Raw genomic sequence first — 55943 nt, forward strand, 5'->3', positions numbered from 1 at the left:
GCGGTCGGCGCGTTCTCGCCCTCGCTCCCGGGCCTCCGGCCTGGTAAGGAGTCCTTCACGGCCCCGCGAGAGTGACCACGGGCACGGCGAAAAGCGCTGGCTGCTCGTCGGTGCGGCTGATTAAAGTTCCGCCCGTGCATCGGATCTTCCTCGTCACCCCACCCCCCGCCTCCTGAGCGGGGTGTGTGAGCCCGCGCGGCGAACGGCCGTGCGGGCGGCCGATGCTGCCCATCGGTTCCGCTGAATCCGGCCGGTCCGGTCGCTGATTCCCCACGCCCCGCGTCGTCGAACGTCCCTTTCCTTCGACGCTGGAGCGTTTCCCGATGTCCGTTTCCGTTGCCCTGCCGGCGCGTGCCCGCTCGTCGGCCGCGCTGCTGTTCGCCGGTGTCCTGTGGGGAACCGGCGGCCTCGCCGGTTCGCTGCTCGCCTCCCGTGCGGGCCTGCATCCGTTGTCCGTCGCGACGTACCGGCTGCTCGTCGGCGGTCTCGCCGGCGGCCTGTACGTCGCGCTGTCCGGTGGATTACGCGGAATTCCCCGTACCGCAGGGGTGTTCCGCAGGCTGCTCGCCGTCGGCGGTTTGCTGGCGCTGTTCCAGACCTGCTACTTCGCCGCCGTGTCGCTGAGTTCGGTCAGCATCGCCACGATGACGACGATCGGTGCCGTGCCGGTCCTGCTCACGATCGCCGACGCGGTGCGCGGGCGGCGGTTCCCGCGTGGCTGGACGCTCGTCTCGGTCGGCGGTGCCGTCGCCGGGCTGGTCCTGCTGCGCTGGTCGCCGGGCGGGACGGGCGACCCCGCCGGGACCTCGGCGGGCATCGGGCTCGCCCTGGTGGCCGCGGCCGGGTTCGTCGCGCTGACGCTGGTCACCGCGCGCCCCGTCGATGGCCTGGAACCGTTGCCCACCACGGTGTTCGGCTGCCTGGCAGGCGGTGTGCTGCTCAGCCCGGCCGCCGCGTGGTTCGGCATGGGGCTGCCCGCGCGCATGGACGTCCTCGCGCTGGTGTGTTACTTCGGGATCGTGCCGACGGCGCTGGCCTACGCGGCGTACTTCCGGGGACTGACCGGCGCGCATCCGGTGCTCGGCGCGCTGGCGGCGTTGCTCGAACCGCTGACCGCGTCGGTGCTGTCGGTGCTCCTGCTCCACGAACGGCTCGGCGCCGTCGCGTGGTGCGGGGCGGCACTGCTGGCCGGTGCGCTGGTCGTCGGCTACTGGCGGCCCGAACCACGCTGACCTTTGGCGGGGCCGTGCCGGGGCGGCCCCGCTAACGCGGCTCCAGCGGCAGCGCGCGGCCGAGGATGGCGAACGGCCGGGGATCGCCGGCGAAGTGGTAGTCCCGCAGCACGTCGGCGAACTCGAGGCGGCGATAGAGTTTCCACGCCCTGCTGGTGCCCTCGGGAGTGGACAGCAGCACGTTCGCGCTCGGCACGCCGTCGAGCAGCCTGCGCAGCAGGTCCTCGCCGATCTGCTTGCCCTGGTTCTCCGGGCGGACGTGGATCTCGGTCAGCTCGAAGTAGTCCGCGAGCCACCGGTCGGCCTCGGCGGGGCCCGACCGCCGGGTCAGCCCGTGCCGCACCTGTTCGTGCCACCACTGCCCGGCACGGCCGGTGTAGCCGTAGGCCACCCCGAGCAGGACGTCGTCGGAGTCCAGCGCGGCCACGCACCGCCAGCCCGCGCGCAGCGCGTGGGTGAGCCACATCGGCGCGCGCTGCTCGGCGGTGCCCTCGGGATAGTGCATCGCGTTCACGTAGATGGACAGCGCCTCGGGCAGCCGGGCTCGGAACTCGTCCGCGGTCAGCTGGACGTAGCGGGCGACACGGGACGACATCGCGGTCACGGCCGCCCATCCTCCCCCTCGGCGGCTACCGCGGCCGGGATGCCCCCGGTCAGCGCGACCAGGCCGGCGAACGTCGTGGGGTAGACCGACTTGGGGTGTCCGGCGGCGGCCCACACCACGGCGTGCTCCTCGAGCGCGGTGTCGACGAGCGTGGTCAGCTTCGCCGGGTGCCCGACCGGGGCGACGCCGCCGATCGGCTGCCCGGTGTGCGCCCGGACGAAGTCCGCGTCCGCCTTGCCCACCTCGTCGGCACCGACGAGCCGCGCGAGCCGATCGGTGTCGGCGCGGTGGCCGCCGGAGGTGAGCGCCAGGAGCGCCGTCTCGGCGTCGCCGGTGCGGGCCCGGAAGATCAGGCTGTTCGCGATGGCGGCGACCGGGACGCCCAGCGCTTCGGCGGCCTGTGCCGCGGTGCGGACCTCCGCGGGCAGGACCCGGATGCCGTCGGCCGCTTCCGTCTGGCCGGCTTCGGCGAGCGCGGCGGCGACTTTCGCGACGGCGGGGTGGTCGAGGCTGCTCATGACCTCAATGAGATCACGTGCCGGGTCCGGTGTCGTGCACCACGCCCCGAATCCGCCGCCGGGGTTGAGCGAACGGCCCGTCCGGGGTTACTCTGGAAATTGTTCGAACAGACGTTCGACATCTGGTGAGCGCGCACCGGTCAGGTGCCCGGCGCGGGGACGGGGGAAGCGTCTCGGCACCGGGCACCCCCCGGGCACTCGCGCTGGAGGAGGGTCGTCATGTCCGTTTCGGCAGAGGGTGCTGCGAAGTGGAAGCGCGGCACCGAACTGACCCAGGACCGTGCCGTGGCCGGAGGCCGTGACACGGCGAATTCCTTGTCTCCCATGGACTTGTCTTCGATCGAGAATGGGCAGGCCCCGCTGCCGATGCCGTTGCGCCCGCCCGCTCCGCCCGCGGCGGCCGGGCTCCTGGCGCAGGCCAGGCGCGGTCTCGCCGAGGCCGAGCGGGAGCCGGAACCGGCGGAGCGGTTCGTCGGCGCCTATCTGGCGGCGCTGCGTGGCGCCGCGGCGGTGCTCGCCGCGCGGGGCCGCCCGCACCGGGGCCGGGCGCGCCCGGCCAGCGGCTGGGTCCTGCTCGACGCCGTCGCCCCCGAACTGAAGGAGTGGTCCGCCTTCTTCGCGGCCAATTCGGCCACCCGCGCGGCCGCGCAGGCCGGGATCACCGGCAAGGTGACCCCGGAGCTGGCCGCCGGGCTGCTGCGGGCCGCCGCGATGTTCCTGGAGCTGGTCCGGCGCGTGGTCCACGGCCTGCCGATCACCGGGGAAGCCCATGTCGCGTGAGCATGGCCTCCTCCACCAGAAACGGATACTGGAGGCGCTGTCCGCCGAGAGCCTGGTGCTCGGCGAAGCGCTGGGCACCGCCTCGGCCGACGCGCCGGTCCCCGCTTGCCCCGGCTGGTCGCTCGGCGAGGTCGTCCGGCACGTCGGGAGCGTGTACCGCATGGTCCGGCGGTGGCTGCTGGACGGCCGCCGGCCGGACGCCTGGCAGAGCGATCCGGCCGAAGGGCAGTCGCTGGCGGAGTTCTTCGCGGCGGCGCGGCTGGGACTGATCGAGGAACTGGCCGCGCACGACCCGGAAACCCACGCCGACACCTGGTGGCCGGTGGACCGGACATACGGGTTCTGGCGGCGCCGGATGCTGCACGAGACGGTCGTGCACCGGGCGGACGCCCAGCAGGCGGCCGGGCAGGCCGCGCCGGTGATCGACGAGGACATCGCGCTCGACGGGATCGACGAGGCGCTGGCGCTGTGGTTCGGGCAGAAGCTGCCGATGCTCGGGCTCACCGGGACCAGGACGGGGTCGGTCGGTGTGCTGACCGGCGGGCACAGCTGGATCGCGCGGGCCGGGCCCGAGGAACTGGTCGCCTGGCGGTGTTCGCCCGAGGAAGCCGAGCGGGCCGACGACGTCGTGTCGGGCCACCCTCAGCGGATTTTTCTCTGGCTGTGGGGCAGGGCCTCGCCGAGCGCGGTGTCGGTGCGCGGCAGCCGTGACCTCGCGGCCCAGCTGTGGGCGCTGCTGCGGCTCGCCACCCGATGAAGGACCCGGAGTGTGGGGAAGCATGTCCGGGAACTGTCGGGGGTGGCCGCTAGCGTTCCGGGGGTGAGCACTCGCCTGGTGAACCTGACCGTGGACGCGGCGGATCCCGGGGAGCTGGCCCGGTTCTGGGCCACGTTCCTCGGCTGGCGCGTCGCGGTGGACCTGCCCGGCGAGGTGGACGTCCGGGCCCCGGCAGGGGAGGGCTGGGGCCTGGACCTCGTCTTCGCGCCGGTGCCGGAAGCGAAGACGCGGAAGAACCGCGTCCATCTGGATCTGGCGAGCCGGACGCCGGAACACCAGGCGGAGGTGGCCGGGCGGGCGCTGTCGCTCGGGGCACGGAAGATCGACGTCGGCCAGGGCGACGTGCCGTGGGTGGTGCTGGCCGATCCGGAGGGCAACGAGTTCTGCGTGCTCGAACCCCGGGAGCAGTACGCGCGCTCGGGGGCGGTGGCGTCGATCGTCGTCGATTCCGGCGACCCGGCGGCGCTCGCGGAGTTCTGGGCGCTTGCTTCCGGGTGGCCGATCGCGGCGAGGGAGGAGACGATCGTCGGTCTCCAGGCGCCGTCGGGCGTGGGCCCGTGGGTGGAGTTCCTGCGCAACGACGACGTCAAGCAGGGCAAGAACCGGTTGCATCTCGACGTCGCGCCGTTCCGCGGTGACGATCTCGGCGCCGAGGTCACCCGCCTGATCGAGGCCGGGGCGGCCACCGCCGACGTCGGCCAGGGCGAGGTGCCGTGGGGGGTGCTGGCCGATCCGGAGGGCAACGAATTCTGCGTCCTGACGGCCCGCTGAGCCACGCCCGTCCTCGCGGAGCGCTGTCGGTGTCTGGCAGTCTTGGCTACGTGGAGAAGGGGCCGGAACGCGGCATCGGCAGGGCTCACCGGGTAACGCTGACCGTCACCTCGAGCATCGTGGTGGTCGCGGCCGCGGCGGCCGGTTTCCACGAGTCGCCTAACCTTTTCCAGCTGGTCAGCATGGTCGTCGCTGCTTGCGCGGCACTACTGGTCGCTGTCTTGTCCGCTCCGAGCTCAGCCAAAACCTCCCGGGCGGTATGAACAGTACGAAAGGGCCTTCTCAAAAACTCCGTAGTCAGTCAATGTCACGTTGACTAGAACTGGCTCGGGTACTGACGGCCCGCTGAACGCCGTCGGTGTGTTTCGGCCGGGTTGCGTGGCCTGCGGAAACGCTGACAAGGGCGAAACAAGGGCGCCGTGGTACGGCAACAAGCCGCCGGGACCGTGGGGGCATGGAAACCTCTCGAGTTCGGCCTCACCCGCTCCGCCGCGTCGTGACGGAGCAGCCGGTAACCACGTCCTCGGCGTGGCGGGTCCGGATCCGGATGGACGACCATCCCGGGACGCTCGCCCGGATCGCGATCCGGCTCGCCGATCTCGAGTGCAACATCCTCGGACTGAGCGTGCTGCCGGTCCCGGGCGGGGTGCTCGACGAGATCGTGCTGCGGCCGGCGTCCGGTCTGCCCCGGCAGCATCTGATCGACGCGATGCGTGAGGAGGGCTGCGAATGCTCGGCGGTCATCGACGCCGATGTGCACGAACTCGTGGACTCGGCGTCGACGACTCTCGGCGCGGCCAGGCGGGCGGTGGAAACCCCGGCGGCGGTCGCCGAGGTGCTGAAGGACGTCCTCACCGCCGACGTCGTCACGCTGGTCCCGGTGCTCGAAGCGAATCCGGATCGGACCGAGGGCGGCCACCGTGCCGTGTTCGCGCTGGACCGCGATACCGCGCTCGTGGCACGCCGCCGCTGGGCGCCGTTCGTCGACCTCGAACTCACCCGGGCCCTCGCGTTGACCGGGCTGCTCACCGCGGTCGAGGAGAACGTTTCGGGGCCCGTGGTGCTCGACCGGCCCGACGGCGTCGCGGTGGTGCTGCGCAAGGGAACCCCCGGCGACGCCGGTGCCGTTTCCGAACTCCACCGGCGCTGCTCGATGAACACCCTGTTCCGCCGCTACCACACCGGCGTCCGCTCGGTACCGCGCCGATGGCTGCACCGGCTGCTCGTGCCGCCCCGCGGCGCCAGTGTGCTGGCGGTCTGCGGACGCGAGGTGATCGGTCTCGGCCAGCTGATCCCGGGCGCGGCGGGCGGCCCGGCCGAGGTGTCGCTCCTGGTGGAGGACGCCTGGCAGCGTCAGGGCATCGGCACCGCGTTGCTCTCCCGGCTCGGGGTGCTCGCCAGGGCGGACCGGTTCGCCGAGCTCTCGGCGGTGTGCCTTCCCGGGGACGACGCCCTGGTCCGCACCGCGGCACGCGCCGGGATGTCCGCCGAGCGCACGGGTGAGGATGGTGCGGTGCGGATCCTGCTGGACTGAGCGGGGCTCAGCGTTTCCAGAACCAGTCCTTTTCCCGGGCCTGGCGCAGCGCCTGCTTCTTGCGGTCCGGGACCAGCCGGTCCAGGTAGAGCTTCCCGTCGAGATGGTCGGTCTCGTGCTGGAGGCACTGGGCAAGCACCTCGGTGCCCTCGACCTCGATCGGCTCATTGCGCAGGTCGACCCCGCGCACCACGGCGTGCTTCGCACGCCGCACCGGAAACCACAGCTCGGGCACGGAGAGACAGCCCTCGCCGATCTCGTGGGTTTCTTCGGACAGCGAGACGATCTCCGGATTGATCACGTACCCGGTCAGGCCGCCGACGTCGTAGCTGAACACCCGGAGGCCGACGCCGATCTGTGGCGCGGCGAGCCCGGCCCGCCCGTCCGGTTCGACGGAGTCGAGGAGGTCCTTCACCAGTGCTTCGGTCTTCTTGTCGAAGGTCGTCACCGGATCGCACACCATCTTGAGGACGGGGTCCCCGAAGTAGCGCAGCTCGCGCATCGCCATGATCAAACGTCCTTTGCCCGAATCTCCGGCGAAGTCTAGTGATACCCGCGGGACCACCGGGCGCAACCATCCTCCTGCGTGAGGCACGGCTCAATAGGCGGCTCGCAGCCGCAGACCCTGCGGTGTGGCACGGAATCCCGCTTCACGGAGGATTTCGGCGAGCTCGGAGGTGAGCGCCTGCTCCCCGTCGGCGCGTTGCACGGCGAGCTGCCCCAGCCAGCCCTCGCGGACCGCGGTGGACAGCGCCCGCGCGGCCGCGCGCAATGGCTCCGGCTCGGTGGTGAAGCTCAGCAGCGACCGGCCGCCACGCTCGACGTACAGCGCCGGGACCCCGTCCACCAGGACCGCGAGTGCCCCGGCCTTGCGGGCGGGACGGTGTTTGGTGTCCCCGGTCGCCGCGGGCCACGGCAGTGCCGCGCCGTACGGCTGTGCCGGGTCGGCCGCGGCGAGGACCACCGCTGAGGAGATGTCCGCCGGGTTTCGCGGGCCGGACAGCGCGCGCAGCCGGTCGACCGCGCCCTTGGCCGCGAACTGCGCGGCGCCGAGCCCCTCGACGACGTAGCCCCGCACGACCTGACCGGTGTCCTCCATCCCGCGCAATACTTTGTAGATCCCGGAAAACCCGCCGGTGACCCGTTCGGTGTCGAGCGCGCCGCGGGTGAGGACGCCGTGTCGTTCGAGGAACGCCTCTGTCCGCGCGTGCGCCCGCCGGGTCGGCTCGGCCTCGCGGACCGGGGTGAGCGCCCAGCGCCCGGCCACCGTTGGCGGCCCGGACCGGGACGGCATCTGCGGGCGCCCGGCGCGCAGCCGCGCGTACCGGCCACGTGGCGCCTGGCGCCGCGGTTTGTGCGCGCCGTGCCCGGCGACCTGGGCGCGCAGGGGACCGAGGGTGTCGCCGGTGACGAGCCCGGCCCACACCAGATCCCACAGCGCCGCCACGACGTCACCGTCGGCCGGCGGCGCTTCGAGCTGGGGCGTGACGCGGTCCACCAGCTGCCGGAAGAACAGCGCGCCACCCTCCAAAGTGGACACGAGGGCCGCGTGCAGTGGCGAATCCGGCCGGGTTTCCTCGACCTCGGGCAACAGCAGGTCGGCGACGTCCGAGGGCGCGAGCGCGAGCCAGCCGTCCCCGCCGGACAGCGCCCCGCACCCGCACCAGGTGACCTCGCCCGCGGTGGTCAGCTCGTCGAGCAGCGCGGGGGAGTAGCCGGGCAGCCTGCTGGGCAGGATCAGCGATTCCACCGCGCTCGCCGGAAGCGGGGCCCCGGCCAGTTGTTCCACCACCGAAAGGACGTCGTCCGCGGTCGGCGCCGAGCGGACCCGGCCGCCAATGCCGTGCCAGGCCGGAAGGAAACGGCCCAGCACGGCGGGCTCGACCGGCTCGACCTCGGCGCGCAGCTTCGCCAGCGACGCCCGGCGCAGCCGCCGCAACACCGCCGTGTCGCAGTATTCGACGCCGACCCCGTGCGTGTCCGGATGCCCGAGCGGGCTCAGCTCGCCGCGGACGAGCCTGCCCTGCCCGGTCAGCCTGTCCAGCACGCCCGTGACGACCGCGGTGCCCAGCCCGAACCGTTCGGCGGCCTGGCTCGCCGCGAACGGCCCGCGGATCCGGGCGTACCGGGACAGGAGATCGCCCAGGGGATCCTCGACCGGTTCGGTGAACGCCTCGGGCACACCTACCGGCAGCGCAGCGCCCAGCGCGTCCCGCACTCGCCCGGCGTCCTCGATGGCGAGATAGCGCTCCTCGCCGCCGATCCGCACCCGGATCGCCCGCCGTGCCGATTCGAGCTCGGCCAGCCACTCCGGCTCGACACCGCGTTCGGCAGCCTCCACAGTGGACAGATCACCGAGGAACCGCAGCAGGTCCGCGGCGTCCTCCGCCGAACGTGCCTTCCGGTCGGGATCCAGCCGCTGCAGCGAGCGCTCGACCTCGGCCACCGCGGCCGGATCGAGCAGTTCGCGGATCGCCTCCGTGCCCAGCAATTCGGCCAGCAGCGCCGAATCCAGCGACAGCGCCGCCGCGCGCCGCTCGGCAAGTGGCGCGTCCGTCTCGTACAGGAACATCCCGACGTAGCCGAACAGCAGGCTGCGCGCGAACGGTGAGGCCGACGGTGTCTCGACTTCGGCGAGCCGCACCTTGCGGGCCCGGACGTCGGCCATCAGTTCCTTCAGCCCGCCCACGTCGTAGACGTCCTGCAGGACCTCGCGCATCGCCTCCAGCACGACCGGGAACCGCTCGTACTTCGCCGCCACCGACAGCAACTGCGACGCACGCTGCCGCTGCTGCCACAGCGGTGTCCGCCGCCGGGGATCGCGGCGGGGCAGCAGCAGCGACCGGGCCGCGCATTCCCGGAAGCGGGCCGCGAACACCGCCGAGCCGCCGACCTCGGTGACGATCAGCTGCTCGACCTCGTCGGGATCCAGCAGTACGTCGTCCGTGCCGATGGTGACCTCCGCGCCGTCGGCGTCCAGCGCGTCCGGCAGCCGCAACACGATCCCGTCGTCGGAGTGCGCCACCTGCGCGTCCACCCCGCGGTTTTCCCGCAGCCGGGCCGCGATCGCCAGCGCCCACGGCGCGTTCACCTGCGCGCCGAAGGGGGAGTGCAGGACGATCCGCCAGTCGCCCAGCTCGTCCCGGTAACGCTCCAGCAGGATCATCCGGTCGTTCGGCACGTGCCGGGTGGCCGCCTTCTGCTCCTCCAGGTAGCCGAGCAGATTGTCCCGCGCCCGCTCGTCCAGCCCGGCCGCCGCCGCACGCTCCCGCGCCTTCTTGGAGTCCGAAGTGGACAGTTCGCGGACGAACTTTCCCAGTGCCCGCCCCAGTTCCAGTGGGCGCCCCGGCGCGTCGCCCTTCCAGAACGGCATCCGCGCCGGTTCGCCGGGCGCGGGCACCACGATCACCCTGTCATGGGTGATCTCGGTGATCCGCCAGGACGACGTGCCGAGCAGGATGGTGTCGCCCACCCGGGACTCGTAGACCATCTCCTCGTCGAACTCGCCCACGCGCGACCCGGGTTTGCCGTCGGTGCCCGGGGTCATCACGGTGAACAGGCCGCGATCGGGGATCGTGCCGCCGGAGGTGACCGCGAGCCGCTGCGAACCCGGCCGCCCGCGCAACTCGCCGGCGATCCTGTCCCAGGTGATCCGTGCCCGCAGCTCGCCGAACTCCTCGCTCGGGTACCGCCCGGCCAGCATGTCGAGCACCGCGTGCAGCGCGTCGTCGGGCAGCGCGGTGAACGGCGCCGCCCGCCGGACCAGCGCGGCCAGCTCCGCCACCGTCCACGGTTCGAGCGCGACCATGGACACGACGTGCTGGGCCAGTACGTCGAGTGGGTTGCGGGGATACCGCACGGCCTCGATCGCGCCCGCCGACATCCGTTCCGCGACCACCGCGCACGACACCAGGTCGCCGCGGAACTTCGGGAACATCACCCCCGACGACACCGCGCCGACCTGGTGTCCGGCCCTGCCGACCCGTTGCAGCCCGGAGGCGACCGTGGGCGGGGCCTCGATCTGCACCACCAGATCGACCGCGCCCATGTCGATGCCCAGCTCCAGCGAGGATGTCGCCACGACACACGGAAGCCTGCCGGACTTCAGGTCCTCCTCGACATGGGTGCGCTGTTCCCGCGACATCGACCCGTGGTGGGCCCGCGCGATCACCGGTGCCGCGCCGGTGGTGAGCCCGGACTGGCCGATCGCCTCCGCCGGGAAGCTGTCCGCCGGGGCCAGCTCGGTCTTCTCGGCAGCCAGTTCGTTGAGCCGCGCGGTGAGCCGCTCGGCCAGCCGCCGCGAGTTGGCGAACACGATCGTCGACCGATGAGCCCGGATCAGCTGCAGGACCCGCTCCTCGACCGCGGGCCAGATCGACGCCCGCTGGACCGGGTTCCCGCTGATCTCCTCCATCGTCCCGAGCCCGCCGGGCGCGATCTCGCCCGGCGGATGCGGTTCGAGCGCGTCGAGGTCGTCCATCGGGGACGACGGCGCGTCGAGATTGGCCATGTCCTCGACCGGGACCTCGACCCGCACCTCGATCGTCTTCGCCAGCTTCGGCTGCACGATGGTGACCGGCCGCCCGCCCGCGAGGAACGCGCTCACCTCGTCGATCGGGCGGACCGTCGCCGACAGCCCGATGCGCTGAGCGGGCTTGGGCAGCAACGAGTCCAGCCGTTCCAGCGACAACGCCAGATGCGCGCCGCGCTTGCCGCCCGCGACCGCGTGCACCTCGTCCACGATCACGGTCTCGACGCCGCGCAGCGACTCCCGCGCCGACGACGTCAGGATGAGGAACAGCGACTCCGGCGTGGTCACCAGGACGTCCGGCGGGGTCTTGCCGAAGGAACGCCGCTCGGCCGCGGTGGTGTCCCCGGTGCGCATGCCGACGGTGATCTCCGGGGCGGGCAGCCCGAGCCGGTGGGCGGCCTGCGCGATCCCGGCCAGCGGCGCCCGCAGGTTCCGCTGCACGTCGACCGCGAGGGCCTTCAGCGGGGAGACGTAGAGGATCCGGCAGCGCTTCTGTGCTTCCGCGGGTGGTGGCTCCACGGACAGCCTGTCGAGTGCCCAGAGGAAGGCCGACAGCGTCTTGCCGGACCCGGTCGGCGCGACGACCAGCGCGTGCTCGCCGGCGTGCGCGGCCCGCCATGCCCCCTCCTGCGCCGCGGTGGGCGCGGCGAAGGCCCCCGCGAACCAGGCCCGGGTCGCGGGGGAGAACAGGTCGAGCACGTCAGCTGCCACGTCCTCCATCTTGCGCGGCACCCCCGACAATTTCCGCACCGCCCGCCGTCAGGACCGTTCCGCTCCCGGCGAACGCCGCCGTGTCCGCCCCCGGAAAGGAGTCCGTGACCAGCGAGACCTCCCGGTCCAACGGCGTCCAGTACGGGAACGGGGCCTCGCCGAGCTTGGAGTGGTCGGCCAGTACGTACGCCGACGCCGCCGAGTGCAGCATCGCGTGCTTGACCTGCGACTGCTCCAGCGACGGACAACACAGCCCACGTCCGGCGACGATCCCGTCCGCGCCGAGGAACACCCGATCCGGTGAGAGGTGCCGCAGCTGGGCGAGCACGCTCTCGCCGAGCAGCGCCTCGTTCGGATGCCGCAGCCGCCCGCCCAGCACGATGAGGTCGATCCCGTCGAAATCGGCGAGGGCGCGGATCACCGTGACGCCGTTGGTGACGACGGTGAGTCCTTCGCGATGCGCGAGATGCCGGGCGACGCGCCCGGTCGTCGTCCCGGCGTCGAGTAGCACCATTTCGCCGTCCTGGACCAGCGCGGCGGCTTCGCGCGCGATCGCGTCCTTCGCGTCGGCGTTGCTCGCGTCCTTCTCCCGCAGACTGCGCTCCAGCCCGTGTCCGGCTTCGAGCGCCCCGCCGTAGGTCCGCACGACGTGCCCCGCTCCGGCGAGGGAGGCGAGGTCACGCCGGATCGTCGACGGCGAGACCCCGAACTCCTCGGCCAGTTCCGCGATGCCGCACGAGCCGTCGCGGACGGCTTCGAGCAGCATCGCGCGCCGGTCACGAGTGGTCGGACGTGGCTGGGGCACGGATCACCTCCGGCGCGGACGTGGGCCGCAGCCCGAAGTACGCCAGCGCCGCCGCCACCGCGAGGAACGCGGCGAGCACCACGAACCCGGTGGTCGAGGTCCCGGTGACGTCGGTCAGCCAGCCGACGAGGTACGGCCCGGCGAACCCGCCGAGGTTGCCCAGCGCGTTGATCACGCCCATCGCCACCGCGACGACCTCGATCCCGAGAATCTGGCTCGGCACCGCCCAAAAGGGCCCGTACGGCATGTACACCCCGGCCGCGACCACGCACAGCAGCACGAACTGCACCACTGGCGGCCAGTGCACCAGATTGCCCAGCAGCAGCCCCGCGATCGCGATCAGCAGCGGGACGGTGACCGCCATCCGCCGGTTGCCCGTGCGGTCCGACCACAGCGCGCAGCTCAGCATCGCCACCAGCGCGAGCACGTACGGGATCGCCGAGAGGAACCCGACCGCGGTCGCCGAACCGCCCGTCATCGTCTTCACCACCGAGGGCAGCCAGAGGCTGAAGCCGTAGAACCCGGTGATCCAGAAGAAGTAGACGCCGATGAGCAGCAGCACCGATTTGTTGCGCAGTGCCTGCCGGTAGCCCTGTTTCGCCACCGACGGCTTCGCGGCCTCCTCTGCGGCGAGCGTCGTTTCGAGGTACTCCCGTTCCTCGCGGGAAATCCAGCGTGCCTGCGAAGGCCGGTCCGCCACCGCGAACCACCACACGATCGCCCACACCAGCGGCGGGAGTCCCTGGAGCACGAACACCCAGCGCCAGGACATGTGGTCGAGCATGAACCCGGACAGCGGGGACATCAGGATCGCCGAGATCGGCAGGCAGCTCATCCACAGCGCGTTCGCGCGTGCCCGTTCCTTCTGCGGGAACCAGGAAGCCAGCAGGATCAGGACGGCGGGCCACACACCACCTTCGAACAGGCCGAGCAGCAGCCGCGCGAGATGCAGCTGCGTCTCGCTCCGGACGAGCCCGCACAGCACCGCGGCCAGCGCCCACAGGATCATCAGCAGCACCACGGTCTTGCGGGCGCTCCACTTCGCGGCGAGCACCGCGGCGGGGATCTGCAGGACGAGGTAGCCGATGAAGAAGATGCCGCTGGCCAGCCCCTTCGCGCTGGCCGACAAGGGAAAGTCGGAGCCGATGTAGGGCAGGATCACCGCGACGTTGGTGCGGTCGAGGTAGGCCAGCATGTACATGACGACCGCGACCGGGATGACGTACGCCCAGCGCTTGCGGGGAATCACGTTCATGGTGTTCACCGGGCCGGTGGGTAGATGTCGGGCAGCTTCGGCGCGTACGGAGCGAGTTCGACCGCGGCGCGGAACGCGGCGCGCATCGTGCCGTGTGAAGCCTTCCCGGTGCCGGCGATGTCGAACGCCGTCCCGTGGTCGACCGACGTCCGCAGGATCGGCAGGCCCACGGTGACCGACACCGTGCCGTCGAAGTCGTAGGTCTTCGACGCGATGTGTCCCTGGTCGTGGTAGAGCGAGAGAACCCCGGCGAACCGGCCCTGAAGTCCTTGGTGGAACACGGAATCCGCCGGGATCGGGCCGACGACGTCGAGGCCGTCGGCACGCGCCGCCTCGACCGCGGGGGCGATCGCGACGATCTCCTCGTCGCCGAACTTCCCGTTCTCGCCGCCGTGCGGGTTCAGCGCCGCGACGGCCAGTGTGGGCTTGTCCGCGCCGAAGACCTCCAGCGCCGTGTACGCCTCGCGGATCGCGTGCTCGATGTTGTCCTTGGTGATCTTCCCGATCGCTTCGCGCAGGGAGAGATGCCTGGTGGCGAAGAAGATCTTCAGCCCGGCGACCCAGAACATCGTGTTGAACCTGGTCGACCCGGTCAGCTCGCCGAGCATCTCGGTGTGGCCGAGGTGTTTCGACCCGGCGGCCCAGATGGCCTCCTTGTTGATCGGCGACGTCACGACCGCCGCGACCTCGCCGTTCAGCGCGGCCTTCGTCGCGGCCTCGATCGCGGCGACGGCCGAGGCCCCCGCCGTCGCGTTCACCTCGCCCCACGGCAGGTCCTCGGTCACGATGCCGAGGTCGAGGACGTCGATGGTCCCGGGCTCGAACCGCGCTTCGTCCACAGTGGACACCGGGTTGACCTCGACGTCCAGCCCCAGCAGGGAAACGGCGCGGCGCAGCACCGGCGCGTCGCCGACGGCGAGGCCACGCGCGATCCGTCCGGACTCCGGTTCGGCCAGCGTGCGGGCGGTGATCTCCGGCCCGATGCCGGCGGGGTCGCCGAGGGTGACGGCCAGAATGGGTTTCTCGCTCAAGACTGGTTCCTTCCGTGATGGGTGGCGAGGACGTAGTTGAGGTGTTCGAGGCACTGCACGGCCGCGGCGGCGTCGCCGATCAGGCCGCCCTTGGTGGCGAACGGGAGCCCGTCGAACGCGCCGCCGACCAGCCGTCCGGCGACGGCGAGCGGGAGCACCTCGGTGTCGATCTCGAAGCCGTCCGCGCCGAGGGCCTTGGTGACTTCGACGGCGATGTCGCCACCGGACGCGTACAACGCGCCGATGCGGTACCGCGTCAGCGCCAGCCGGGCCGCCTTGGCCAGTGCGACCGGGAGCCAGGCCGCGACCGCCGGATCCGCCGGCACGCCGGGGGCGGGCGGCACCGCGCGGATGCCGACGACGCGATGCCCGGCGGCGAGCAGCTTTCCGACACCTTCGACGATCTCCGCGGGATCGGGCTGGTCAGCCGAGACGTCGACGTAGCGCGCGTCCAGCACCTGTTCGGTCTCGGCCAGCTGGTCCCGCGTCTGCGCGGTGATGCTGCCGACGACGGCGAGCACCGGCGGCACCTCGCCGCGTCCGGGCGCCAGGCCCAGCGCCGAGGCGAGCCGGACGCCGAACGGGCCGGAATCGACCGAAATCCACCGGGTGCCGTCCTCGGCGGTCAGCCGCGCGGCCGCCTGCGCGATCGCGGTCAGATGCCGGTTCGTGGTCGCGTCGCACACGACGATCTCGCCCGCTTCCCGTAGCGCGTCGACGACACCGTCCACTCCGGACTCGACGACGTCCAGCGAGAGCTCGGTGATCGTGCGCCCGCCCGCCGGGTCGAGCAGGGTGCGGATCCGGGAGGAGCGCACCGGGGTCAGCGGGTCGCGGGCCGCCGGGCTTTCCGCGAGAGGCTTGCCGTCGACGAGGTGCAGGCCGCCGAGGGTGACCCGGCCCGCGTCGGGGAAGGCGGGCACGACCAGCGCGCGGGCGGCCGGAGCCGAGTCGAGGACGGCCTCGGTCTCGGCGCTGACGTTGCCGCGCAAGGTGGTGTCGACGCGTTTGACGGTCAGTTCCACCGGCCCGGCCAGCGCGATCGCGGCGCGCACGGCGGCCTTGGCCTGCCCGGGGTCAGCGTGCCGGGTGCCGAGATTGACCACCAGCGCGTCGATCCCGCTGTCCTGGCGCAAACAGGGCGACGACGGCGTGAGCGGCGCGCTCACCGAAACCGCGCGGAGACCGAAGCGCGCGTACAGCGCTCCGGTGGCGTTGCTGCCGGTCAGATCGTCGCCGAGGACGAGCAGTTTCGGCACGGCGGCTCCCGGTTTCCTCGGCAATGAGTTGCGCAGTTCGTGCAACTTGGTTGAGCGAACTGCGCAGACATCCTGCGCCGAGGGTGACCTGTACGTCAAGGCGGCGGCGAGTTTGCCGGGTCCGCACGCACGGTGACCGTCCCCATGGGAGCATCACGGCCAGCGCCCGCGACCGGTGTTCCGGTCGTACTGGGACGGGTGCTGGCCTGGTGTGAGGGGAGTGAGCGTGCGGATCCTGTCGGTGGACCTCGGGACGTCCAACACCGTCGCCGTGTTGTCGGCGCACGGCATGCCGCCGAGGGTCGTCGAGGTGGACGGCTCGGCGAACATGCCGTCGGCGGTGTTCGCCACCGAAGAGGGCACGATCATGGTCGGCCGCGACGCCGAGCGCCGCGCCCGGCTTGACCCGACCCGCTTCGAGCCCAACCCCAAGCGGCGCATCGACGAGCAGACGCTGCTGCTCGGCACCGACGTCGTGCCGGTCAACGAAGCGCTGGCCGCGATCCTGCGGCGCGTGCTGGAGGAGACCACGCGGCAGCTCGGCGGCGAGCAGCCCGACGAGGTCCGGCTGACCCACCCCGCGCAGTGGGGCCCGGTGCGGCGCAACGTTCTGCTGTCCGCGGCGCGGCTCGCCGGGATCGCCGGGAACGTGCTGCTGGTGCCCGAGCCCGTCGCCGCCGCCGCGCACTTCGCGTCGTTCCCCGGCAAGGCGCTGGCGCCGGGCCAGGCACTCGCCGTGTACGACCTCGGCGCGGGCACGTTCGACGTCGCGGTCGTGGGCGCCACGCAGACCGGGTACACCGTGCTCGCCGAGGACGGCCTCCCCGACCTCGGCGGCCTCGACGTCGACCAGGCGCTGATGGTCCACGTCGGACGCGAGGTGTCGCATTCGGACCCCCAGCGCTGGCAGCGGCTGCTGCGCCCGGAGTCCACCGCGGACCGCCGGACCCGCCGCGCGCTGCAGGAGGACGTCAAGGCGGCGAAGGAGGCGTTGTCGCGGCATCCGCAGACCGAGGTCCCGATGCCGGAGCCGTTCCACGACGTCCTGGTCACCCGCGGCGAGCTGGAAGGCCTGGTGCGCCCGGCGATGCTGCGCAGCGTCGAGCTGATGGCGCGGACGCTGCGTTCGTCCGGGCTGTCCCCGGACCGGCTCGCCGGGATCTACCTGGTCGGCGGGTCGAGCAGGCTGCCGCTGGTGGGCTCGATGATCGCGGAGAAGCTCGGCGTCGTCCCCGGCAGCCTCGACCAGCCGGAGACCGCGGTCGCGCTGGGCGCCCAGCACGTCGCCCGCGACGGCCTTTCCATGCGTACCCAGAACGTCGACGGCCAGGTCGCGAACGGGGCCGGGGCGCCGCAGATGGCCCCGCCGAGCGGCCCGTACGCCCCGCCGCCCGCGCAGGGGTACCCGGGCCCCGGCCAGGCGGGCGGGTACGCGCCGTCGAACTTCCCGCCCAGCGGGCCCCAGCAGCAGCCGCCGCAGCCCCCGCCGTCGAACTTCCCGACGTACTCGCTGGCGGGCAAGGACGAAGGCGGCAAGGCAGCGAACAAGAAGAAGCTGACCATCGGCATCGCGATCGCGGCGGTGGTCGTGCTGCTCGCGGGTGGCCTGGTGTACTTCCTCGGCTCGTCGTCGGCGGCCACCTACACCGCGGACCAGTGCAAGACGCCCGGCCAGGCCGAGGCCAACGGCCTCACCGGCTGCATGCGCCAGCTCGCCGGGAAGATCGCCGACACCGGCGACTGCAAACCCGGTATGGGCAACGGGCCCGCCGCGCCGGCACAGAGCCTCGGCGCGTCGGCGACCTGCTCGGCGCCGGGCCGCGCGGGCACCCAGGTGACGTACGTGCAGAGCGACTCGGCGGACAAGCTCAAGCAGTACACCGATCAGCTGCTGGCCTCGGCGGGCGGGGACCGGACCGAAGCGGAGTGGGCGGGCAACGGGCTCAAGGGCCGGTACTCCTCGGCCGCGGGGAAGGCGTCGGCGGTGCTGGTGTTCTCGGTGGGCGACCGGCCGCTGGCCGGGTTCATCTACCAGCTCAACTCCGACCAGGGCGCGGCCGTCACTCCCGGCACGCTGGCCGACTACTTCGAGAAGAGCGTCCAGCCCGGCGAATAACTCCCGGTTCCGCCCGTGGCCCGGAATGCCGTTAAGGCCACCTTACGGGGCGTTCGACGCCCATAAGGTGGCCTTAACGGCACGTCGCCTAGGATCGAGCCGATGCGTATCACGGTTTTCCGGCGGCTGATGGCCGAGGAGTTCGGGCCCGGCCGCGCCGAGATCCTGTCCAAGGACCACGTGTTCAGCGGGCTCGGCGGCCGGACCGTCGAGCAGGCGCTGGCCGCGGGGACCCCGGCCAAGGAGATCTGGCGGGAGGTCTGCGCGGCCTTCGACGTCCCGCCCGAGCGGCGCTGACATCGGTACTGGACAGCACTAGGCCCGCACTGACCTGCGCGGATCCGGCCCGGCGCGTCCGGAGCGGGTGAAAAATCCTAGCCGAAGGGTGTGTCGCTGCCGACCTCGAACACGTGTTCGTCTAGGGTGTTGTCCACAACGGGGCCAGCGATCCACAGATCGGGCGCCGCGCCGGGAATTGTCGGTCCCCGCTCGTAGTGTCGGACCCGACAGCAGAACCGAACAGCCCCACAGGCTCCAACCAGCGAGGTGGACTTCATGGCACCAGCAGCACCCGACAAGGACAAGGCGCTCGAGCTTGCCCTTGCGCAGATCGACAAGCAGTACGGCAAGGGCTCCGTCATGCGCCTCGGCGAGGACACCCGTCCGCCCATCGCCGTGATCCCCACCGGTGCGATCGCCCTCGACGTCGCCCTCGGCATCGGCGGGCTGCCCCGTGGCCGGGTCATCGAGATCTACGGCCCGGAATCCTCCGGTAAGACCACCGTCGCCCTGCACGCGGTGGCGAACGCCCAGCGCAACGGCGGTATCGCGGCGTTCATCGACGCCGAGCACGCGCTCGACCCGGAGTACGCCAAGGCGCTCGGCGTGGACACCGACGCGCTGCTCGTCTCCCAGCCGGACACCGGTGAGCAGGCGCTCGAGATCGCGGACATGCTGATCCGCTCCGGCGCGCTGGACATCCTGGTCATCGACTCCGTGGCCGCGCTCGTGCCCCGCGCCGAGATCGAGGGTGAGATGGGCGATTCGCACGTCGGCCTCCAGGCCCGGCTGATGAGCCAGGCGCTGCGGAAGATCACCGGTGCGCTCTCCAACTCCGGCACCACCGCGATCTTCATCAACCAGCTCCGCGAGAAGGTCGGCGTCATGTTCGGCTCCCCGGAGACCACCACCGGTGGTAAGGCGCTGAAGTTCTACGCCTCGGTCCGGCTCGACGTCCGCCGCATCGAAACCCTCAAGGACGGCGGCGAGGCCGTCGGTAACCGCACCCGCGTCAAGGTCGTCAAGAACAAGGTCGCCCCGCCCTTCAAGCAGGCCGAGTTCGACATCCTCTACGGCGTCGGCGTCTCCCGCGAGGGCTCGCTCATCGACATGGGCGTCGACCAGGGCATCGTGCGCAAGTCCGGCGCCTGGTACACCTACGAGGGCGACCAGCTCGGCCAGGGCAAGGAGAACGCCCGCCGGTTCCTGCGGGAGAACCCGGACATCGCCAACGAGATCGAGAAGCGCATCAAGGAGAAGCTCGGCATCGGCCCGCAGCTCGACGCCGAAGCCGAAGCGGTGCCCGCGCCAGTGGACTTCTAGTGAAGGGGGTGGGGTGGAGTGTGCTCGCGGAACGCGCTCGCCCAAGCCCTTCACCAGGTGTCTTTTGGGGGTCGAACCCCCAAACCCCCGCCAGGGGGCAAGCCCCCTGGACCCCCGGTGGTGGTTGCGTTCCGTGGTGACGTCACCGGGTTTGGTGGTGGGTCACCGGGTTATTGAGGTTGGTTCGTAGTGGCAGGAGTGGGAGTTTCGCGTGGGTCGGGTGTCCAAAGTGGATCCTATGGAGCTGGCGCCTGAGGAGCGGCGGAAGAAGGCCAAGGAGATCTGTTTCGATCTCCTGGCCGCCCGTCCCCGGACCCAGGAGGAACTCCGGCAGGCGTTGAAGCGCAAGGGGTTCGACGAGGAGACCAGTGAGACCCTGCTCGGCAAGCTCGATCGGGCGGGGCTGGTCAACGACGCCGAATTCGCCGAGTCGTGGGTGAAGAACCGGCACGCGAACCAGGGCCTGTCCCGCACCGCGCTGATGGCCGAACTCCGGCGCAAGGGCGTCGACGGCGAGATCGCCGCGCAGGCGGCGGAGGGAGTCGACAGGGAAAGCGAGGAGGAACGCGCACGGGAGCTGGTCCGCAAACGGCTCGGCTCACTGGGCAACGTCGACGAGCAGACCGCGATCCGCAGGCTCCTCGGGTTCCTCGCCCGCAAGGGATACCCGCAGGGGCTGGCGTACACGGTGATCCGGGACGAGCTCCGCGAGTACGGCGCGGAGACGAGCATGCTCGACGACGCCGTCCCGGACTGACCGGCCACTTCGCAACCTTCGGGCGGGGCTGAGATGGAGGTGGCTGCCTCGCGGCCATCAGGCCCGGTGCCGGCGAATCGGCCGTGTTCTCAACGATGCCTTGGTGATTTCGCATTTGCTGACAGAGCCTCGCTGACATAAACATTACACGGAACATTGGCCCAAGCCGGAGCGTGACTACGAAATCGTACTGGATTCGTAAGGACGGTTGTTGCGGGGACTGAGGACGGGTGGGCGTAAGTTTTATTCGCAATGAACCGACAGTCGGAAGGCTATCGGCCGGGTTGGTGTGGTTCTCCGCGAGGAAACGAAGGGCGGCCAATTAGCATGGAAGCGCTCGATCTGTAGTTCGGGGAAGGAGCCGGATAGTAGCGAACATGTTAGCGAGATAGGGTACGGGTAGGTGCATGTTCCCTGCTTTTGGAACTTTTTCTCGACTCTACCACGGAACAGATTTTGTAAATTTATGTAGTTGACGGGCGAGTGCGCGATCTGCTCGAGTGCAGAATTTTCGGACAGCTGCACGGTACTGAGCAATATCCAAGTATGTGGCCTCAGCTGAGAAATCCCCATGGGCAATGTTGTTTCTCTTGCTCACTAGTTCATCGATTCGCAGGATTAGGCGACCGCGATGGACGGAACTTCGCGTGATCGCCGAAAAGATGTCATCGATATCCCAAATTTGAAATGCTCGTCGCAGGGATTTCACATTTGGAGTCTTCATCCAGACAAGGAGGCGCCCCGCGTCCAGCTTTCCAATAGGTGCCTTCTCGTCCCAGAGCCAACTTTCTTCCTTGCTGTACTGGGCCAACGACGCAGCACGTCTCTCCCAGTTCATTGCGGCGATATCGTCCATGGCCTGCCGTGCGTGTTGAAGCTTTAGTTTTTCAGGCAGGGTCGTAGCTCTGGCGTTTGAGCAGCATAAGTAGTCGACAGCCTCCTCGTATAGGTCGTATATGTAGCGTTCAAAATGACTCGATAAGAGAACTACCTCAGATCTGCCGATCGCTCGGACAATCTCGGGTCTCCGGAGCCCGCTTCCCTCTTGCGGGGATGGATTCGCTCTCTGTAACGCCTTTATCTCTTCAAGCCCAATCAAGAGACCATGTAGAGCATTGGACGGCATGGCGGTTCCTCTACCCGCGCTTTGAGGGGTAGGGCACCTCACCCAAGGCGCCGAGGTTGACATTAACTCCGGCTCCTCTGAAGGCATCGGCTACATCTTTGATTCGACCATATGTCTTGGCGCGATCTCCAGTTGATCGCCGAATTTTTTCACCAAATCCAGCATCTAAGAACAATGACCCCAAGCTTTCTCGGACACCGACAGAATTCTCGTGGGCCGCCCGCTTGTCGCAGACAGAAAAGACTAGTGATTGAGCCTCAAAGACGGCGCGGTTGATTACTCGTTCAACAGGTTTACCTCGCTTATCGGTAACGCGAAATGCTGTTGGGCCCAAGATGTCGGCAATAACTTCCATCGTCTCTTTAAATATCTTTCGTTGCGCCGAGATCCATTCGTCAACCGGCTCGCGATTATCCTTCATGTACTCGTTTAGGAAGCGCACCAACGGTGTCCTGTATTGGGGGAGGCGATCTCGAAGCGCAAAGAACCGTAAGATCAACTCCTGATCAACCATACGCTTTCGCGCTCTTGGTGTGTGAAGGCACTTGCGAAAGGACGGATCCGTCTCCAGTTCGGTTAGCAGGTTGCCAAACTTGCCTAAGTTTAGGCCGTGTCGAATTTCCTGGGCATTGAGCGCTAGTCCCCCGGTGTTCAGGCGTTCGAAGACTTCAAACTTCATTGCCGAAGACGAGTCGACGCCGATGATAGTCGCTCGCATCATTCGCGTTCGGAGAAATCTTTGCTCCCGAACTGGCAGCTGGTGGAAACGTAGCCCTTTGAATTCATCTTGTATTTTCAAGCCACTCAAAGGGAACTGATTGTCCAGATACCTGACTACTGTGTATACCCGCTGATGTCCATCTACGATTTGGTATGTAGCATCTTCGGTTTCTGCGAAGAATAGGACGGGAATCGGTATGTTCAGCAATAATGATTCGATTAATCTGCTGGCTTTGGCGTTGTCCCAAACATATTCCCGTTGAAACTCAGGAATAACCAGCGTCTTGTCGTCCCATTGCTCCTTTAGGGTGCTAATGGAGAGATCGTAGGCTTGGGTGTGAATTTGGCGATCGGCCGGAGGAAAGTCGTTAGGATCAGAGTTGTCATTCTCGCCGAGATCCAAGTCCTCGTCGGCCATTACACTGCTCCGTTCACTGTGTTGACTTGCTTGCGTCAGTGCCCCACCCTAGTCGCAACGTCGTCGCTCAAGCGGGTGATGTTACGTCGTCGGCGGCATGTTTGGCTGGTTCAGAGGCTGAATTACCGCGCAGAGTCTGGACGTCGTCATGTGTGGCATAGCGGCGCAAGCTCGTTGTCAACATCCCAGCCACGCGGGGTCGGTCGACTCAGCGAGTTCGGCATGGTCTTGCTGCGCGCGGTCGCCTGCCGAAGGCCCGGCAGCCTGGTCACCCGTCCTGTCTCACCGCCTGGCTGTGCTCGGCGCCTTGCTAGGGATGCTAGGGAAGTGTCGGTCGATGACCACGCGGATGTCTCCGGTGACGCAGCCTCTCGCGCGCCTCATCTGACTGTTCTCCGCGAGATGGATCGGTGCGAATTCACGCTCGTCTGCGACGACTGAGCGTCATCTCGGCCGCGCTATCCGATTAACTTGCCAAGCTGCGCAAGGCTGGCGTTGTCGTGACCTGCTGGAGCAGAGACCGACCTTTGACCACCTCACGCCCACGGGGACCTCGCGAAGTAGCTGTGGCGCTGCAAGCCGTGCCAGCGACAGCGTGCGACGCCGTCCTGTCGTATCTCGAACCTGGCTCCAGGCGGCTGCTTAGGGTGGGCATCGGTGAACGCGTTCCACCCGTCACAACCGGTGTTCCTGCAGCCAAAGAAATAGGGCGGATGGCTACGAATTACCTGTCAGGCACGACATGACAAAGCACAGCTCTCCAAGGTCACGAATATGTAACTGAATGAGACTCGGTGCTAGGAGCACGTTAGGCCTGACTTGTCAGTGCGCGCGACCGGGCGTGCCGAGCATCGCACTGGAGCGGGCTTTGCCAGGCCGTTCCGGCAGCGAGGTGAAGTACCCAGCACAGCCGTGACGGCCTACTTACCGAGCCAGCGTGGCCGCCTCGGCGGCGAGCTGCTCCACCGTCGCGAAGTCCTTCTCCGCCAAGGACTTCTTCGGGGTGAGCCACGAGCCGCCGATGCAGCCGACGTTCGGCAGCGCCAGATAGTCCGGCGCGGTCGCGACGGTGATGCCGCCGGTCGGGCAGAACCGCAGTCCGGGCAGCGGGCCGGCGATCGACTTCAGGTACGCGACACCGCCGCTGGCCTCCGCGGGGAAGAACTTCAGCGCGGTCAGCCCGCGTTCGGCCAGGCGCATCGCCTCGGACACCGTGCTCGCCCCGGGCAGGAACGGCAGTCCGGTCGCGAACGCTGCCTCCAGCACCGCGTCGGTGGTGCCCGGGGTGACGAGGAACTTCGCGCCCGCGTCGGCGGCTTCCTTCGCCTGCGCGGGCGAGGTGACCGTGCCCGCGCCGATGACGATCTCCGGCACCTCGGCCGCGACACGTTCGATCGCGGCGAGCGCCACCGGGGTGCGCAGGGTCAGCTCGATCACGCCGATCCCGCCCGCCAGCAGCGCCCGCGCGGTGGGCACGGCGTCCGAGACGTCGTCGATCACCACGACGGGCATCACGGGGGACAGGTCGAGCAGGTCCGCACCGGTGGTCACGTGACCAACCTCCACTTTCGCGTTCTCTGGCGTGCCCAGGACAGGGACGCGCCGCCTATCTTGCCTCGTCGCCGATCCCGGGACGCTACGACGGGACACCGGCGGGCGACGGCATGCCGAAGTGCTCCGGGGTGAGGGGCCCGAACACGCTCGCGCCCTGATCGGCGGGGCCGACGGCGCGGCGCAGCGCACCGAACAGCTCACGGCCGGTGCCGACCCACGACGCCTCCGACGGCGGCGCGTCGACCAGCTCACGCGCCGCGAACTCGTCCTCGGCCACCAGCACGTCCAGCGTTCCCGCGCGGGCGTCGAGCCGGACGACGTCGCCGTCGGCGATGCGGGCGATCGGCCCGCCCGCCGCCGCTTCCGGGGTCACCTGGATCGCCGCCGGGATCTTGCCCGAGGCACCCGACATCCGCCCGTCGGTGAGCAGCGCGACCTGGTACCCGCGATCCATCAGCACCCCGAGCGCCGGAGTGAGCCCGTGCAGTTCCGGCATGCCGTTCGCCCGCGGCCCCTGCTGCCGGATCACGACGACGACGTCACGATCCAGTTCGCCCGCTTCGAACGCCGTCTTGAACGCCGCCTGGTCGGTGAACACCCGCGCCGGGGCCTGCACGATCCGGTGCTCGGGCGCCACCGCGGACACCTTGATCACCGCCCGCCCGAGATTGCCCTCGACCATCCGCAGCCCGCCGTCGGCCGCGAAGGGACGCCACACCGGGCGCAGCACCTCCTCGTCGAGGCTGCGCGTCGGCACGTCGCGCCACACCAGTTCGCCGTCGGAAAGAATCGGCTCCTGCCGGTACCGGTGCAGCCCGAACCCGGCGACGGTGTGCACGTCCTCGTGCAGCAGACCGGCGTCGAGCAGCGTGCCGACGAGGAACTGGATCCCGCCCGCGGCGTGGAAGTGGTTGATGTCCGCGCTGCCGTTCGGATACACCCGCGCCAGCAGCGGTACCACCGCCGACAGCTCGGAGAAATCGTCCCAGGTGAGCTGGATCCCCGCGGCCGCGGCCACCGAGACCAGGTGCAGGGTGTGGTTGGTCGAACCGCCGGTGGCCAGCAGCGCGATCAGGCCGTTGACGAACGCTTTTTCGTCCAGCACCTGGGAAATCGGCGTGTAGGACGCACCGCGCGACAAGGCGACGACGCGGCGTCCGGCCTCTTCGGTAAGCGCTTGCCGGAGCGGCGTGTTCGGCTGCACGAAGCTCGCGCCGGGCAGGTGCAGGCCCATCACCTCGACGACCATCTGGTTCGAGTTCGCGGTGCCGTAGAAGGTGCAGGTGCCCGCCGAGTGGTAGGACGCGGCTTCGGCGTCGAGCAGGTCTTCACGGGTGGCGAGGCCCTCGGCGTAGAGCTGGCGCACGCGGGCCTTTTCCTTGTTGGGCAGCCCGGAGTTCATCGGCCCGGCGGGCACGAGCACCGCCGGGAGATGGCCGAACGACAACGCGCCTGCCAGCAGGCCCGGCACGATCTTGTCGCACACTCCGAGCAGCAGCGCCGCGTCGAACATGTCGTGCGAGAGCGCGATCGCCGTCGCCATCGCGATCACCTCGCGGCTGAACAGCGACAGCTCCATCCCGGCACGGCCCTGGGTGATCCCGTCGCACATCGCGGGCACACCGCCGGCGAACTGGGCGACGCCGCCCGCGCGCCGCACCGACTTCTTCAACCAGGCCGGGTAGTCCTGCAGCGGCTGGTGCGCCGACAGCATGTCGTTGTAGGAGGACACGATCGCCACACCGGGCGCCCGCGCCGCGCGCAATGCCTCCTTGTCGACACCGTCCATCGCGGCGAAGCCGTGCGCGAGGTTGCTGCATGCGAGGCCGCGGCGGACCGGCCCCTCCTGGTGGGCCGCGGCCATCCGGTCGAGATAGGCGGAACGGGTCGTCGCGCTGCGCTCGGCGATGCGCCGGGTGACTTCGGCGACGGTGTCGTTGAGGGGACGGCGGGGAGAGCTCATGTCCGGCTCCGGATCACTGGTGGGGGACGTGGTCCGCGGGACGGCAGCGCTGGCGCCTCTGGGTCGTGACAGTGGCCACAGTACCCCGGGGTGAACGCCGGATCAAAATCGATCCAGAAGAAAGCCTGGCGTGACCCCGATCACGTCCTGTTTGGCTAGTGTGCTACTTGTCACACTGCACAACACGCGGCAGAGTCGGGTGATGGCGAGTTGATCGCCTCCGGCTCTGTCGGCCCACCGAACCCGGGAGGCTACCGATGTCCACCACAGAGCTCGCCGAACTCCGGCGAACGATCGGTCAGTTGCGGCAGTGCGTCGGCGCGCTGCGCTCCCGTTACGGCGACGCTTCGGCGGTGCGCCGCCTGGCCAACGACGTCGAACGGCTCGACATCGACAGCGCGGACCTCGACGGCGCCCAGATCCCCGTGCCCGCGCAGGCGAAACCCGTCGAGCGCGTCCCCGTTCCCGATACGCCTTACGATCCGGCGCTGTGGCACGGCGCCGACGACGAAGGCGTTGGTGGCTACAAGCGCGACCAGCGGTGAGCGCCCCCGCCCGTGACGGCGTCGGTGTCCGCTCGTCCTCGCGCGCCTCGATCGCCGACAAGACGCTGCGCACCGACCGGTGGTGGCTCTCGCCCCTGCTCACCGTGCTGGGGCTGGCCACCTTCATCGTCTACGCGACGGTCCGCGCGTTCGTGCGCACGGCGTACTGGGTGCCGGAGTACCACTACCTGACGCCCTTCTACTCGCCGTGCGTGTCGACGTCGTGTGTCGAGGGGTCGAGCCATTTCGGCCACTGGTTCGGGGAACTGCCGGGCTGGATCCCGCTGGGCTTCCTCGTGCTGCCGTTCCTGCTCGGCTTCCGGCTCACCTGCTACTACTACCGCAAGGCCTACTACCGCTCGGTGTGGTTCTCCCCGCCCGCCTGCGCGGTCGCGGAGCCGCACGCCAAATACACCGGCGAGACGCGGCTGCCGCTGATCATCCAGAACGTGCACCGCTACTTCTTCTACGTCGCGGTGATCGTCTCGCTGGTCAACACCTACGACGCGATCACGGCCTTCCACGGGAAGACCGGCGGTTTCGGCTTCGGCCTCGGCAACATCATCCTGCTCGGCAACGTGATCCTGCTGTGGGCGTACACGCTGTCCTGCCATTCGTGCAGACACGTCACCGGCGGGCGGCTGAAGCACTTCTCCCGGCATCCGGTCCGGTACTGGATGTGGACCCAGGTGACGAAGCTGAACACGCGCCACATGACACTCGCGTGGACGACGCTCGGCACGCTCGTGCTGACCGACTTCTACGTGATGCTCGTGGCGAGCGGCGCGCTCGCCGACCTGCGTTTCGTCAACTGACGCGGAAAAATCCCCAGACAAGACAACGGCGTCCAGTCCCCCGAGGTGGCTCACTTACATGACCGAGGTCGAACGGCACAGCTACGACGTGGTGGTGATCGGTGCCGGTGGCGCCGGTCTGCGCGCGGTGATCGAAGCGCGGGAACGGGGTTTCAGCGTCGCGGTGGTGTGCAAGTCCCTGTTCGGCAAGGCGCACACCGTGATGGCCGAGGGCGGCTGCGCGGCGTCGATGGGCAACGCCAACGAGAACGACAACTGGCAGGTCCACTTCCGCGACACCATGCGCGGCGGGAAGTTCCTCAACAACTGGCGGATGGCCGAGCTGCACGCCAAGGAGGCGCCGGACCGGGTCTGGGAGCTGGAGACCTACGGCGCGCTGTTCGACCGCACCGCGGACGGGCGGATCAGCCAGCGCAACTTCGGCGGGCACACCTATCCGCGGCTGGCACACGTAGGTGACCGCACCGGGCTCGAGCTGATCCGCACGATGCAGCAGAAGATCGTTTCACTGCAACAGGAGGACTTCAAGGAGCACGGTGACTACGAGGCGCGGATCAAGGTCTTCGCCGAATGCACGGTCACCGAGCTGCTGACCGACAACGGCGCGATAGCGGGTGCCTTCGGGTACTGGCGCGAGAGCGGCCGGTTCATCCTGTTCGAGGCGCCCGCCGTGGTGCTCGCGACCGGCGGGATCGGCAAGTCCTTCAAGGTGACGTCGAACTCCTGGGAGTACACCGGTGACGGGCACGCGCTGGCGCTGCGCGCGGGCGCGAAGCTGATCAACATGGAGTTCGTCCAGTTCCACCCGACCGGGATGGTCTGGCCGCCGAGCGTGAAGGGCATCCTCGTCACCGAGGGTGTGCGCGGTGACGGCGGCGTCCTCAAGAACTCCGACGGCAAGCGGTTCATGTTCGAGTACGTGCCCGAGGTCTTCAAGGGGCAGTACGCCGAAAGCGAGGACGAGGCCGACCGCTGGTACACCGATCAGGAGAACAACCGCCGCACCCCGGATCTGCTGCCCCGTGACGAGGTCGCCCGCGCGATCAACTCCGAGGTCAAGGCGGACCGGGGGTCCCCGCACGGCGGTGTGTTCCTCGACATCGCGAGCAGGCTCCCCGCCGAGGAGATCCGTAAGCGGCTGCCATCGATGTACCACCAGTTCAAGGAGCTGGCCGACGTCGACATCACCAAGGAGGCGATGGAGGTCGGGCCGACCTGCCACTACGTGATGGGCGGCATCGAGGTCGACCCGGACACCGCGGGGGCGAGCGTGCCCGGGCTGTTCGCCGCGGGCGAGTGCTCGGGCGGGATGCACGGTTCGAACCGGCTCGGCGGCAACTCGCTGTCGGACCTGCTGGTGTTCGGCCGCCGGGCCGGACTCGGCGCTGCATCCTATGTGGACGGATTGACCACGCGGCCCGCGGTGAAACAGTCCGATGTGGACGCCGCGGCGAAGACGGCGCTGGCGCCGTTCGATCCGCCCGCCTCCGGGCAGGCGGAGAACCCGTACAGCCTGCACACCGAGCTGCAGCAGTCGATGAACGACCTGGTCGGGATCATCCGCAAGGCGGGGGAGATCGAGCAGGCGCTGGCCAAGCTCGCCGAGATCCGCCAGCGCATCGGCCGGGTCACCGTCGAGGGGCACCGGCAGTTCAACCCCGGCTGGCACCTGGCCGTCGACCTGCGGAACATGCTGCTGGTCAGCGAATGCGTCGCGCGGGCCGCGCTGCTGCGCACGGAAAGCCGCGGCGGGCACACCCGCGACGACCATCCGGGCATGGATCCGCAGTGGCGCAACAAACTCCTGGTCTGTTCCGCGAAACCGGGGGAGAACCCGGTGGTACCCGACGTCGACGTCGTCGTGCAGCCGCAGGTGCCGCTGCGCCAGGACCTGCTGGAGCTGTTCGAGTTCGGCGAGCTCGGGAAGTACTACACCGACGAGGAACTCCAGGAGCACCCCGGGAGGCAGGCATGAGCGACGCTTGCGAGCGAATCATGGATATCATGCGCCAAAAGGGATTGGACGCTGTCTCGCGGAGCGAGGCGATCGCATGAGCTACAAGGCGAGCTTCCGGGTCTGGCGTGGTGACGCGGACGGCGGGGAACTGCAGGACTTCACCGTGGAGGTGAACGAGGGCGAGGTCGTGCTCGACATCATCCACCGCCTGCAGGCCACCCAGGCGTCGGATCTCGCGGTGCGCTGGAACTGCAAGGCGGGCAAATGCGGTTCGTGCTCGGCGGAGATCAACGGCAAACCGAGGCTGCTGTGCATGACACGGATGTCGACGTTCACCGAGGACGAGGTGATCACGGTGACGCCGATGCGGACGTTCCCGGTCATCCGGGACCTGGTGACCGACGTGTCGTTCAACTACACCAAGGCCCGCGAGATCCCGTCCTTCACGCCGCCCGCCGACCTGAAGCCGGGCGAGTACCGGATGAAGCAGGTCGACGTCGAGCGCTCGCAGGAGTTCCGCAAGTGCATCGAGTGCTTCCTGTGCCAGAACACCTGCCACGTGGTCCGGGACCACGAGGAGAACAAGGAGGCCTTCGCCGGGCCGCGGTACCTGATGCGGATCGCGGAGCTGGAGATGCACCCGCTGGACGTCGCCGACCGGCGGGACGCGGCGCAGGAGGAGCACGGCCTCGGCTACTGCAACATCACCAAATGCTGCAGTGACGTGTGCCCGGAGGGCATCCACATCACCGACAACGCGCTCATCCCGATGAAGGAACGGGTGGCGGACCGCAAATACGATCCCATCGTGTGGCTGGGCAACAAGCTCTTCCGCCGGGATCGGTGAGGCCGGCGGGAGATCGGCGCCGGATGATGTTGTACTGCATGGGTGTCCGCGCCGAACCCCGCCGACGAACCGCCCGTCGAACCCCGTGATCTCGTCGTCCTGCTGCTGATCCTGACCGTGGTGAGCGGCATCGTCGACGCGGTCAGCTTCCTCGGCCTCGGTGACGTCTTCGTCGCGAACATGACCGGGAACATCGTGTTCTTCGGCTTCGCCGCGGCGGGGCAGGTCGGTCACTCGATCCTGCCCTCGCTCACGGCGATCGCCGCGTTCCTCGCCGGCGCGTTCGCCGGGGGACGGCTTTCGCGGCGGGCACACGGCCGGGCGCTGCTGCGGCGGGCCACGATGCTTCAGGCAGTCCCGGTGACGCTGGCCGTGGTGGTCTCGGCGGTCTTCGGCAGCGCCGGCCGTCCCGCCGCCGAGGTGCTCATCGTGCTGCTCGGGTTCGCCATGGGCCTGCAGAACGCGGCGGCGCGGGACATCGGGCTGGCCGATCTGCAGACGACGGTGTTCACCCGGACCGTGACCGCGCTCGCCGCCGACGCGAAAGTGGCCGGTGGCAAGGGATCCCGGCCCGGCCGGAAGCTCACGGTCATCGGCGCGATCCTGCTCGGCGCCCTCGTCGGCGGGCTGCTCCAGCTGCACGTCGCGACCTGGACCGCGCTCGCACTTGCCCTGACGCTGATCGTGACAGTCTCCGTCGTTCTGCGCGTCCGAGAGGGCAGGACGGCGGATTGAGAGTCAGCCGGGAAGCTGTGCGCCGTCCGGGAAGTCGGTGGACCGGGTCAGCTCGGCCCACTCCTGGATCTCCTTGTCGACGGCGGCGCGACCGTTGGTGATCAGGCGCGGCGCGTCGGAACCGAGCACCAGGTGGGCGGGCGGGTTCGGGACGTCGATGACCTTCAGGACGGCTTCCGCGGCTTTCCGCGGATCGCCGAGCTGGTTACCGCCGGCGGCGAGACGGTGCTCGCGGACGGGGTTCATCACCGCGTCGTAGTCCGGAATGGACCGGTCGGTGCGGATCATCGAGCGGCCGGCCCAGTCGGTGCGGAAGGACCCCGGCGCGACTGCGATGACGTGCACGCCGAAGGGGGCGACCTCACGGTGCCGTGCTCGCGCCACATCCCGATCGACGTCGCCATCGCCGGATACGGACACGAGGTTCCGGCGATCGACAAGGCGTGGCGCACCCTCCGCGGCATCGCCGAGCGTGCCGGAGTTCCCGCCGGGGCCGGGCCACTAGACGCCGCCGCGGTCGCGTCGGCGCTGGTGTGGATGACCGAACGCGTCTTCTACCAGGCCACCGTCACCGGCAGCGCACTGGACGAGGCGGCGGCGACCCTGTACCACGGATGGCAGGCGACCTTCGGCATCCCGCCGGACAAGCCCGCGCGGATCACCTGACAGCACGCCGATCACGTGAGTGACGCGGCGGGGAGGACGACAGTGCCGCCGGTTCAGGCTCGGTGTGCGCTGTAGACGGCGAAAGTCGGCATATCCCTTACGGTCCGCCAGAACTGCTCGCCACGTTCGGCCGCGGCGGCGGGCGGCACGGTCACCGGCTGACGCCGCAGGTCGGTCAGACCCGCCCGGACGAGCGCGGCTTCGACCACGCCCGGCGGCCAGAAGAACGATTCGAAGTCGAACGGCGGATCGGTGTCGACGTGCACGGTGGTACGGGTCCGGCCGTTCGATTCGCCGTGAGCGATGACGTGCAGGCCGTACCGCGCGTACTCCGCGAGGGTTTCCCAGTCGGCTTCGGGATTCGGGAACAGCGCCACGAGTGTCCCGTCGGGGCGCAGGTTCGCGGTCATCCTGGTGATCATGGTGTCGAGCTCCGCTTCGCTCTCCGCGTAGCCGAGCAGCCAGACCGAGGTGACGATGTCGAACGCGCCGATCACCGGCACCGTCAGCGCGTCGTGCACCTCGTACGAGATCCCGAACGGATCACGTTCTTCCAGGCGCTGCGCGTGCGCGATCATCTCCCGCGAGGCGTCGACACCGACCACGCGGTTCGCCCCGGACCGGCGGAACAACCGGGGATAGAACCCTGTCCCGCAGCCGATGTCGAGCACCGACTTCCCAGCGGGATCGGGCACCGCCGCGAGCAGGGTGGCCGTTTCGGCGAGTCCGATGGGGATGCGCTTGACCTCTTCGTAACGCGCGTTGAGGACGTCGTACTGGTCCGGCATCCGGCCGCTCCTCCCGCGTGGGATCCAGCTTCGACGCTAGCGATCCGATCCACGGGGCGACAGGTGCGAGTGGTGGATCGGCCCGTGCGGGCGGTGGAAAACACCGGTGCCCCGCTGCCGAAGAGCCCGCGGGGGCCCGTGGGGGTGGGGGGCGCGGGGGGGGGGGGGGGAGAAACACCCCGGGCCCCCCGCCCCCCCCCCCCGCCGGGGCACCGGGAGAGCGCGAGGGTCAGACGGTACCCGCGTCATTGGTGAGGACGACCTGCTCGGCCTTGTTGTCCGTCTCGATGTGCTTCTTGCTGCGCCGGTTGCGCCGCTCCAGGTACGTCGCGAGCGCGGTCAGCAGCAGGCACATCGCGACGTAGATGACGGTCGCGACGATCGTCGCCGGCACGATGGGGCGGCCGAACTCGCCCTGGGTGCCGATGTAGCGCGCGTAGTACAGCAGTTCCTGGAACGTGATGATGAAGCCCAGCGCGGTGTCCTTGAGCAGCACCACCAGCTGGCTGATGATCGTCGGCAGCATCGCGCGCAGCGCCTGCGGCAGCAGGACGGTGAACATCACCTGGGTCTTGCGCATGCCCAGCGCGTACGCGGCTTCGCTCTGTCCCTTCGGGAGGGACTGAATGCCCGCGCGGAAGACCTCGGCCAGCACGGATCCGTTGTACAGCGTCAGGCCGAGCACGACACCGAGGAACGGCGTCATCGGCACGCCGAGCACCGGAAGCCCGTAGTAGAACAGGAACATCAGGATCAGCGCTGGGATCGCGCGGAAGAACTCGACCACGAAGGTGCAGATCCCGCGGATCCAGGCGTGGTCGGACAGCCGCCCGGCGGCGAACACCGCGCCGAACACGATCGCGAGGACCGCGGCCAGCGCGAACGCCTTCAGCGTCCAGCCGACGGCGGTGAGCAGGTCCTCCTGGACCTTCGTGTACTCCAGCCACTCCCATTTGCGGCCGTCGAACTGGCCGGTGTCGGCGAACCGGTACACCACGAACCCGATCAGCGCCACGATCACCAGTACGCCGACGACGGTGTAGAGCCGGTGCCGTGTCCTGGCCTTCGGCCCAGGGACGTCGAACAGAACGTTACTCATGCGATCGCCTCGCTCCGCGAGACAGTGTTGGATTCCTTTTGGCGCATGATTTCCATGATTCGCTCGCAAGCTTCGCTCATCGCGCCACGCTCCAGCGCTTCTCCAGGCTCCGCTGGATCAGGGACAGGACGGCGACCAGGATGATGAACCCGAGCGCGATCCACAGCAGACCGACCAACTGGTTCTCACCCCGCTCGGAGAGGTACTGCCGGATCGCGCCGGCTTCGGCGACCGAGAAACCGGCCGCGATGGTGGTGTTCTTCAGCAGCGCGATCAGGGTGCTGATCAGCGGTGGTACCACCGAGCGCAGCGCCTGAGGCAGGATCACCGAGCCCAGGATCTGGCCGAACTTCAGTCCCAGCGCTCGGCCCGCCTCGGCCTGGCCGACCGGGACGGTGTTGATGCCCGAGCGCACGACCTCGCAGATGAACGCCGAGGTGTACAGCGTCAGCGCCACCACCGCGGCGGTGAAGAAGCTCAGCTTGACGATTTCCAGCAGGGGATAGGCGAAGACGAAGAACGCGAACACGAGCGTCAGCGGCGTGTTGCGGACCACCGTGACGTAGGTGGCGCCCATACCCCGGAACACCGGCACCGGGCTGACCCGCAGCATGGCGAGGATGGTGCCCAGGACCAGGCTGCCGACCGCCGCCAGCGCGAACAGCTCGATGGTGGTGAGAAAGAAGGGACCGAAAAGATCCAGGTTGTCGAGCAGGACGTTCATGGAGCCTTCCCCGCTGCTGTGACCGACGGTTGTGGTGGACGGTGGGCGTGGGGCGGCCGGTGAACCGTGCGAGGTTCACCGGCCGCGTACGGGATCAGTAACGCTTGATGGCGGGCGGGGTCGCGGTCGAGCCGGACTTGCCCAGGGTGGCGTCGTAGATCTTCTTCCAGGTGCCGTCGTCGATGGCCTTCTGGAGGATGTCGTCGATCTTGTCGCGCAGCGCCTTGTCGTCCTTGTTCAGGCCGATGCCGTAGGGCTCCTCGGAGAACGGCTTGCCGACGACCTTGAGCTTCTCCGAGTCCTGCGAGGCGAAGCCCTTGAGGATGGCGTCGTCGGTGGTGACCGCGTCGACCTCCTTGGACAGCAGCTTCTCGACGCACTGCGAGTACTTCTGGAACTCGACGATGCTGCCGCCCGGCTCGGTGAGCTTCTGGTCGCGGACCCGCTGGATCGGGGTCGACCCGGTGACCGAGCAGACCTTCTTGCCCTTCAACGTCTCCGGGCCGGTGATCGAGCTGTCGTCCTTGCGCACCAGCAGGTCCTGGCCCGCCTGGTAGTATGGACCCGCGAAGCCCACCTGCTGCTTGCGCTTGTCGCTGATCGTGTACGTGCCGACGTAGTAGTTGACGTCGCCGTTGGCGATCGCCTGCTCACGCGCACCGGAGTCCACGGTCTTGAAGGTGATCTTCTCCGGGTCGATGCCGAGACCCGCGGAGACCAGCTTCGCGATCTCGATGTCGAAGCCGGCGAACTTGCCGGTGGTGGCGTCCTTGCTGCCGAGGCCGGGCTGGTCGTCCTTGGCACCGACGGTCAGCGCGCCGGCGGCCTTGATCCTCGCGAAGACCGGCGAGCCGGCGACGTCGACGTTCTGCGCGACAGTGTAGGTCGGCAGCGCCGCGGCGGAGCCACCCGGCGAGGAGGGCGTGCCTTCCTTGCCGCACGCGGCCATGGTGAGACCAAGACCGCCGACGAGCGCTACCGCCGTGAGGGCGCGGATCCTCATGTAACTCTCTCCTGTATCTCTGGTCGACACGGCACGAGCGCGCCGCGACAGGGTGCTAATGGGTCAGGATCTTGCCGAGGAAGTCCTTCGCCCGGTCGCTCTTCGGCTTGGTGAAGAACTCGTCCGGGGTGGTGTCCTCGACGATCTCGCCGTCCGCCATGAAGAGCACGCGGTTCGCGGCGCGGCGGGCGAAGCCCATTTCGTGGGTGACCACGAGCATGGTCATCCCGTCCTTGGCGAGCCCGGTCATCACGTCGAGCACCTCCTGGACCATTTCCGGGTCCAGCGCCGAGGTCGGCTCGTCGAACAGCATCACCTTGGGCCGCATCGCCAGCGCGCGGGCGATCGCCACCCGCTGCTGCTGACCGCCGGATAGCTGCGCCGGGTACTTGTCCGCCTGGTTGGCGATCCCGACGCGGTCGAGCAGTTCCATCGCCGTCTTGCGGGCTTCGGTGGCGCCGATCTTGCGGACCTTCACCGGTGCGAGCATGACGTTCTCGACGATCGTCTTGTGCGCGAACAGGTTGAACGACTGGAAGACCATGCCGACGTCGGCGCGCAGCGCGGCCAGCGCCTTGCCCTCGGCGGGCAGCGGCACGCCGTCGACGGCGATCTCGCCGGAGTTGATCGGCTCCAGCCGGTTGATCGCCCGGCACAGTGTCGACTTGCCCGACCCGGACGGCCCGAGCACGACGACGACCTGGCCGCGCGGAACCTCGAGATTGATCTCCCGGAGCACGTGCAGGTCGCCGAAGTACTTGTTCACGGCGGCCGCCTTGATCATCGGCGTCGCCACCTCCGTGGTCATCTGGCCTCCAGAGTTGTCCGTCGTCCCGTAATGCGGCATGGATCACCACGCGTTGGCGGAAACCTACCGCCGCCGGACGCTTTGTAAAGACGGCTTGAGCAATACTTAGGGTTTCAAGTACGTATCGATAGCTGCCGTGGCCCCAGCGAGCACTCCTGCGTCCGGCGCTGCTCAGCCTAGTCGGGGACGGGGCGGCGCGTTACCGGGGTCACAGCCCGCCGGTCACGCGGCGTGACGGTGCGGGTGGCCGCGCGGGCCCCGGGGACGGGCACGTCCTAGAGTTTCCGGCTACCACCGGGCGGAGTAGCAGGGAGGTCGGCGGGTGCGGGTGCTGCTCGTGGAGGACGACGACCGGGTCGCGGGCGCGCTCATGCCGGCACTGACCCGGCGCGGGCTGGCGATCACGCGGCTCGCTTCCGGCGCGGGAGTACTCGATCGGGTGGCCGACGTCGACGTCGTCCTGCTCGACCTCGGGCTGCCCGACATCGACGGCGTGGTGCTGTGCCGCCAGATCCGCGCCGTCAGCGACGTCGCGGTGATCGTGGTGTCCGCCCGCGGCGAGGTCGACGACCGCATCCAGGGCCTGCGCGCCGGCGCCGACGACTACCTGGTCAAGCCCTACGACGTCGAAGAGCTGCTGGCCCGCGTGGAAGCGGTCCGGCGACGGCGCGGCGAGCCCGGCCCGGGCGGCGTGGTCGAGCTCGGCGACGTCAGCGTCGACCTCGCCCGGCACGAGGTGCTGGTGGCGGGGGAGCCGGTCGCCTTGTCCCGCAAGGAGTTCCAGGTCCTCGCGCTGGTGGTCGGGGCGCGCGGGGCGGTGTGCTCGCGCGAGCACGTGCTGACCGAGGTGTGGGGGCACCGCGGTCCCGCGGAGAGCCGCTCCCTCGACGTCCACGTCGCGACCCTGCGCACCAAGCTCGGCAGGCCCGCGCTGATCGAGACCGTCCGCGGCGTCGGTTACCGGCTCGGCACGGGACGGGGCTGAGCGGATGCGGGTCCGGCTGCAGGGCATCGTGCTGACGCTCGTCGCGCTGCTCGTGTTCGGACTCGGCATCCCGCTGGCGCTGAGCAGCGCGGGCAGTGTGCAGCAGGAGCTGTTCCTCGACCGGCTGACCGACACCTCCCGGTTCGCCTCGCTCGCGCAGCGGCCGCTGCTGGAGAACCGGCCCGACCAGCTCGAACCGCAGCTGCGGCGCTACACCGAGGTCTACGGCGTCCAGGTGCTGGTGTTCAACCAGGACGGTCAGATCGTCGTCAGTTCGCTCGGTGGCCGTCCGGCCGACTCCGGCGCCGTCTCGGGCCCGGTGCACGACGCGCTCGCCGGGCGGCGGGCCGAGCTCGGCGACCTGCTGACCCCGTGGAAGGCCGCGCCGCTGGTGCTTTCCGAGCCGATCCTCATCGACGGCGAGGTGCGCGGGGCCGTCGTCACGGTGTCGTCCACCGATCGCGCCCGCACCAAGGTCGTCTGGCTGTGGCTGCTGCTCGTCGCGGGTGGCACGCTCGCGTTCGGACTGGCCCTGCTGGTCGCGATCCCGGTCGTGCGCTGGATCCTGCGCCCGGTGCACCGGCTGGACGAGGCGACCGGCGAACTGGTCGCCGCCGTGGTCAGCGGCCGCGACGCCGCGCCGGCCGGGGAGAGCGGCGGCCCGCCCGAGCTGCGGCAGCTCGGGCGCTCGTTTGACCGGATGGCCGCCAGTGTGTCGGAGGCGCTGGCCGCGCAACGGGCGTTCGTCGCCGACGCCTCGCATCAGCTGCGGAACCCGTTGACAGCGTTGAAGATCCGGCTCGGCAACCTCGACGGCCACGTGGACGACGAACCGGCCGCCGCCGATCTGGAGGCCGCCATCGTGGACGCCGGGCGGCTGCACCAGATCCTGGACGGGCTGCTGTCGATGGCCAGGGCGGAGGCGTCCGGCGGCGAGCTGGTCCCGGTGGTGGTGGACGAGGCCGTCGAGGACCGGGCCGCCGACTGGTCGGTGGTCGCCGCCGCCCGGGACATCCGGCTCGAAACGGAGAGCACGGGCGAAGCGCTCCGCGTCCTCGTCCCGCCGCGCGGGGTCGAAGTGGTGCTCGACGCGCTGCTGGACAACGCGCTCAAGTTCACCGCGCCCGGCACCGAGGTCCGGGTTTCCGTGCGCCGGGACGGCGATCGCGTCACGCTCGCCGTCCGTGACCACGGCCCCGGCCTGCGGCCCGACGAACTCGAACGGGCACTGGACCGGTTCTGGCGCAGCAGCGCCCACCAGAACGTCCCTGGCTCGGGGCTCGGGCTGGCGATCGTGAACGAGATCGTCGCGCTGTCGAACGGCGAACTGAAGCTGGATCTGCCCGAGGGCGGCGGCCTGCGCGTCTCGATGACCTTCCCGATCGCTGCTTGAACGCTGCCGCGAGTCCCACGTGCGCCGCGGGGATCGAGGCTTGTGTCCACAGAGGACCGCATTGGCGCTGAACGCACCGAAGGCGTCCCTCGGTGCGGCGGCACGGGAAACCGGTCAGGGCTTGAGATCGCGGTAGTACCGCAGCGCGCCGGGATGCAGGGGCAGCGGCGCGGTTTCGATGCCGGGGTGCACGTCGATCGAAAGCGCGGCGGAATTCGCCCGCGCCAGCTGCGACCGGGCGTCGAACAGGCTGCGGACGAGCGCCTTGGCGACGTCTTCCGACATCGACGACGGCACCACCAGGAAGTTCGGCACCACCAGGGTGGTCACTGGGCCCGGCTGGTGGTAGGTGGTGGCCGGGATCGTCGCGGTGCCGTACACCGCGCTGATCGCGTGCATCCGGGGCAGCAGGCCGCCGATGTCGAGCAGCCGGAGCCCGGTCGCCTGGGTCCGCTGCGTGATCGCCGGGGTCGGCAGGCCGCCCGACCAGAAGAACGCGTCGATGTCGCCGCGGACTAGCGCGTCGAGAGAAGCGGTGAGGCCGAGCTGCTGGACGTTGTCCGTGCGCAGCCCGGCGACCTCGAGCAGCCGGTTGGCGATGTACGCGACGCCGGATTCCGGGGAGCCGACCGCGATCCGGTGACCGCGCAGGTCCGCCACCGACCGGATCGCCGAATCGGCGCGGACCACGACGTGCAGGTAGTCGTCGTGGATCCGGGCGAGGGTGCGGAGCCGGTCCGGGCTCTTCGCGGCCCGGTCCGCGGCGACGTCCGCGGCCGCGAACGCGACGTCGGCCTTGCCCGCCAGCAGCCGGTCGACGTTCTCCGGCGAACCGCCGGTCTGCTGGATCTCCGGCCGTTCGACGCCGAGGTCGTGCGCCCACGCCGTCGCCAGTGGCTGGGCGAGCTGGTCGTAGACGCCGCCGGTGTTGCCGGCGGCGATGCGCAGCCGGGGGAGCCCGTCGAAGTCCGTCCCGCAGCCGGTCAGCAGCGCGCAGCAGGCGAGCACGGCCGTCACCAGTGCCGTCACCGTGCGCCCGCGTCGCGTCACCACCACAGGGTGGATCGTGCCAGACGCGGACCCCCGCGTACCCTCGACGTCGAGATGAGCGCGCGTACTTACCAGATCCGTACCTTCGGCTGCCAGATGAACGTGCACGACTCGGAGCGGCTCGCCGGGCAGCTCGAAGAGGCCGGTTACGTGCCCGCGAGCGCCGACGGTGAGCCCGACCTGATCGTGTTCAACACCTGCGCGGTCCGGGAGAACGCGGACAACAAGCTCTACGGCACCCTCGGCCACCTCCGGCCGCGCAAGACGGCGAACCCGGACCTGCAGATCGCCGTCGGCGGCTGCCTCGCGCAGAAGGACCGCGGCGAGATCGTCGAACGCGCCCCGTGGGTGGACGTCGTGTTCGGCACGCACAACATCGGCTCGCTGCCGGCGTTGCTGGACCGGGCCCGGCACAACGCGAAGGCCGAGGTCGAGATCGTCGAGGCGCTGGAGACCTTCCCCTCCACGCTGCCCGCACGCCGCGATTCCGCCTACTCGGGCTGGGTGTCCGTTTCGGTGGGCTGCAACAACACCTGCACCTTCTGCATCGTCCCGGCGTTGCGGGGCAAGGAACGCGACCGCCGTCCCGGCGAGGTGCTGGCCGAGGTCGAGGCGCTCGTCGCCGAGGGCGTGCTGGAGGTGACGCTGCTCGGGCAGAACGTCAACTCCTACGGCGTCGAATTCGGGGACAGGCTGGCCTTCGGCAAGCTGCTGCGCGCCTGCGGCGGCGTCGACGGGCTCGAACGCGTGCGGTTCACCTCGCCGCATCCGGCCGCGTTCACCGAGGACGTCATCGACGCGATGGCCGAGACCCCGAACGTCTGCCACCAGCTGCACATGCCGCTGCAGTCCGGCTCAGACCGGGTGCTGCGCGAGATGAAACGCTCCTACCGGTCGGCGCGGTACCTGAAGATCCTGGAGCGGGTGCGCGAAGCGATGCCCGACGCCGCCATCACCACCGACATCATCGTCGGCTTCCCCGGCGAGACCGAAGAGGACTTCCAGGCCACTTTGGACGTCGTGCGCGAGTCGCGGTTCTCCAGCGCGTTCACCTTCCAGTACTCGAAGCGGCCGGGCACGCCTGCCGCGACGATGGCGGACCAGCTGCCGAAGGAGGTCGTGCAGGAGCGCTACGACCGCCTCGTCGAGCTGCAGAACGCGATCGCCTGGGAGGAGAACACCAGGCTGGTCGGCCGCACGGTCGAACTGCTGGTGGCACAGGGCGAGGGGCGCAAGGACGCCGAGACGCACCGGATGAGCGGGCGGGCACGCGACGGCAGGCTGGTGCACTTCACACCGGCGGGCCCCGCGGTCGACCGCGCGGTGCGGCCCGGCGACGTCGTGGAGACCGTGGTGACCTACGGCGCTCCGCATCACCTGGTCGCCGACGGTGACGTGCTCAGCCACCGGCGGACCAGGGCGGGGGACAACTCCGAGGCCGGGAAACGGCCGAAAACCACCGGCGTGACGCTGGGACTGCCGGGCTTCGGTGCCCCGGTGCCTCAGCCCGCCGCGGCGAGCGGATGTGCGTTGTGATGACCGAGCAGGACGGCGAATCGTCCGCCGAAATGAAGGAACTGGCCGCCGAGATCGATCAGGTCGGCGATCGCGCGGCGCGGACGGTCGAGCTGGGCCGCCGCGGCTTCACCATCTCGTTGTTCGTGTTCGTGCTGCTGATCGGCCAGATCCTGCCGTGGGTCGGCGGGGTCGTCGGCTGGGAGGTGCTGGTCGGGCACGGCGGCGGCGTTCCGCAGCTGTTCGCCGCGACCTCGACCGCGATCGGGGTGTTCGCCTCCGCGCTGACGCTGGCGACCCGGCGCTGGTGGCTGTCCTGGGTGTGCGCGGCGGGCGGCTGGTTCGCCTCGGTGGACGGGCTGCTGGCCATCTGGTCGCAGCAGTCCTCGCACGCCAGCGGCGCGACCGGTGGGGGACCGGGGATCGGCATGATCGTCGCCTGGATCGCGACGATCTGCCTTGCGGTGCAATGGATGCGTACCGCGTTCTCGCGTTCCTGAGCTAGATCACCACGAGCGCGAACACGCTGGAGTACGCGCTCGCGTAGATGGTCGTCTCGGGGTGGTAGACGCGGAGCGAGAGCGACGCGCTGACACTGAAACTCAGGCTCAGGCTGAAGCCCCCGTTCGGGCGGCAGGATGACGTCGCGATGTCGATCCACGCTCCGGCGCTGACCTGCTGCTGAACGATCAGCGGCTCGTCGGCGGTGATGGCGTCCAGCCCGCCCGGGGCCTCGACGCCGAGCTTGCCGGTGAGCTTGACCTTTTCGCCCTTCTTGACCTTGGCCTTGTCGAGCTTGGCATCGACCTTCACCTTGCCCTTCTTGGCCAGGTTCACCGAAGACGGGGCGGTCGCGGTGGTGGTCGCCGCGGCGGCCGTCGCCGGGGCGAGCCCGGCGACGAGACAGCAGAGCACGAGGGCGGACAGCACACGCCCGGTGCGGGAGAGCGTTGGTCTGTTCATGATCACAGCAGACCACCGGTGGCCGGGAAGAGCGCCCGGAACCCCACGGACGAGTCGCCCGATGACCACCTTCGGGTGGCCTTTTCACCCTGCGATTACCCAGCCGCACCCGCGGTTTGCCGAGGTGCGCGCTCCGAGGAACGCCCTCGTCACGCTGAACGTCGCCGGAAAGGCGCGGGGCAAGTCCGTGGGGGCCTGAGGTAAGGCGACATTCCGGCAGGTGAGTCCTTTGTGGACCCGGACCTGGCACTGATGCTGAACGTACCGAAGGTGTCTCCCGGCAGGTCCGGGTCCCCTCGGAAGATGACCACGTGCGGTGGTCGCGAGTCCACGCGCTGAAGGACGCCTTCAGTGCGTTGGGGGGTTACTACGTTAGGCCCCTACCAAAACGTCTACGACCCCGTGGTGTGTCCTGGACACGGACGAGCCCCCCGCCCATGCGCCAGGACGGGGGGCTTCAAGGGAGTTCGGTTCGAGGATGTTTGGCGGGATACCTCCCTTCTCACTCTCCGTGGCGAGGGCTGTTCCCTCGCCGTGAGCTTCCGGTGTCGGGGACGTCGGGGGGCTGCCGTCCCGTCACCCGGCCGTTGACGTGTTTAGGGCCGCTTTCGTTCGGTTGTTCGACCACCACCATCAGGTCCGCGACCTGAGATAACCGGGTCGCGAGGACATCGAGGCGGCGTGCCATGACGTTGTAGAGCTGGAACAGCTCTCGGGTTGTGACGTCGCGGTCTTGCCATGCGTCCAGGAAGGTGCTTACGAATAGATGAGCCTCGTTGACCAGATGCCGGGCGGGTGAGTGCCGCCGCGAGAGTCTCCGAGCGTCTTTCAACAGATCGCGGAGGTTAACGACCAGGGTGTACACCAGGTGTTGAGCGTCGCGGGTTGGTTCATGTCCGGCCGCTGGCAGCTTCGCCAACGGCAGAGCCCCCAGGGCGTCTCGTAGCTCGCTGAGAGCCGCCGCCCGCCTCCCGGTCCGGAGTCGTCTTCTCCGCCTGATCACGACTCGTTCACGACCACGCTGAACGTCGGCCGCGTGGGGGGCTCCGGGAGTTCAAGCAGGGCGTCAACGAGCTGGCAGAGGGGGCCGCTCAGCGACCATACGACCCCCGACCCGGGTTCCGTCCGGCACGCGAACGCGTCGGCGTTGCAGCGAGCGTGAGCGACGAAGTGGGATACGAACTGGATCGTGTCGAGACACATAAGCGGCGTCCAGAGACACGTGCCTAGCCCTAGCTCTGGGAGGCGCCCCCGAGAAGGCACGGTAACGAAGGTCCACGGTTGGCCACTGTGGGTCCGCAAGCGAACTAGTTCGGGGTGGGAGTCGATGTGGTCGGGCGGGTTCATGTGACTCAGCGTCGTAAGGTGCGAACACTCTGAGTAGGGAACTCAGTTAGGAAGATGCAGGAAGTTACACTTGACCGGTGCCTGATCTGGTACCGAACGCCCGCCTTGTCAGTGCCCGCGAGGCGACCCCGTCACGTCTCTATCCCGGCATGTCGATGGGACGGACGGAGCTCGCCTCGCTCGTCGTGAAGTGGATCGGCGAGCACGAAGAGAAGCAACGCCCCCACCCCTTCGACGCCGTGCACTTGGGGAAGATCGAGCGGGGTGAAGTGCGTTGCCCTCGCGATCCGGTCCGGGCGGCGTTGTGTGCAGTGCTGAACGCCGACGAACACGATCTAGGGTTCGTCAAGAACCCGGAGGAGGAACGAATCCGGCAAGCCGCCTCCGGCCTGATTGCCACTGACCTAACGGCAGTGCACGCCGTTCGGGGAGTCGTGGCGAGCCTCAGACGTCTCGAAGATGCGACCAGTGCGGGCGAAGTGCTACCGACGGTCAAAGCTCAAGCAGAGCTAGTCGACCGCCTAGCACACAATGCTCACGGGGACGTTCGAACCGTCGCCGTCGGGCTCCTCAGCGAAATTGAGCAGTACCTCGGCTGGCTAGAGGTCGCTCTCGGAAATATGCGCAAATCAGATAGTCGATTTGACCGCGCGATCTCTCTTGCCGTGGAAGCAGACGACCCCAACCGCCTTTCGTTGGGCTTAAGCTTCAAAGGATACATATCCCTACTTTCCAAGAGGTTCAATGGAGCCGCAAGCCTTACCGAAGCATCACTTCGCGAAAGTCGGGCCCACCCTATAATTCCGGTGTACGACAGATATCAGCGAGCTCAAATCTATGCAGGAAACGGCGAAGCCTACCAAGCGCAAAAAGAACTTGCCAAAGCTGACAAGGACGCAGAGCGTACGTCTGAAATAGAGCGCCCGGACTATGTGTACTGGTACACGAATGGACTATGGGGGCTTGAACGCGGTCGTACCCTCTGGTTGCTAGGTCAGCAAGACAGGGCCAGACTTGAGATTGCCGAAGGTCTAAAACTCATGCCCGAATCCCAACGCACTGCCCAATGGGCGGATAACTGGGTTCGCGTCGCCCTTGACGAACCAATTTCACGAGAGCCGAATGAACGTTAAAGCTCAGTGCAGACGGTAAACGACCCTTCGGCGGATGTGATGGTGAGCCCGTTGACTCCTACTTGCAGCTTTGCCGCCTGATCCCACATTACGCCACACATGAGCGCGAACAGTTCAAGGTTTGAGATCGTGCCGGGGTCTATTCGAAGGTTCACTTCAAAGTGGTGTGGGCAGTCCGAATCGCAGAGAGTTAGAAACCAGTCGCCACCCTCGTTCCTGGCTACTACAAGTTCGTGTCGGATCGTGCAATGTAACGCAATGGCCGTGTAGCACAGTAGATCCAAGGCGATTTCTTCGATCATGCTTTCGCTCAATTCTCCGGAGGCTTCGACGTGTCTGGGTTGTGTTTGCGAACGTGCCACTCTGCGAACAGCGTCCGCCGGTCCTTGATAAGTTTCGGGCTTCTCCCAAGGTCCTCGCACGCGAGTTCAACGGCGAGGGCGAGGAATCTGTCCCGGTGTCGTGGGTGCGGCCTAGCGATTCCACGCTTAATGCGCGAGTAGGCGTCTTTGGTGATTCCCACGTACTCGGCGTTCGCCTTGTCGAGGTTTCGGGCGAGGATTCGAAACACGTTGTCCCGAACCTGGTCCCAAATCTGATTGGACGTCGCGTTTCGATACTGAGCTTCATCGAGATCGATGAGCCCTAGTTGAATCTCCCGGAGCTTGTTTCCTTCCTTGCCGATGTAGTCGGCTCCGGCTCCGTGTACGTGGCGCCGATGGAGTAGCCCTTTGCTGTGCGGGCCGCTCTTTCCGTTCTCGTCTTCGAACTTGCTTTCCGGGTGTGCGATGTACTCGTTGAGCACATCTCGGTAAGTGACGACTCGTACCCTGTCATCGAACAGTTGGAACTCGTTGGTGATGCGGTACAGCGGGCCGCCGGGATCGTACTTGTTGAGCCATTCCGCCTCTGCCGGTTCTTTGTCTCCGAGGTATCCAGTGACTAGCTGGAATCCTCGGATTCCTTGCCGGAGTCGGGGTTTGTGTTCCCGGCGGACGTAGACGGCGGAGAGGAAGTTGAACGGCTTGATGCGGTCGCGGTAGGGCAAGCCCGAATTCCATACGTCCAGCGTCTTGTACAGCCGTGGCGTGCTCACTGTCCATTGTGACTGTGCTGGCATATCGAGCCACACGGGCTCTGGAGTGTGCCCGATGATGTGCGACCACAGTTCTCGTTTCCATCCTCGGTGTGGGCCGCGTAGGTGTCCCAATCCGTGTTCGCTGCTTTTGACGATTCCTTGGTCGTTCCAGAGTGCGTAGCGTTTCGAGCTGATCGAGCGGCACCACCCCTCAAATTCCAGCTTGAGTAGGTGTGGGATCACCTCCGGGGCGTAGGGGTTGAGCGCGTCGAACCGGCGGGCAAGCTGGACGATGGTGTCCCGGGGCAACCCGGGCATGTCCGTTCCGGCGACGGTGATGGCCATGGAGTCGGTATCGCAGAACACCCAGGAGCCGCCAGCGTCGGTCACGAGCTGTTCCAGCATGGCCAGCATGAGCCGGGCCGCGCCGGTGATGCACGTGGCGATTGGGGGCCACGCGAACCGGCCGGGCCGCTCTGGGTGGCGTACGCGGACCTTCCACGGGTCGTCGGGTGCGCTGGCGACTTCTACGGTGCGTTCGCCGAGTGATTCGTCTTGGATGGTTTCCGCGAAAATGCCGTAGCTACCGGCGTTCGCGAGCATCTTAAGAAAGTCGGCGAGGGGTGGGTTGGATGTCTTTACTCGGGCTCGTTGCTCAATTACCCAGGTGAAGAAATCCGCGCCTTCGGGGTCAATAATAATGTCACCGCGGAGACTTACTGGACGCAATTTCTCGACCCCCGCCGGCTCGAACCTAACGGCTTTTTGTATTAATGGCGCCTTGCCGGTGAGTAGGGTACTCGCGATCACGTCTGGAATGGAGTACCACAACGTTTCGGGATAGGTCAGGAAGTTGACTCCGATGTTTGACGACGCGCCACCTCCATACCGTGCGCGAACCGGGAAGATGTCCATATCGGGAAGCACCTTCACGACGCCGACGAAATTCCTCCAAACTGCCGGGTCGAAACACCGGTCTAGCGTGATTTCGGCGACGAGTTGCCGCACGTCGTCGGTCGCGTCCACCACAGTCATTTCCGCCGCCGTCACGTGCTGCCAGAGACCCATCAAGGCATTGACGGTGGGATACATCGACGTGAAGTCGAACAGCATGACGGGGGTGTCTACGTGGCGAATACGTGTTTCGGTGCGTCCGCCGTAGAACGTGGACGCGACGGCTCCAATCACGTTCTCGTCCACGTCGTACTTCTCCATGGGTGGGGATATGCCCATGGCCGTGTAGTAGCCCTTTGCCAGGGTGGCGGGCGAGTACAGGTCCTGTAGCGGCTTGTTGATGGAATGCCGGGCGTATTCCGCTGTCACGCGTTCGTAGAGTTCCGACGTCGTGGCTACGTCCGTCCGGCAATAGTCGATGTAGTCGGCAGTGATGACGCCGTGCTCTGCCGGTACTGCCTTTCTGGTCTGGCATCCGAACAGTGCGGCGGCAGAATCGAGAGAGTGTCCGGACGCCGTCAAGGCGAAGACAGCGGTTCGGAGATCGATAAATTTTCCTCTGAATTTGGGGGCGTCGGGAATGTTCGACAGTGCCCACCCGATGAATGCACGCTTACTGTCCAGGTGTTTCACCCTGAGGTTGGGGCGCATTCCGTATTTCCAGAGCTGGAACGAGTACCCTTCCGTGAACGATCCCCGCGCGTCGGTGACGTCGATTGCTATTCGAGACAGGTCGAAGGGCAGGTTGAATCCGACGATGAGCCCTTGCCGAAGGTAGGCGATTTTCCAGATCCACCGTTCCACGAATTCCGATCGTGACATCAGATGTAGTCGCCAGTCAGGTTCGCGCGGTCCGAATGAGTTCAGGTTGACGTTCGCCGCCTTGTAGTGTGTCCGGGCGTACCGGACCAATTGCGCGTACCCTTCCGCGTTCGTTTCAGGTAGGTCGTCGGCGTAGATCAGTCCTTCGGCTAACCAATGGATTCTTCCTCTGTGCCGGAGTCCGTAGCGGAAGGCACCGAAGAGGAGTTTTTGAACTTCGTCCGTCGTCGTTTCTGTGTCGAAAACGATGATTTCTTCATCCATAGTCTAAGTTCCAATACCGGGGTCACGGCGGTACGTGGGCGACGGGGACCAGGTTTCGTCATCGAGTACCCGCGACACGATCCGGCCGTACAAGCGGCACAGTAGTTCGGCGGTCAACGCGGTTCCGACAAGCCGCGCCCGGAGCATGGCGCGTTCGGACTTCGGCGCGTCCTTTCGGAGGTTGATTCCGGCGGCTCGCTGCCACCGTGTCACGAGTTTGTGGCACGGTACGCATAGATCCACGGTTTCGTCCCCGTAGGCGCGTCCGGCGATATGGTGGCGCTCTCGTCGCTCGCTCACGACGCCTCCGAGTACACGTTGTCGAAGTCAATCGTGTCGGATTGCGTCCACTGTTCGACTGATTCAGGCTCAACCATGAACCCGTGCCGCTTTACAGCGTGCACGTTTCCGCCCGCTTCCAGTTCGGCCGCGGTGACGTATTTCCCCTTGAAAAAATTCAGATTGTCGAGCGTGTTGCCTGTCCAGAAGCGCGCCTTCGGCATCGGCGTGTTGAACAGATAAGAACGCGTGGCGTTCCAGTGTGAGCCGATCATTGACCGCTGATTTCGGGGTACACCAACCAGCCACTTCTCACCCTCATCGGTGAGCATGAGAATGGGCCGGTTGTAACGCTCGTTGTACCAGCGTTCATATTTCCGAGGAACCGTGGCGCTCTGATCAAGGGGGCGTTCCGGAGTGTTCTTGTGCCCGCGTGCGGCGGACAAGGATGCGCCCCGCCGGTAATGCTCGCGGGTGATTCCGTGCCGTTCGAGTCTCTTGCGATAGTTGTCACTGAGCGAGTCCCAATCGCGGCGTGCCATGGCTATCCCTTCTGTTGCGAACGTGGACGAGAAGGGTGGGGAGCCGCCGGGCAGCTCCCCACCCTGGTCATTCCTCCATGTTCAGATAGAAGGTGCTCGCCTTGATCTGCTTCGCGTCCGGGTGCTCGGTGCACTGGGCTCGCTTGCACTCGTCACACACGTCGTATTCGGAGACGCGCAACCCTCGCTTGACGACAAGTCCGACGGCGGACCGGCCGGACCGTTCTTCGAATGAGGTGATTTCTTCATTCACGCCCGTGCTGAAGTCGACAAACTTAACCTTTTTATCGGTAGCCGTCATGGCCCGGATCGTCGTCATCGGGACGTCGTAACTCGGGGACATGATCCGATTCACCTGAAGGATGACAAAAGGAATGTTAATGAGCGCGTTTTTCTCGACATAGGTGAAGCCGTCACCTAGGAATTCCTCCACGTCGGAAGCGGAAACGACGTCGATTCCCTCACCTTGTAGAAACGTGAGGGCGTCATCCCAGGACTTCACATCGGTGAGTTCGTTGATGCTCACCGTCTTCTTCGCGACGTTCTTTCCCGCCATGCTGACTGTCCTTTCATGCGGCGAGGTCCGCTTACAGTCACGACGCTACAACGCGCGCAGCCGGAAAAGAGGCAGGTCGAATTGCATCTAAATTGCGACTAAATTTCGTGGCCTATATATGCAGATCCGCGCCCGATCAGCCGCCGGAAGTATGGCGGGAATCGGGCGCGGATGGAGACCGAATTACGACGGGATCACTACGTGTCGGCGACGGGGTCGTCGGTAGCGGGATGTCTGATCATGTACTCATAGCCGCCAGTGAAGACGGCGGAGATCAGGACGGCGGCGATCAGCGGCTTCGCGGACCTCGCGTCGTGCGCCAGCGCCCACCCCATGGCCACCGTGATCACGCTCCCCGCCACCTCCGCCCACCTGATGCGCTTGATGTTCCCCGGGCGGGCTTCCTGCTCATGGAAGAACGGACTGGCGACGGTGAACCAGCTGGGGGCGAAGCCAGCGAACACACCGGACGCCATGCCGACGAGCAAGATCGTGGTGTCCAGGGTTCCGCGCTGATCGCTCGTCACCATCCGTCACCGCCCGGGGTCATCAGGTTGGGGTTGACGACGGCGGCCGGGGGCGTCACCGCGCCCAGCTCCACCCCGAAGTGCGTCGCGAGACTCGACAGAGTGTGATCGAGCCCCGAAGGCACGACACGGGGCGCCGGAGCCGTCGGGGGCGGCCCTGGCGGGGGCGCACCTTGCCCGGTGCTGTCCCCGGCTCCCGGCTGCCGGTTCACGGTGATGATCAGGGGGTTCGGGTAGTCGGGGAGGTAGTACACGTTCGGGGCTGCGCGGTTCCCGCTGTTGCTGCGGCGGCGTGAGCCGTTGGCCGCGTTCGGGGCTGCGGCTCGTCGGTCACGGGTGACGGCGACGGTGACCGCTAGGACGGACGCCCCGGCGATCCACGCCCACATCGGCAACGGGCCGTGCTGCCGGGTCAGAAACGACGCCTCAGCCATGGCTCACTTCCTCAGTCGAAGTACACAGTGGACCCAGCTCCGGGGCCGTCTCCACTGCTTCCCGGTCGGTTGTTGAAGTTCCTGATGAACTCGGAAACGGAGTCGATACGCGCCCGCGCCGCTGGGTCGGTGACGGATGCGTAGTCCTTGCCGAAACCGTATGCGCGCGCGGTGACATCCTTCCAACTCTCGCCCTGTAAGGCGCGAATGGACAGTACCGGCTGGCCTGGTTTCCTGAGCTGATTGAGTTTGTCCAGCGGGATTTCTTCCCGGCCGGTGTTCGCGTCGCCGCGAGTGCCGCCTGGGAGATTGACTTGAATTGGATTTGGTGCGTTGGGTAGGAAGAAAATGTTGCCGGGTCCGTCGCCGTTCTGGTTCGCCACGCGCCCGGTCGGTGCAGGAGTTCCGCCGGAGCCCCGAAGCTTCGTGACGCCATACAGCCCGGCCACTCCGCCGATGATCCACCCCCACATCGGAATGCCCGCGTACTCCCGGGACAGGAACGCTCCACTGACCTCCGGCGCCATGGGTCACGCTCCCCGGGCGCCGAGAACGCGGGTGGTCTGGGAATAGCTCTGACCCCGGTATTCCTGCACCGTCAACCGGTTCAGCCGCGCGGCTCGCATTCCGCCCTTCTGGGTTCCGATTTGCTTCGCGTCCACGACCTGGTCCCGGAGCCACGTGTGGTCTCCGTTCCAGCGGGAGCGGGATGTGCCGACCCATACTCGGTGTGAGCCGGTGGCCATGCGCATACTCGGGCGGATGGGTTCGAGTTCGCTTTCCCGGATGGTATCCGGGATGGGGAACGAGTTCCCGACGACGAAGAACGGTCCGCGCGTCTTGTAGAACAGCGTGTTGTTTTCGTATCCGCCAGGGGTGACGGACTTGTTGGTGGCACGGAAGCGCCCTTCGAACGGGCGTCCGCCGGAGGACACGTTGCGAGGGTCGTACGGTGTGGACGGACGCGCGTACGGCAGCGGTGGGGTTTTTCGGTGCGGCACCATGACGAGTAGACCTCCGTTGCGATTACTTCCCGGACCAGGTGCCACCGCCGGTGATCGCCGTAAAGACGCCGTTGACGGCGTTGCCGACGTTCTGAACGAGGGTTGGCCCCTGGGAACCGGGACGGACGAGAACGAAAATTCCGGCGACAATCAGCGCGCCACCGAGGAAATCGGCCACTTTGGACACGTGTATCTCCCTATGCAGACGCCATCTTCGGCTGAAGTTTGGCAATGACGGTGTTGATGAGCTTGACGAAGTCCACGGCGAACCCCTTCGTCGGCGAGTACACCACCATCGTGAGCAGGAACAGCCCTCCCACGGCGGAGGCCGTACGGGACACCCCCGGATTCCGAGCCTGAGACATGGGGAACAGCAACATGAACAGCAACGCATACGCCACAAGACGCTTCACATAGCCGGTATCAAACTTCAGGTCCTTGTTCCCGATCGGTGCCAGCAAGAGCAGCGCCAAGCCAACCAGAAACTCGACCTTCACCGCGCGGGCGTTGCCCGCCTTCGGCGCCAGCAAGCCGCGTGTCCGCCGCCGGGTCGGCTGTGTCCTCTGTGGACGCTTGGGCCGCCCCGCGGTGACCTTCGATGGGATTCCTTGCTGGCCTAGCTCGCGCTGTTCTCGCTTACTGACAGGGGCTTTCGCGTGCTTCGCTCCGCCCGCCTTCTCCGGCGGAACTGGCTTCGGTGATGTCATCAGACCTTGTCAATCGCTCCGAAGATCGTGGACATGACGCCCGGCAGCCCCGCGCCCTGGTAGCCGTGGATACCGACCCAGATGAACGCCACGCCCACCAAGATGAGGAACAAGCCGGACGCCTCCCGCACCTAGCCCCCCAAGCCTCTCAGAAACTCGTCCGCCTTCGCCGAGAGTCCCCGCGCGAGCACGGTGTCCCGGAGCTTCTGCGCTCCACTATGGACAGCCACGACGCAGACGCCGGCAACTAGCCCAGCGACCACAAAGGACAGTGCTAGAAGCTGGCGATCACTAGGCAGCATGACCGAAGGCGCCCTTCACGAGATTAAGCAGCATGGTCGGCGGGAAGACCAGCGCGATAAACCACCCGATCAAGGCGGCGAAGAACATCTTTTTGTTCATGGGGTCAGCCTCCGTGTGCGTGTCGGAAGTAGTAGCGGAGCCAGACGAACGCGCCGTACTCCACGATGACCAACAGGATCAGGGACACCACCGTGGGGTGAAACTCGCCGAGAGCGCGACCGCGTCCGCGTGCCGACGACGAGGACGCCGCCCCGGGCGGCTTATCCGACCCCACGGCGGCATTCGCCGCCATGCGAAACCGTGCTTCCATCAGATGCCGTCCAGTTCTCGCGGGATCGGCCCGAGCGGCACGATCTCATCCGTGATCCACTCCACGGTGCCGACCGTGGCACCGGCCGCCGCCGCTGTGCTCGATTCGGTGATGTAGTACGTACCGGAGTTCGTCGGCATCCAGTATTGCCCGACCATGTCCCCCGGCCGCCGGAAACGCGGCCACACGTACACACCGGTTTCTCTCGTCGATGTGCCATTCGCGAGGAAGTCATAAAAGTCTTCCATGCTATGGAAGACTTCATTCGGCGACTCGACACCGAGCGTCTTGTCATCAATGGTGCGGCGAATGGGATCGGTGAGATAGTCCTGTCGGACTCCATTCGCGTCGCGGACGATCGCCAGTACCGCCCTGATCTCATTTCCTGTGTTGGTGAGCTGCCACGTGTTACCACTTCCGCCGGAACTCATCGGCTGAATCTGGTGACGGACCACGTGCGACAGTGCCAGACCAGGCGGGAGTTCCTGAATGGCGTTCCCCTGCAAGTCCCGCGCGTCGGTTTGCGACCAGGTTTCCGCGTAGAGTGTGACCGTAATTTTCGGAAAGGTCGTCACCGCGCCAGACGCCAAACTGGCGCCGGGCCCGAGCGTCATCCGAATTCTGTACTTCGCCCGAGCATCACTGTTCGCGAGCACCCCGGCAGTGTCCCGCAATTCCGGGTAAATCTTGAACGAGCCGGACGGATTGATGGTGTCCGACCACGCTTCCGAAGTGGACCCGGTTCGCTTGACCGGATCACCCTCCCATGGCCTGAAATACTTGTTCGCCATTTTGTGCGCGAAGCCGTTCATCGGGTAGACGAAAAGTCCACCGTCCAAGTTTTCCAGCGAAATAGACTGGAAGATTGCGGCGGAACCGTCGCCGGTGAGTGTCCCGGAACCGAGAACACCGCCGGTCGAACTCCACGACACTCGCACACCGCGAAGGAAACCGCCCGGCGTGATATCGGTGACGAATTCCTGACTACCCCCGGCGGTCAGAGTGTAGTCGAAGGACGTGATTCGCGTGTTCTTGTGATTGCTTCCCTGAATGAACGGGATTCCCGCCTGAGTTGTAGACGGTGCGGTCCCGTTGGTGGGTGCCTGAGTCGGAAGCGGCACGAAAACCCCCTAGTACTGAAACGCCATTGCCTGTCCCACGAACTTCGCCGTTGGATGCTTCGCGGCCATCAGATGAGCCGAAATCAGACGCCAGAGCGTGCCGATTACCACGATCGCCATGAAGGAATTCAACGCGCTGATAAAACTGAAATGGGTGTGCACCTACTCACCCCCTCCCGAATTTCCAGGATAGCCCACTATCACGGCAGGCGGGAAATGTACGCTTCACGGGTTCTGCGGCGTACCATCAGAAAGTAATAGCGTTCCAGTTCCAGCAATATCGGCGTGAACGTGCGCCGCGATCCGAGGATTTCCGCGACCCTTTTGGCGTCGTCCTCGTCGTCTGGCCGGAACGCGACCGACCAGGACGGTTCGGAATGCATGAGCCGTGAGACGTTCCTAGGTCGCTGCGTACTCGCCACAGTCGTGATGCCCAACGCGCGGGCTTCCCGCCAGTACTGCTCAATCATTGGGCGTAACCGCAACTCAGTCTCGACGTAGGCGATCTCATCGAAACCGACGATGATATTCGCGTCGGGCTGCCACAACTCCGCCAGGAAATCAAACACCGCCTTGCGCTGCTTCGCGGAGCCTTCCGTCATCGATCGAGCCGGAGGCCAGAAGATGACGCGACTTTCCCCGTAATCCGGCGGCCACGTGCGTCGTAGTTTCCATCCTTTTCCCTGTAGTGCCTTCATTGTGGAGTCCGCCGGTTTCGTCGCCAGAATGACCGCGTGGGCGCCACTGGCGCGGGCACGTTCGTCCACGACGGTCGTCATGAAGCGAGACTTCCCGCTTCCGGTCGGCCCCAGGACCGCCAGATGTTCAGCCGTCCACTTTCCCTCTGGCCAACCCCATTCATGCAGGAAAGCCGGGCCCAGTTGAGCCCATGGGACCGTTTCCGGCATCGCTGACTTCCTCACCCCGGTCGTTCTTCGCCGCGATAGCGGGCGCAATGTGATGCTCGTGAATGGCACGCAAGAGCGGCTGAATCTTCATGAAGAAATGGAAGACGTCCGTCATGTCCGACGCTGCGGACACCCACTTTGCCGCCCACTTCGATTTTGACGCCCACCGTGCCAGATCGTCAGCTATATCCTCGCTGATCTCGGACAGGATCGGGGCGCAATGCGGGTCCCGGGTGCTCCACATCAATGCCCCGAATTTGAGCCCCGCGGTCAATTCCTCTTTCAGTTGTGCGTGCACTTTGGACGCAGTATTCCCGGGCGGCCTTCCGCGCTTTTTACCGCCCGGTGCCGGCTCCGTATTCTTGGGTTTTTCGGAGCCTATTTCGAATTTCAAAGCGTCTAATGGCATGAGTCCTCCCAAGGTGTGAATGGGGATACACTCACTATATGCCATACGGGCAGCGTGAGCGGCGCATCAAGGCTGAGGCCGCACGCCGGGGAATAAAGTCCATCCGCACCGTGAATCTCCCGGACGACCGGTACGCACATATCTACGTCGTGCGTGACCAGGGGAAACGCGGGGGAACCACGGTCATGGGGGTTCCGCAGAAAAGGAAGGAAAATCGACGTGGCTAGCCGCAAGGACATCGAAGCCCAGATCGCCGCGCTTCAAGCACAGCTTGAGGCACCGGAAGAAGACGAAGAACTCATCGAGGTCACCCGCCGGAAACGCGACGACGGTACCGATGAGATGGTGCTCAAGGTGCCTCGCAACCACCCGTCCCTGTCGTGGCTTTTCGGTGACGGTAAAGAGATCGAAGAAGAGTCGGGCTCCGAGGAAGATGAGGACGCGAAGGAAAGCAAGAGCGAGCCGGAACCGAAGGCCCGCAAGCCGAAGTACTTCCACCAGTAAGTCGGGTCACCATGGCACTGAGCTTTCAGGCACTACAGGATCTCTGGAAGTCGGCGGGCGGAAGTCCCGCTTCCGCGCCGGTTGCGGCCGCGGTCGCACTGGCCGAATCTCGCGGAGACCCCCGCGCCCACAACCCCGTACCGCCGGACGACTCGTTCGGCCTGTGGCAAATCAATATGCTCGGTGGACTGGGGCCCGCCAGACGCCGCCAGTTCGGCCTGTCGTCCAATGAGGACCTGTACGACCCGGCCACGAACGCACGAGCTGCCGTTGCTATCGCGGGCGGCGGCTCGTCGTTCGCGGCCTGGTCCACCTACACCGACGGCTCATACCGCCGACACCTGAACGGCGAAGGCGGCGGCACCGACACAGCCCCGAGCGGCGGCACCGGCGGCGTACAGCAAACCGGCTTGATCAGGGACCTCTTCACGACGCTGTTTCCCAGCAACACCACACTCGGTACCACGTTGGGCAGTCTGTTCGAGGCGTCGCAATCCGTCGCGGGATCGGGGCCGCTCTCGGGCTTCCTGGCGCCCTTCTACGCGATCACCTCCGTGTTCTCGATGGCCGGGGACCTACTGCGGTTCGTGAAGACGGTCCTGTTCGTACCGAAGACATGGGTTCGCGTCGCCTGTTTCACGTTCGGGTCCGTATTGGTCATGGCCGGGTTGTTCGTGTTCTTCGTCGGCGCCGCGCCCATCAGGATCGCGGAAACCGTTGCAGGAAAGGCACTTCCATGAAAGCCAAGCTCGTCGCGGGCGTCGAACTCGACATGCTCAGCCC

56 protein-coding genes (1 of these 56 cut by a window edge) are annotated in these 55943 nt (G+C 67.5%); 23 read left to right on the plus strand and 33 right to left on the minus strand.

Translation table 11 applies throughout. The annotated features are described in order from the left end of the window. The first annotated feature begins 323 nt into the window (after window positions 1–323). On the plus strand, window positions 324–1232 hold the full coding sequence (locus tag ACFWY9_RS30325) for a DMT family transporter (RefSeq protein WP_378340480.1): 909 nt from the start codon (window positions 324–326) through the stop codon (window positions 1230–1232). Between the two features lie 31 nt (window positions 1233–1263). Here ACFWY9_RS30325 and ACFWY9_RS30330 read toward each other — a convergent pair whose 3' ends face one another. Together ACFWY9_RS30330 and ACFWY9_RS30335 are read right to left on the minus strand one after the other, a co-directional pair. Further along, entirely contained in the window at window positions 1264–1827 is a 564-nt protein-coding gene (locus tag ACFWY9_RS30330; protein WP_378326522.1) for a GNAT family N-acetyltransferase, read from the minus strand. Between the two features lie 5 nt (window positions 1828–1832). Next, window positions 1833–2354, minus strand: a complete 522-nt coding sequence (locus tag ACFWY9_RS30335) for a YbaK/EbsC family protein (RefSeq protein ID WP_378340481.1) — start codon at window positions 2352–2354, stop codon at window positions 1833–1835. Window positions 2355–2678: 324 nt separating this feature from the next. On the opposite strand from ACFWY9_RS30335, the gene ACFWY9_RS30340 reads away from it, so the two are divergent. From ACFWY9_RS30340 to ACFWY9_RS30355, 4 genes are all read left to right on the plus strand, one after another. Then, a complete protein-coding gene (locus tag ACFWY9_RS30340) occupies window positions 2679–3134 on the plus strand; it encodes an SAV_6107 family HEPN domain-containing protein (protein ID WP_378326485.1) in 456 nt (151 codons plus the stop codon). Continuing rightward, window positions 3124–3891: a maleylpyruvate isomerase N-terminal domain-containing protein gene (locus ACFWY9_RS30345; RefSeq protein WP_378326484.1), complete on the plus strand. Its 768-nt coding sequence runs from the start codon at window positions 3124–3126 to the stop codon at window positions 3889–3891. Before ACFWY9_RS30340 ends, ACFWY9_RS30345 begins: the two co-directional genes overlap by 11 nt. A gap of 63 nt (window positions 3892–3954) precedes the next feature. After that, window positions 3955–4683: a VOC family protein gene (locus tag ACFWY9_RS30350; RefSeq protein ID WP_378340482.1), complete on the plus strand. Its 729-nt coding sequence runs from the start codon at window positions 3955–3957 to the stop codon at window positions 4681–4683. Window positions 4684–5137: 454 nt separating this feature from the next. After that, window positions 5138–6217, plus strand: a complete 1080-nt coding sequence (locus ACFWY9_RS30355; RefSeq protein ID WP_378340483.1) for a GNAT family N-acetyltransferase — start codon at window positions 5138–5140, stop codon at window positions 6215–6217. A 7-nt stretch (window positions 6218–6224) separates the two neighbouring features. On the opposite strand, the gene def is transcribed toward ACFWY9_RS30355, so the two are convergent. From def to ACFWY9_RS30385, 6 genes are all read right to left on the minus strand, one after another. Then, on the minus strand, window positions 6225–6725 hold the full coding sequence (gene def, locus ACFWY9_RS30360; RefSeq protein WP_378326481.1) for a peptide deformylase: 501 nt from the start codon (window positions 6723–6725) through the stop codon (window positions 6225–6227). Between the two features lie 90 nt (window positions 6726–6815). Beyond that, window positions 6816–11468 (minus strand): ATP-dependent helicase, encoded by a 4653-nt coding sequence (locus ACFWY9_RS30365; protein ID WP_378340484.1) that lies wholly within the window; start codon window positions 11466–11468, stop codon window positions 6816–6818. After that, a complete protein-coding gene (locus ACFWY9_RS30370) occupies window positions 11449–12264 on the minus strand; it encodes a DeoR/GlpR family DNA-binding transcription regulator (protein ID WP_378340485.1) in 816 nt (271 codons plus the stop codon). The genes ACFWY9_RS30365 and ACFWY9_RS30370 overlap by 20 nt, the downstream gene beginning before the upstream one ends. Continuing rightward, entirely contained in the window at window positions 12236–13519 is a 1284-nt protein-coding gene (locus ACFWY9_RS30375; protein WP_378340486.1) for an MFS transporter, read from the minus strand. The genes ACFWY9_RS30370 and ACFWY9_RS30375 overlap by 29 nt, the downstream gene beginning before the upstream one ends. Window positions 13520–13524: 5 nt before the next feature. Then, window positions 13525–14550, minus strand: a complete 1026-nt coding sequence (gene pdxA, locus ACFWY9_RS30380) for a 4-hydroxythreonine-4-phosphate dehydrogenase PdxA (protein WP_378340487.1) — start codon at window positions 14548–14550, stop codon at window positions 13525–13527. After that, window positions 14547–15809, minus strand: a complete 1263-nt coding sequence (locus ACFWY9_RS30385) for a four-carbon acid sugar kinase family protein (RefSeq protein ID WP_378340488.1) — start codon at window positions 15807–15809, stop codon at window positions 14547–14549. Before ACFWY9_RS30385 ends, pdxA begins: the two co-directional genes overlap by 4 nt. A 226-nt stretch (window positions 15810–16035) precedes the next feature. On the opposite strand from ACFWY9_RS30385, the gene ACFWY9_RS30390 reads away from it, so the two are divergent. The 4 genes from ACFWY9_RS30390 (at window position 16036) to ACFWY9_RS30405 (ending at window position 20284) form a co-directional block, all read left to right on the plus strand. Next, window positions 16036–17925, plus strand: coding sequence for an Hsp70 family protein (locus ACFWY9_RS30390; protein WP_378326476.1), 1890 nt, complete (start codon window positions 16036–16038; stop codon window positions 17923–17925). 102 nt (window positions 17926–18027) lie between these two features. After that, the gene (locus ACFWY9_RS30395) at window positions 18028–18222 is read left to right on the plus strand and encodes a DUF3046 domain-containing protein (protein WP_378326475.1); all 195 of its coding nucleotides are present in this window, start codon (window positions 18028–18030) and stop codon (window positions 18220–18222) included. 258 nt (window positions 18223–18480) lie between these two features. Continuing rightward, entirely contained in the window at window positions 18481–19527 is a 1047-nt protein-coding gene (recA, locus tag ACFWY9_RS30400; RefSeq protein WP_378326474.1) for a recombinase RecA, read from the plus strand. Window positions 19528–19756: 229 nt separating this feature from the next. After that, window positions 19757–20284, plus strand: a complete 528-nt coding sequence (locus tag ACFWY9_RS30405; protein WP_378326520.1) for a regulatory protein RecX — start codon at window positions 19757–19759, stop codon at window positions 20282–20284. A gap of 439 nt (window positions 20285–20723) precedes the next feature. Here the strand turns inward: ACFWY9_RS30405 and ACFWY9_RS30410 are convergent, their stop codons facing one another. From ACFWY9_RS30410 to edd, 4 genes are all read right to left on the minus strand, one after another. Beyond that, on the minus strand, window positions 20724–21497 hold the full coding sequence (locus ACFWY9_RS30410; RefSeq protein WP_378340489.1) for an MAE_28990/MAE_18760 family HEPN-like nuclease: 774 nt from the start codon (window positions 21495–21497) through the stop codon (window positions 20724–20726). Beyond that, window positions 21421–22548 carry a DUF262 domain-containing protein gene (locus tag ACFWY9_RS30415; RefSeq protein ID WP_378326472.1) on the minus strand — a complete coding sequence of 376 codons (1128 nt, stop codon included), beginning with the start codon at window positions 22546–22548 and terminating at the stop codon, window positions 21421–21423. The genes ACFWY9_RS30410 and ACFWY9_RS30415 overlap by 77 nt, the downstream gene beginning before the upstream one ends. A gap of 924 nt (window positions 22549–23472) precedes the next feature. Further along, entirely contained in the window at window positions 23473–24099 is a 627-nt protein-coding gene (eda, locus tag ACFWY9_RS30420) for a bifunctional 4-hydroxy-2-oxoglutarate aldolase/2-dehydro-3-deoxy-phosphogluconate aldolase (protein ID WP_378326471.1), read from the minus strand. Between the two features lie 85 nt (window positions 24100–24184). After that, the gene (edd, locus tag ACFWY9_RS30425) at window positions 24185–26065 is read right to left on the minus strand and encodes a phosphogluconate dehydratase (protein WP_378326470.1); all 1881 of its coding nucleotides are present in this window, start codon (window positions 26063–26065) and stop codon (window positions 24185–24187) included. A gap of 257 nt (window positions 26066–26322) precedes the next feature. On the opposite strand from edd, the gene ACFWY9_RS30430 reads away from it, so the two are divergent. From ACFWY9_RS30430 to ACFWY9_RS30450, 5 genes are all read left to right on the plus strand, one after another. Next, window positions 26323–26610 carry a hypothetical protein gene (locus tag ACFWY9_RS30430; RefSeq protein WP_378326469.1) on the plus strand — a complete coding sequence of 96 codons (288 nt, stop codon included), beginning with the start codon at window positions 26323–26325 and terminating at the stop codon, window positions 26608–26610. Next, window positions 26607–27425 carry a hypothetical protein gene (locus ACFWY9_RS30435; RefSeq protein ID WP_378326468.1) on the plus strand — a complete coding sequence of 273 codons (819 nt, stop codon included), beginning with the start codon at window positions 26607–26609 and terminating at the stop codon, window positions 27423–27425. Before ACFWY9_RS30430 ends, ACFWY9_RS30435 begins: the two co-directional genes overlap by 4 nt. A gap of 58 nt (window positions 27426–27483) precedes the next feature. Beyond that, window positions 27484–29400 carry a fumarate reductase/succinate dehydrogenase flavoprotein subunit gene (locus tag ACFWY9_RS30440; RefSeq protein WP_378326467.1) on the plus strand — a complete coding sequence of 639 codons (1917 nt, stop codon included), beginning with the start codon at window positions 27484–27486 and terminating at the stop codon, window positions 29398–29400. A 76-nt stretch (window positions 29401–29476) separates the two neighbouring features. Further along, the gene (locus ACFWY9_RS30445; RefSeq protein ID WP_378326466.1) at window positions 29477–30229 is read left to right on the plus strand and encodes a succinate dehydrogenase/fumarate reductase iron-sulfur subunit; all 753 of its coding nucleotides are present in this window, start codon (window positions 29477–29479) and stop codon (window positions 30227–30229) included. Window positions 30230–30271: 42 nt separating this feature from the next. Next, window positions 30272–30964 carry a YoaK family protein gene (locus ACFWY9_RS30450; RefSeq protein ID WP_378326465.1) on the plus strand — a complete coding sequence of 231 codons (693 nt, stop codon included), beginning with the start codon at window positions 30272–30274 and terminating at the stop codon, window positions 30962–30964. 3 nt (window positions 30965–30967) lie between these two features. Here the strand turns inward: ACFWY9_RS30450 and ACFWY9_RS30455 are convergent, their stop codons facing one another. Then, window positions 30968–31309 carry a hypothetical protein gene (locus ACFWY9_RS30455; RefSeq protein WP_378326464.1) on the minus strand — a complete coding sequence of 114 codons (342 nt, stop codon included), beginning with the start codon at window positions 31307–31309 and terminating at the stop codon, window positions 30968–30970. Here ACFWY9_RS30455 and ACFWY9_RS30460 point away from each other — a divergent pair. Then, a complete protein-coding gene (locus tag ACFWY9_RS30460; RefSeq protein WP_378326463.1) occupies window positions 31304–31630 on the plus strand; it encodes a hypothetical protein in 327 nt (108 codons plus the stop codon). The two genes, ACFWY9_RS30455 and ACFWY9_RS30460, sit on opposite strands and share 6 nt — an antisense overlap. Window positions 31631–31683: 53 nt before the next feature. Here ACFWY9_RS30460 and ACFWY9_RS30465 read toward each other — a convergent pair whose 3' ends face one another. The 5 genes from ACFWY9_RS30465 to ACFWY9_RS30485 form a co-directional block, all read right to left on the minus strand. Further along, window positions 31684–32418, minus strand: a complete 735-nt coding sequence (locus ACFWY9_RS30465) for a class I SAM-dependent methyltransferase (protein WP_378326462.1) — start codon at window positions 32416–32418, stop codon at window positions 31684–31686. A 229-nt stretch (window positions 32419–32647) separates the two neighbouring features. After that, window positions 32648–33517, minus strand: a complete 870-nt coding sequence (locus tag ACFWY9_RS30470) for an amino acid ABC transporter permease (protein ID WP_378326461.1) — start codon at window positions 33515–33517, stop codon at window positions 32648–32650. Window positions 33518–33593: 76 nt separating this feature from the next. Continuing rightward, the gene (locus ACFWY9_RS30475; protein WP_378326460.1) at window positions 33594–34241 is read right to left on the minus strand and encodes an amino acid ABC transporter permease; all 648 of its coding nucleotides are present in this window, start codon (window positions 34239–34241) and stop codon (window positions 33594–33596) included. Between the two features lie 94 nt (window positions 34242–34335). After that, window positions 34336–35244, minus strand: a complete 909-nt coding sequence (locus ACFWY9_RS30480) for a transporter substrate-binding domain-containing protein (RefSeq protein ID WP_378326459.1) — start codon at window positions 35242–35244, stop codon at window positions 34336–34338. Window positions 35245–35299: 55 nt separating this feature from the next. After that, the gene (locus tag ACFWY9_RS30485) at window positions 35300–36028 is read right to left on the minus strand and encodes an amino acid ABC transporter ATP-binding protein (RefSeq protein WP_378326519.1); all 729 of its coding nucleotides are present in this window, start codon (window positions 36026–36028) and stop codon (window positions 35300–35302) included. 346 nt (window positions 36029–36374) lie between these two features. Between ACFWY9_RS30485 and ACFWY9_RS30490 the strand changes: the two genes are divergently transcribed. Together ACFWY9_RS30490 and ACFWY9_RS30495 are read left to right on the plus strand one after the other, a co-directional pair. After that, complete coding sequence (locus ACFWY9_RS30490) at window positions 36375–37037, plus strand: response regulator transcription factor (protein WP_378326458.1); 663 nt, start codon at window positions 36375–36377, stop codon at window positions 37035–37037. 4 nt (window positions 37038–37041) lie between these two features. Beyond that, a complete protein-coding gene (locus ACFWY9_RS30495) occupies window positions 37042–38430 on the plus strand; it encodes a sensor histidine kinase (RefSeq protein WP_378326457.1) in 1389 nt (462 codons plus the stop codon). A gap of 114 nt (window positions 38431–38544) precedes the next feature. Here ACFWY9_RS30495 and ACFWY9_RS30500 read toward each other — a convergent pair whose 3' ends face one another. After that, window positions 38545–39480 carry a TAXI family TRAP transporter solute-binding subunit gene (locus tag ACFWY9_RS30500; protein ID WP_378326456.1) on the minus strand — a complete coding sequence of 312 codons (936 nt, stop codon included), beginning with the start codon at window positions 39478–39480 and terminating at the stop codon, window positions 38545–38547. A 54-nt stretch (window positions 39481–39534) separates the two neighbouring features. On the opposite strand from ACFWY9_RS30500, the gene miaB reads away from it, so the two are divergent. Both miaB and ACFWY9_RS30510 read left to right on the plus strand, forming a co-directional pair. Further along, window positions 39535–41016 carry a tRNA (N6-isopentenyl adenosine(37)-C2)-methylthiotransferase MiaB gene (gene miaB, locus ACFWY9_RS30505; protein WP_378326455.1) on the plus strand — a complete coding sequence of 494 codons (1482 nt, stop codon included), beginning with the start codon at window positions 39535–39537 and terminating at the stop codon, window positions 41014–41016. Beyond that, the gene (locus ACFWY9_RS30510) at window positions 41016–41495 is read left to right on the plus strand and encodes a hypothetical protein (RefSeq protein WP_378340490.1); all 480 of its coding nucleotides are present in this window, start codon (window positions 41016–41018) and stop codon (window positions 41493–41495) included. The genes miaB and ACFWY9_RS30510 overlap by 1 nt, the downstream gene beginning before the upstream one ends. A gap of 1 nt (window position 41496) precedes the next feature. On the opposite strand, the gene ACFWY9_RS30515 is transcribed toward ACFWY9_RS30510, so the two are convergent. Further along, window positions 41497–41958: a hypothetical protein gene (locus ACFWY9_RS30515; protein ID WP_378326453.1), complete on the minus strand. Its 462-nt coding sequence runs from the start codon at window positions 41956–41958 to the stop codon at window positions 41497–41499. A 1424-nt stretch (window positions 41959–43382) separates the two neighbouring features. Between ACFWY9_RS30515 and ACFWY9_RS30520 the strand changes: the two genes are divergently transcribed. After that, window positions 43383–44438 (plus strand): hypothetical protein, encoded by a 1056-nt coding sequence (locus ACFWY9_RS30520; RefSeq protein WP_378340491.1) that lies wholly within the window; start codon window positions 43383–43385, stop codon window positions 44436–44438. A 310-nt stretch (window positions 44439–44748) separates the two neighbouring features. Here ACFWY9_RS30520 and ACFWY9_RS30525 read toward each other — a convergent pair whose 3' ends face one another. The 13 genes from ACFWY9_RS30525 to ACFWY9_RS30585 all read right to left on the minus strand — a co-directional run bounded on the left by ACFWY9_RS30525 (window position 44749) and on the right by ACFWY9_RS30585 (window position 54656). Then, window positions 44749–47556, minus strand: a complete 2808-nt coding sequence (locus tag ACFWY9_RS30525; protein ID WP_378340492.1) for a DNA polymerase — start codon at window positions 47554–47556, stop codon at window positions 44749–44751. A 296-nt stretch (window positions 47557–47852) separates the two neighbouring features. Next, window positions 47853–48377: a hypothetical protein gene (locus ACFWY9_RS30530; RefSeq protein ID WP_378340493.1), complete on the minus strand. Its 525-nt coding sequence runs from the start codon at window positions 48375–48377 to the stop codon at window positions 47853–47855. Between the two features lie 67 nt (window positions 48378–48444). Further along, window positions 48445–48933 (minus strand): hypothetical protein, encoded by a 489-nt coding sequence (locus ACFWY9_RS30535; protein ID WP_378340494.1) that lies wholly within the window; start codon window positions 48931–48933, stop codon window positions 48445–48447. A 197-nt stretch (window positions 48934–49130) separates the two neighbouring features. Then, window positions 49131–49463 (minus strand): hypothetical protein, encoded by a 333-nt coding sequence (locus tag ACFWY9_RS30540; protein ID WP_378340495.1) that lies wholly within the window; start codon window positions 49461–49463, stop codon window positions 49131–49133. Further along, window positions 49457–49894 (minus strand): hypothetical protein, encoded by a 438-nt coding sequence (locus ACFWY9_RS30545; protein ID WP_378340496.1) that lies wholly within the window; start codon window positions 49892–49894, stop codon window positions 49457–49459. Before ACFWY9_RS30545 ends, ACFWY9_RS30540 begins: the two co-directional genes overlap by 7 nt. A gap of 11 nt (window positions 49895–49905) precedes the next feature. Next, entirely contained in the window at window positions 49906–50421 is a 516-nt protein-coding gene (locus ACFWY9_RS30550) for a hypothetical protein (RefSeq protein ID WP_378340497.1), read from the minus strand. Window positions 50422–50424: 3 nt separating this feature from the next. Continuing rightward, on the minus strand, window positions 50425–50829 hold the full coding sequence (locus ACFWY9_RS30555) for a hypothetical protein (protein WP_378340498.1): 405 nt from the start codon (window positions 50827–50829) through the stop codon (window positions 50425–50427). Window positions 50830–50920: 91 nt separating this feature from the next. Further along, on the minus strand, window positions 50921–51085 hold the full coding sequence (locus ACFWY9_RS30560) for a hypothetical protein (protein ID WP_378340499.1): 165 nt from the start codon (window positions 51083–51085) through the stop codon (window positions 50921–50923). 10 nt (window positions 51086–51095) lie between these two features. Further along, on the minus strand, window positions 51096–51428 hold the full coding sequence (locus ACFWY9_RS30565; RefSeq protein ID WP_378340500.1) for a hypothetical protein: 333 nt from the start codon (window positions 51426–51428) through the stop codon (window positions 51096–51098). A gap of 789 nt (window positions 51429–52217) precedes the next feature. Further along, window positions 52218–53339 (minus strand): hypothetical protein, encoded by a 1122-nt coding sequence (locus ACFWY9_RS30570; protein ID WP_378340501.1) that lies wholly within the window; start codon window positions 53337–53339, stop codon window positions 52218–52220. 9 nt (window positions 53340–53348) lie between these two features. Continuing rightward, the gene (locus tag ACFWY9_RS30575; RefSeq protein ID WP_378340502.1) at window positions 53349–53501 is read right to left on the minus strand and encodes a hypothetical protein; all 153 of its coding nucleotides are present in this window, start codon (window positions 53499–53501) and stop codon (window positions 53349–53351) included. Window positions 53502–53539: 38 nt separating this feature from the next. Continuing rightward, window positions 53540–54247: a helicase HerA domain-containing protein gene (locus tag ACFWY9_RS30580; protein ID WP_378340503.1), complete on the minus strand. Its 708-nt coding sequence runs from the start codon at window positions 54245–54247 to the stop codon at window positions 53540–53542. Continuing rightward, complete coding sequence (locus ACFWY9_RS30585) at window positions 54198–54656, minus strand: hypothetical protein (protein WP_378340504.1); 459 nt, start codon at window positions 54654–54656, stop codon at window positions 54198–54200. Before ACFWY9_RS30585 ends, ACFWY9_RS30580 begins: the two co-directional genes overlap by 50 nt. Window positions 54657–54875: 219 nt before the next feature. Between ACFWY9_RS30585 and ACFWY9_RS30590 the strand changes: the two genes are divergently transcribed. The 3 genes in view from ACFWY9_RS30590 to ACFWY9_RS30600 are tightly spaced (at most 11 nt apart) and all read left to right on the plus strand, a layout consistent with a single transcriptional unit that may run on beyond the window. Beyond that, the gene (locus ACFWY9_RS30590; RefSeq protein WP_378340505.1) at window positions 54876–55160 is read left to right on the plus strand and encodes a hypothetical protein; all 285 of its coding nucleotides are present in this window, start codon (window positions 54876–54878) and stop codon (window positions 55158–55160) included. Between the two features lie 11 nt (window positions 55161–55171). Beyond that, window positions 55172–55900, plus strand: a complete 729-nt coding sequence (locus tag ACFWY9_RS30595) for a transglycosylase SLT domain-containing protein (protein WP_378340506.1) — start codon at window positions 55172–55174, stop codon at window positions 55898–55900. After that, window positions 55897–55943, plus strand: the start of a protein-coding gene (locus ACFWY9_RS30600) for a hypothetical protein (RefSeq protein ID WP_378340507.1). 385 nt of this gene lie beyond the right edge of the window; 47 of the gene's 432 nt are visible here — the first part of the coding sequence; it begins with the start codon at window positions 55897–55899; its stop codon lies beyond the right edge, outside the window. Before ACFWY9_RS30595 ends, ACFWY9_RS30600 begins: the two co-directional genes overlap by 4 nt.

The sequence above is a fragment of the Amycolatopsis sp. NPDC059027 genome, from assembly GCF_042739735.1.
In the GTDB taxonomy this organism is placed as follows: Bacteria; Actinomycetota; Actinomycetes; order Mycobacteriales; family Pseudonocardiaceae; genus Amycolatopsis.

What these genes read in the sequence shown, in the direction of transcription:
- ACFWY9_RS30415 (WP_378326472.1), bottom strand. Translation starts at nt 22,548, where the DNA reads ATGGCCGACGAGGACTTGGATCTCGGCGAGAATGACAACTCTGATCCT.
- ACFWY9_RS30585 (WP_378340504.1), bottom strand. Translation starts at nt 54,656, where the DNA reads ATGCCATTAGACGCTTTGAAATTCGAAATAGGCTCCGAAAAACCCAAG.
- ACFWY9_RS30535 (WP_378340494.1), bottom strand. Translation starts at nt 48,933, where the DNA reads ATGGCGGGAAAGAACGTCGCGAAGAAGACGGTGAGCATCAACGAACTC.
- edd (WP_378326470.1), bottom strand. Translation starts at nt 26,065, where the DNA reads ATGAGCTCTCCCCGCCGTCCCCTCAACGACACCGTCGCCGAAGTCACC.
- recA (WP_378326474.1), top strand. Translation starts at nt 18,481, where the DNA reads ATGGCACCAGCAGCACCCGACAAGGACAAGGCGCTCGAGCTTGCCCTT.
- ACFWY9_RS30340 (WP_378326485.1), top strand. Translation starts at nt 2,679, where the DNA reads ATGGACTTGTCTTCGATCGAGAATGGGCAGGCCCCGCTGCCGATGCCG.
- ACFWY9_RS30410 (WP_378340489.1), bottom strand. Translation starts at nt 21,497, where the DNA reads ATGCCTTCAGAGGAGCCGGAGTTAATGTCAACCTCGGCGCCTTGGGTG.
- ACFWY9_RS30485 (WP_378326519.1), bottom strand. Translation starts at nt 36,028, where the DNA reads ATGATCAAGGCGGCCGCCGTGAACAAGTACTTCGGCGACCTGCACGTG.
- ACFWY9_RS30580 (WP_378340503.1), bottom strand. Translation starts at nt 54,247, where the DNA reads ATGCCGGAAACGGTCCCATGGGCTCAACTGGGCCCGGCTTTCCTGCAT.
- ACFWY9_RS30545 (WP_378340496.1), bottom strand. Translation starts at nt 49,894, where the DNA reads ATGGCTGAGGCGTCGTTTCTGACCCGGCAGCACGGCCCGTTGCCGATG.
- ACFWY9_RS30330 (WP_378326522.1), bottom strand. Translation starts at nt 1,827, where the DNA reads ATGTCGTCCCGTGTCGCCCGCTACGTCCAGCTGACCGCGGACGAGTTC.
- ACFWY9_RS30470 (WP_378326461.1), bottom strand. Translation starts at nt 33,517, where the DNA reads ATGAGTAACGTTCTGTTCGACGTCCCTGGGCCGAAGGCCAGGACACGG.
- ACFWY9_RS30530 (WP_378340493.1), bottom strand. Translation starts at nt 48,377, where the DNA reads ATGGCACGCCGCGATTGGGACTCGCTCAGTGACAACTATCGCAAGAGA.
- def (WP_378326481.1), bottom strand. Translation starts at nt 6,725, where the DNA reads ATGGCGATGCGCGAGCTGCGCTACTTCGGGGACCCCGTCCTCAAGATG.
- ACFWY9_RS30595 (WP_378340506.1), top strand. Translation starts at nt 55,172, where the DNA reads ATGGCACTGAGCTTTCAGGCACTACAGGATCTCTGGAAGTCGGCGGGC.
- ACFWY9_RS30345 (WP_378326484.1), top strand. Translation starts at nt 3,124, where the DNA reads ATGTCGCGTGAGCATGGCCTCCTCCACCAGAAACGGATACTGGAGGCG.
- ACFWY9_RS30525 (WP_378340492.1), bottom strand. Translation starts at nt 47,556, where the DNA reads ATGGATGAAGAAATCATCGTTTTCGACACAGAAACGACGACGGACGAA.
- ACFWY9_RS30540 (WP_378340495.1), bottom strand. Translation starts at nt 49,463, where the DNA reads ATGGTGACGAGCGATCAGCGCGGAACCCTGGACACCACGATCTTGCTC.
- ACFWY9_RS30510 (WP_378340490.1), top strand. Translation starts at nt 41,016, where the DNA reads ATGACCGAGCAGGACGGCGAATCGTCCGCCGAAATGAAGGAACTGGCC.
- ACFWY9_RS30355 (WP_378340483.1), top strand. Translation starts at nt 5,138, where the DNA reads ATGGAAACCTCTCGAGTTCGGCCTCACCCGCTCCGCCGCGTCGTGACG.
- ACFWY9_RS30365 (WP_378340484.1), bottom strand. Translation starts at nt 11,468, where the DNA reads ATGGAGGACGTGGCAGCTGACGTGCTCGACCTGTTCTCCCCCGCGACC.
- miaB (WP_378326455.1), top strand. Translation starts at nt 39,535, where the DNA reads ATGAGCGCGCGTACTTACCAGATCCGTACCTTCGGCTGCCAGATGAAC.
- ACFWY9_RS30430 (WP_378326469.1), top strand. Translation starts at nt 26,323, where the DNA reads ATGTCCACCACAGAGCTCGCCGAACTCCGGCGAACGATCGGTCAGTTG.
- ACFWY9_RS30395 (WP_378326475.1), top strand. Translation starts at nt 18,028, where the DNA reads ATGCGTATCACGGTTTTCCGGCGGCTGATGGCCGAGGAGTTCGGGCCC.
- ACFWY9_RS30495 (WP_378326457.1), top strand. Translation starts at nt 37,042, where the DNA reads ATGCGGGTCCGGCTGCAGGGCATCGTGCTGACGCTCGTCGCGCTGCTC.
- ACFWY9_RS30465 (WP_378326462.1), bottom strand. Translation starts at nt 32,418, where the DNA reads ATGCCGGACCAGTACGACGTCCTCAACGCGCGTTACGAAGAGGTCAAG.
- ACFWY9_RS30335 (WP_378340481.1), bottom strand. Translation starts at nt 2,354, where the DNA reads ATGAGCAGCCTCGACCACCCCGCCGTCGCGAAAGTCGCCGCCGCGCTC.
- ACFWY9_RS30515 (WP_378326453.1), bottom strand. Translation starts at nt 41,958, where the DNA reads ATGAACAGACCAACGCTCTCCCGCACCGGGCGTGTGCTGTCCGCCCTC.
- ACFWY9_RS30475 (WP_378326460.1), bottom strand. Translation starts at nt 34,241, where the DNA reads ATGAACGTCCTGCTCGACAACCTGGATCTTTTCGGTCCCTTCTTTCTC.
- ACFWY9_RS30325 (WP_378340480.1), top strand. Translation starts at nt 324, where the DNA reads ATGTCCGTTTCCGTTGCCCTGCCGGCGCGTGCCCGCTCGTCGGCCGCG.
- ACFWY9_RS30550 (WP_378340497.1), bottom strand. Translation starts at nt 50,421, where the DNA reads ATGGCGCCGGAGGTCAGTGGAGCGTTCCTGTCCCGGGAGTACGCGGGC.
- ACFWY9_RS30375 (WP_378340486.1), bottom strand. Translation starts at nt 13,519, where the DNA reads ATGAACGTGATTCCCCGCAAGCGCTGGGCGTACGTCATCCCGGTCGCG.
- ACFWY9_RS30445 (WP_378326466.1), top strand. Translation starts at nt 29,477, where the DNA reads ATGAGCTACAAGGCGAGCTTCCGGGTCTGGCGTGGTGACGCGGACGGC.
- ACFWY9_RS30440 (WP_378326467.1), top strand. Translation starts at nt 27,484, where the DNA reads ATGACCGAGGTCGAACGGCACAGCTACGACGTGGTGGTGATCGGTGCC.
- ACFWY9_RS30480 (WP_378326459.1), bottom strand. Translation starts at nt 35,244, where the DNA reads ATGAGGATCCGCGCCCTCACGGCGGTAGCGCTCGTCGGCGGTCTTGGT.